At 64.8% G+C, this 57,671-nt stretch carries 42 protein-coding genes and 1 other RNA gene (1 of these 43 running past the window's edge); 13 read left to right on the forward strand and 30 right to left on the reverse strand.

Features of this window, described 5'->3' with window-relative positions:
- Together PG2093B_RS05965 and PG2093B_RS05970 are read left to right on the forward strand one after the other, a co-directional pair.
- The coding region (locus PG2093B_RS05965; RefSeq protein ID WP_129897723.1) for an Ig-like domain-containing protein at nt 1–864 on the forward strand (864 nt) is incomplete at its 5' end.
- 135 nt (nt 865–999) lie between these two features.
- Nucleotides 1,000–3,663 carry a DNA gyrase/topoisomerase IV subunit A gene (locus PG2093B_RS05970; RefSeq protein ID WP_129897724.1) on the forward strand — a complete coding sequence of 888 codons (2,664 nt, stop codon included), beginning with the start codon at nt 1,000–1,002 and terminating at the stop codon, nt 3,661–3,663.
- Between the two features lie 52 nt (nt 3,664–3,715).
- Here PG2093B_RS05970 and PG2093B_RS05975 read toward each other — a convergent pair whose 3' ends face one another.
- The 4 genes from PG2093B_RS05975 to PG2093B_RS05990 all read right to left on the reverse strand — a co-directional run bounded on the left by PG2093B_RS05975 (nt 3,716) and on the right by PG2093B_RS05990 (nt 12,090).
- Nucleotides 3,716–4,669 (reverse strand): GRP family sugar transporter, encoded by a 954-nt coding sequence (locus PG2093B_RS05975; RefSeq protein WP_129897791.1) that lies wholly within the window; start codon nt 4,667–4,669, stop codon nt 3,716–3,718.
- Nucleotides 4,670–4,811: 142 nt separating this feature from the next.
- Nucleotides 4,812–9,485, reverse strand: a complete 4,674-nt coding sequence (locus PG2093B_RS05980; protein ID WP_129897725.1) for a DEAD/DEAH box helicase — start codon at nt 9,483–9,485, stop codon at nt 4,812–4,814.
- A 15-nt stretch (nt 9,486–9,500) separates the two neighbouring features.
- Nucleotides 9,501–10,760: an MFS transporter gene (locus PG2093B_RS05985; RefSeq protein WP_165369724.1), complete on the reverse strand. Its 1,260-nt coding sequence runs from the start codon at nt 10,758–10,760 to the stop codon at nt 9,501–9,503.
- An 85-nt stretch (nt 10,761–10,845) separates the two neighbouring features.
- The gene (locus tag PG2093B_RS05990; RefSeq protein WP_129897727.1) at nt 10,846–12,090 is read right to left on the reverse strand and encodes an MFS transporter; all 1,245 of its coding nucleotides are present in this window, start codon (nt 12,088–12,090) and stop codon (nt 10,846–10,848) included.
- A gap of 127 nt (nt 12,091–12,217) precedes the next feature.
- On the opposite strand from PG2093B_RS05990, the gene PG2093B_RS05995 reads away from it, so the two are divergent.
- Complete coding sequence (locus PG2093B_RS05995) at nt 12,218–13,363, forward strand: glycosyltransferase family 4 protein (protein ID WP_129897728.1); 1,146 nt, start codon at nt 12,218–12,220, stop codon at nt 13,361–13,363.
- Nucleotides 13,364–13,367: 4 nt separating this feature from the next.
- Here the strand turns inward: PG2093B_RS05995 and PG2093B_RS06000 are convergent, their stop codons facing one another.
- The 3 genes from PG2093B_RS06000 to PG2093B_RS06010 form a co-directional block, all read right to left on the reverse strand.
- Nucleotides 13,368–15,698: a DNA gyrase/topoisomerase IV subunit B gene (locus PG2093B_RS06000; RefSeq protein ID WP_129897729.1), complete on the reverse strand. Its 2,331-nt coding sequence runs from the start codon at nt 15,696–15,698 to the stop codon at nt 13,368–13,370.
- Between the two features lie 126 nt (nt 15,699–15,824).
- The gene (locus PG2093B_RS06005) at nt 15,825–17,255 is read right to left on the reverse strand and encodes an RNA polymerase sigma factor (protein WP_165369725.1); all 1,431 of its coding nucleotides are present in this window, start codon (nt 17,253–17,255) and stop codon (nt 15,825–15,827) included.
- A gap of 118 nt (nt 17,256–17,373) precedes the next feature.
- The gene (locus PG2093B_RS06010) at nt 17,374–18,087 is read right to left on the reverse strand and encodes a hypothetical protein (RefSeq protein WP_129897731.1); all 714 of its coding nucleotides are present in this window, start codon (nt 18,085–18,087) and stop codon (nt 17,374–17,376) included.
- A gap of 231 nt (nt 18,088–18,318) precedes the next feature.
- On the opposite strand from PG2093B_RS06010, the gene PG2093B_RS06015 reads away from it, so the two are divergent.
- Together PG2093B_RS06015 and PG2093B_RS06020 are read left to right on the forward strand one after the other, a co-directional pair.
- The gene (locus tag PG2093B_RS06015) at nt 18,319–19,446 is read left to right on the forward strand and encodes a polyprenyl synthetase family protein (protein WP_129897732.1); all 1,128 of its coding nucleotides are present in this window, start codon (nt 18,319–18,321) and stop codon (nt 19,444–19,446) included.
- Between the two features lie 69 nt (nt 19,447–19,515).
- Nucleotides 19,516–21,585: a Stk1 family PASTA domain-containing Ser/Thr kinase gene (locus tag PG2093B_RS06020; protein WP_129897733.1), complete on the forward strand. Its 2,070-nt coding sequence runs from the start codon at nt 19,516–19,518 to the stop codon at nt 21,583–21,585.
- Nucleotides 21,586–21,587: 2 nt separating this feature from the next.
- On the opposite strand, the gene PG2093B_RS06025 is transcribed toward PG2093B_RS06020, so the two are convergent.
- Entirely contained in the window at nt 21,588–22,310 is a 723-nt protein-coding gene (locus PG2093B_RS06025) for a lysophospholipid acyltransferase family protein (protein ID WP_129897734.1), read from the reverse strand.
- Between the two features lie 52 nt (nt 22,311–22,362).
- On the opposite strand from PG2093B_RS06025, the gene PG2093B_RS06030 reads away from it, so the two are divergent.
- Nucleotides 22,363–22,893 carry a hypothetical protein gene (locus PG2093B_RS06030; protein ID WP_129897735.1) on the forward strand — a complete coding sequence of 177 codons (531 nt, stop codon included), beginning with the start codon at nt 22,363–22,365 and terminating at the stop codon, nt 22,891–22,893.
- Nucleotides 22,894–22,903: 10 nt separating this feature from the next.
- On the opposite strand, the gene trpD is transcribed toward PG2093B_RS06030, so the two are convergent.
- The 3 genes from trpD to hpf all read right to left on the reverse strand — a co-directional run bounded on the left by trpD (nt 22,904) and on the right by hpf (nt 27,981).
- Nucleotides 22,904–23,953: an anthranilate phosphoribosyltransferase gene (trpD, locus tag PG2093B_RS06035; protein WP_129897736.1), complete on the reverse strand. Its 1,050-nt coding sequence runs from the start codon at nt 23,951–23,953 to the stop codon at nt 22,904–22,906.
- A gap of 179 nt (nt 23,954–24,132) precedes the next feature.
- Nucleotides 24,133–27,066: a preprotein translocase subunit SecA gene (gene secA, locus PG2093B_RS06040; protein WP_129897737.1), complete on the reverse strand. Its 2,934-nt coding sequence runs from the start codon at nt 27,064–27,066 to the stop codon at nt 24,133–24,135.
- A gap of 228 nt (nt 27,067–27,294) precedes the next feature.
- Entirely contained in the window at nt 27,295–27,981 is a 687-nt protein-coding gene (gene hpf / locus PG2093B_RS06045) for a ribosome hibernation-promoting factor, HPF/YfiA family (RefSeq protein WP_022858748.1), read from the reverse strand.
- A gap of 193 nt (nt 27,982–28,174) precedes the next feature.
- On the opposite strand from hpf, the gene rnpB reads away from it, so the two are divergent.
- Nucleotides 28,175–28,535, forward strand: an RNA gene (rnpB, locus tag PG2093B_RS06050) — RNase P RNA component class A.
- Nucleotides 28,536–28,539: 4 nt separating this feature from the next.
- Here the strand turns inward: rnpB and PG2093B_RS06055 are convergent.
- From PG2093B_RS06055 to miaB, 9 genes are all read right to left on the reverse strand, one after another.
- Nucleotides 28,540–29,226: a regulatory protein RecX gene (locus PG2093B_RS06055; RefSeq protein WP_129897738.1), complete on the reverse strand. Its 687-nt coding sequence runs from the start codon at nt 29,224–29,226 to the stop codon at nt 28,540–28,542.
- A 15-nt stretch (nt 29,227–29,241) separates the two neighbouring features.
- On the reverse strand, nt 29,242–30,378 hold the full coding sequence (gene recA, locus PG2093B_RS06060) for a recombinase RecA (RefSeq protein ID WP_207215001.1): 1,137 nt from the start codon (nt 30,376–30,378) through the stop codon (nt 29,242–29,244).
- 217 nt (nt 30,379–30,595) lie between these two features.
- Nucleotides 30,596–30,838 (reverse strand): DUF3046 domain-containing protein, encoded by a 243-nt coding sequence (locus tag PG2093B_RS06065; RefSeq protein ID WP_026648082.1) that lies wholly within the window; start codon nt 30,836–30,838, stop codon nt 30,596–30,598.
- A gap of 135 nt (nt 30,839–30,973) precedes the next feature.
- Nucleotides 30,974–31,489, reverse strand: coding sequence for a helix-turn-helix domain-containing protein (locus PG2093B_RS06070; protein WP_026648081.1), 516 nt, complete (start codon nt 31,487–31,489; stop codon nt 30,974–30,976).
- A 61-nt stretch (nt 31,490–31,550) separates the two neighbouring features.
- A complete protein-coding gene (locus PG2093B_RS06075; RefSeq protein WP_129897739.1) occupies nt 31,551–32,135 on the reverse strand; it encodes a CinA family protein in 585 nt (194 codons plus the stop codon).
- A 121-nt stretch (nt 32,136–32,256) separates the two neighbouring features.
- Nucleotides 32,257–32,910, reverse strand: a complete 654-nt coding sequence (gene pgsA, locus PG2093B_RS06080) for a CDP-diacylglycerol--glycerol-3-phosphate 3-phosphatidyltransferase (RefSeq protein ID WP_129897740.1) — start codon at nt 32,908–32,910, stop codon at nt 32,257–32,259.
- Between the two features lie 68 nt (nt 32,911–32,978).
- Nucleotides 32,979–35,798, reverse strand: a complete 2,820-nt coding sequence (locus tag PG2093B_RS06085) for an FtsK/SpoIIIE family DNA translocase (protein ID WP_129897741.1) — start codon at nt 35,796–35,798, stop codon at nt 32,979–32,981.
- A gap of 63 nt (nt 35,799–35,861) precedes the next feature.
- Nucleotides 35,862–36,875, reverse strand: a complete 1,014-nt coding sequence (gene miaA / locus PG2093B_RS06090; RefSeq protein ID WP_129897742.1) for a tRNA (adenosine(37)-N6)-dimethylallyltransferase MiaA — start codon at nt 36,873–36,875, stop codon at nt 35,862–35,864.
- A complete protein-coding gene (gene miaB, locus PG2093B_RS06095) occupies nt 36,859–38,304 on the reverse strand; it encodes a tRNA (N6-isopentenyl adenosine(37)-C2)-methylthiotransferase MiaB (RefSeq protein WP_165369726.1) in 1,446 nt (481 codons plus the stop codon). Before miaB ends, miaA begins: the two co-directional genes overlap by 17 nt.
- A gap of 125 nt (nt 38,305–38,429) precedes the next feature.
- Here miaB and PG2093B_RS06100 point away from each other — a divergent pair, with 125 nt between their 5' ends.
- Nucleotides 38,430–39,200, forward strand: coding sequence for a GTP pyrophosphokinase (locus tag PG2093B_RS06100; RefSeq protein WP_129853788.1), 771 nt, complete (start codon nt 38,430–38,432; stop codon nt 39,198–39,200).
- 86 nt (nt 39,201–39,286) lie between these two features.
- Here PG2093B_RS06100 and PG2093B_RS06105 read toward each other — a convergent pair whose 3' ends face one another.
- The 3 genes from PG2093B_RS06105 to PG2093B_RS06115 all read right to left on the reverse strand — a co-directional run bounded on the left by PG2093B_RS06105 (nt 39,287) and on the right by PG2093B_RS06115 (nt 42,084).
- Complete coding sequence (locus PG2093B_RS06105) at nt 39,287–40,075, reverse strand: Bax inhibitor-1/YccA family protein (RefSeq protein WP_022858738.1); 789 nt, start codon at nt 40,073–40,075, stop codon at nt 39,287–39,289.
- Between the two features lie 174 nt (nt 40,076–40,249).
- Nucleotides 40,250–40,894, reverse strand: coding sequence for a response regulator transcription factor (locus tag PG2093B_RS06110; RefSeq protein ID WP_129897794.1), 645 nt, complete (start codon nt 40,892–40,894; stop codon nt 40,250–40,252).
- Between the two features lie 2 nt (nt 40,895–40,896).
- The gene (locus tag PG2093B_RS06115) at nt 40,897–42,084 is read right to left on the reverse strand and encodes a sensor histidine kinase (RefSeq protein ID WP_165369727.1); all 1,188 of its coding nucleotides are present in this window, start codon (nt 42,082–42,084) and stop codon (nt 40,897–40,899) included.
- A gap of 158 nt (nt 42,085–42,242) precedes the next feature.
- Here PG2093B_RS06115 and PG2093B_RS06120 point away from each other — a divergent pair, with 158 nt between their 5' ends.
- The 4 genes from PG2093B_RS06120 to PG2093B_RS06135 all read left to right on the forward strand — a co-directional run bounded on the left by PG2093B_RS06120 (nt 42,243) and on the right by PG2093B_RS06135 (nt 46,703).
- Complete coding sequence (locus PG2093B_RS06120; RefSeq protein WP_129897744.1) at nt 42,243–43,262, forward strand: ABC transporter ATP-binding protein; 1,020 nt, start codon at nt 42,243–42,245, stop codon at nt 43,260–43,262.
- Between the two features lie 30 nt (nt 43,263–43,292).
- Nucleotides 43,293–44,561, forward strand: coding sequence for an ABC transporter permease (locus PG2093B_RS06125; protein WP_129897745.1), 1,269 nt, complete (start codon nt 43,293–43,295; stop codon nt 44,559–44,561).
- Nucleotides 44,548–45,849, forward strand: a complete 1,302-nt coding sequence (locus PG2093B_RS06130) for an ABC transporter permease (protein ID WP_242502840.1) — start codon at nt 44,548–44,550, stop codon at nt 45,847–45,849. Before PG2093B_RS06125 ends, PG2093B_RS06130 begins: the two co-directional genes overlap by 14 nt.
- A gap of 320 nt (nt 45,850–46,169) precedes the next feature.
- The gene (locus PG2093B_RS06135) at nt 46,170–46,703 is read left to right on the forward strand and encodes a hypothetical protein (protein ID WP_129897746.1); all 534 of its coding nucleotides are present in this window, start codon (nt 46,170–46,172) and stop codon (nt 46,701–46,703) included.
- Between the two features lie 80 nt (nt 46,704–46,783).
- Here PG2093B_RS06135 and PG2093B_RS06140 read toward each other — a convergent pair whose 3' ends face one another.
- Complete coding sequence (locus tag PG2093B_RS06140; protein WP_129897747.1) at nt 46,784–48,862, reverse strand: GmrSD restriction endonuclease domain-containing protein; 2,079 nt, start codon at nt 48,860–48,862, stop codon at nt 46,784–46,786.
- Nucleotides 48,852–49,487 (reverse strand): isochorismatase family protein, encoded by a 636-nt coding sequence (locus PG2093B_RS06145; RefSeq protein ID WP_129897748.1) that lies wholly within the window; start codon nt 49,485–49,487, stop codon nt 48,852–48,854. Before PG2093B_RS06145 ends, PG2093B_RS06140 begins: the two co-directional genes overlap by 11 nt.
- A gap of 133 nt (nt 49,488–49,620) precedes the next feature.
- On the opposite strand from PG2093B_RS06145, the gene PG2093B_RS06150 reads away from it, so the two are divergent.
- Complete coding sequence (locus tag PG2093B_RS06150) at nt 49,621–49,881, forward strand: hypothetical protein (protein WP_129851652.1); 261 nt, start codon at nt 49,621–49,623, stop codon at nt 49,879–49,881.
- Nucleotides 49,882–49,971: 90 nt separating this feature from the next.
- Here PG2093B_RS06150 and acnA read toward each other — a convergent pair whose 3' ends face one another.
- The 5 genes from acnA to PG2093B_RS06175 form a co-directional block, all read right to left on the reverse strand.
- Nucleotides 49,972–52,674: an aconitate hydratase AcnA gene (acnA, locus tag PG2093B_RS06155; protein ID WP_129897749.1), complete on the reverse strand. Its 2,703-nt coding sequence runs from the start codon at nt 52,672–52,674 to the stop codon at nt 49,972–49,974.
- A gap of 61 nt (nt 52,675–52,735) precedes the next feature.
- Entirely contained in the window at nt 52,736–55,258 is a 2,523-nt protein-coding gene (locus PG2093B_RS06160; RefSeq protein WP_101399449.1) for an HAD-IC family P-type ATPase, read from the reverse strand.
- 63 nt (nt 55,259–55,321) lie between these two features.
- Nucleotides 55,322–56,632, reverse strand: coding sequence for a class I SAM-dependent RNA methyltransferase (locus PG2093B_RS06165; protein WP_129897750.1), 1,311 nt, complete (start codon nt 56,630–56,632; stop codon nt 55,322–55,324).
- Nucleotides 56,633–56,658: 26 nt separating this feature from the next.
- Entirely contained in the window at nt 56,659–57,267 is a 609-nt protein-coding gene (locus PG2093B_RS06170; protein ID WP_207215002.1) for a sugar ABC transporter substrate-binding protein, read from the reverse strand.
- Between the two features lie 4 nt (nt 57,268–57,271).
- Nucleotides 57,272–57,671 carry the 3' portion of a DUF3159 domain-containing protein gene (locus tag PG2093B_RS06175; protein WP_129897751.1) on the reverse strand. It continues 335 nt past the right edge of the window, so the window shows 400 of its 735 coding nt (coding positions 336–735); the start codon falls outside the window, past its right edge; the stop codon is at nt 57,272–57,274.

A 57,671-nucleotide genomic window follows, 5' to 3' on the forward strand; every position in this document is an offset into this window, starting at 1 on the left:
GTGTCGTCGGTGTCGGTTTCGGGTGGCGCGTCCTCGTTGCAGGTGGGTGGTTCCACGCGGTTCACGGCGAGCGTCAGTCCGGCGGACGCGACCGACAAGACGGTGACATGGGCCTCGTCGGACACGAAGGTCGCCACCGTGGACGCGAACGGCACGGTGAGCGCCAAGGCGGCCGGCACGGTGACGGTCACGGCGAAGGCCGGCGGCAAGACGGCTTCGGTCAAGGTCACGGTGAGCGCGCCCAGGCCCCAGGTGTCGTTCACCGACGTGTCCGGATCGACCCCGCACTCCCAGGACATCCTGTGGCTGGCGGCCGCGGGCGTGTCCACCGGCTACGCCAACGCTGACGGGTCGTTGCGCTTCGAGGGCATGACCGTCGTCTACCGCCAGGACATGGCCGCGTTCCTGCGCCGCGAGGCCAGGAACCGGGGCGTCGGCGACGCCCCGTCGTGGAAGCCGACCGACAGCGACTGGAAGCGCTTCAGGGATGTCAACCGTTCCACGCCGCACGCCGAGGACATCCTGTGGCTGGTCCACGCCGGCATCTCCACCGGATGGAAGGAAGCCGATGGCACGTCCACGTTCCGGGGCATGAGCCCGGTGGTGCGCCAGGACATGGCCGCGTTCCTACGCCGCCTGGCCGCAAGGGCCGGCAAGGACGGGGGCGTGAGACCCAAGACGGACTTCAGTGACGTGACGAACGCCACGCCCCATGTGGCGGACGTGCAATGGCTGGGCGGCTCCGGCATCTCGCAGGGCTACCGCAACCCGGACGGCTCGTGGCGGTTCGAGGGCATGACGAGCGTGTACCGCCAGGACATGGCCGCGTTCATCCACCGCCTCGACACCCACCTCAACAAATAGAGCAATACACCCCAAAACGGATGGTGCGGGCAAGCCGTTCGGTTTGCCCGCACCATCTGCGTTCACTGACCTACCCCGGACCGCACGGATTGCTAGAATAGGACGGTTCACGTCGTTCTCGGGAGGTCAAGCAGCATGGTTTCGCGTCGCAAGTCGCAGGCAGCGGCGGCATATGATCCGCGTACGGTCAAGGAGCACATCGTCGAGACGCCCCTTGGCGAGGAGATGAGCAAATCATTCCTCGAATACGCGTATTCGGTGATCTACGCGCGCGCCCTACCCGATGCGCGCGACGGCCTCAAGCCCGTGCAGCGGCGCATCATCTACCAGATGGGCCAGATGAACCTGCTGCCCACGCGCCCGTACATGAAGTCCGCGCGTGTGGTGGGCGAGGTCATGGGCAAGCTGCACCCGCACGGCGACTCCGCGATATACGAGGCCATGGTGCGCCTCGCGCAGCCGTTCGCGATGCGCCTGCCGCTCGTGGACGGCCACGGCAACTTCGGCTCGCTCGACGACGGCCCTGCGGCCTCGCGGTACACTGAGGCTCGTCTGGCGCCGGCCGCGCTCGGCATGAACGGCGACATCGACGAAGACACCGTGGACTTCACACCGAACTACGACAACAAGCTCAAGGAACCGGAAGTGCTGCCCGCGGCCATCCCGAACCTGCTCGTCAACGGCGCCTCCGGCATCGCCGTCGGCATGGCCACCAACATGGCCACCCATAACCTCGGCGAGGTCGTGGCCGCCGCCAAGCATGTGATGCACCATCCAGACGCCGATCTCGACGAGCTGATGCAGTACGTGCCCGGCCCGGATTGGCCCGGCGGCGGCATCGTGATCGGCCGCGCCGGCATCCGCGACGCCTATGCGCAGGGCCGCGGCTCGCTCACCACGCGCGCGGCGACGCATGTGGAGAATGTGACGGCCCGCAAGAAGGCGATCGTCGTGACCGAGCTGCCGTACATGGTGGGCCCCGAACGTGTGCTTGAGCGCATTTCGGAAGGCGTGAAGAACCATAAGCTCGAAGGCATCTCCAATGCGATCGACCTGACCGACCGCCACAACGGCACGCGCATCGTGATCGAACTGAAGACCGGCTTCGACCCGGCCGCCGTGCTCAGCCAGCTGTTCAAGCACACGCCGCTGCAGGAGAACTTCACGATCAACAATGTGGCACTCGTGGACGGCCGCCCGCACACGATGGGCCTGCGCGAGATGCTCGACGTGTGGATCGAGCACCGCCGCGGCGTGATCCGCCGGCGCAGTGAGTTCAGGCGCGCCAAGGCGCTCGAACGGCTGCACTTGGTGGAGGGCCTGCTGCTCGCGCTTGTGGACATCGACGAGGTCATCCAGGTGATCCGCTCGTCCGAAGACGCCGAGACGGCGAAGACACGACTGATGCAGGTGTTCGACCTTGATGAGGTCCAAGCGCAGTACATCCTGGACCTGCGTCTGCGCCGCCTGACGAAGATGAGCCGCATCGAGCTGGAGGCGGAGCGCGATGACCTGCGCCGGCGCATCGAGGAACTGGAGGCGATCCTCGCTTCCGCCGATTCGCTCGACGCCGTGGTAATCCGGGAGATGGACGACGCCGTGGCCGCCTATGGCTCGCCGCGCCGCACCGTGCTGCTCGATGAGAACGAGGATGGCTCGTTGACCCCCGTGAAGACGCACGGTGACGATTCGCTGGCTGATTTTGCACAGTCCGCCGCGCTCAACGCCGCGAAGGTCTCGGATGCCGCCGCGGACGTGGCCGCCGCCAAGAAAGCGAGCGACGCCGGCATGGCCGAGGCGTTGCAGATCGAGGACGAACCGTGCGTCATCGCGTTGAGCGCGACCGGGCTGATCGGCCGCATGAACCCGAAGGCCGCGGATGCATGGCGCATGAGGGACCCCGCCGCCGTGCAGAGCGGCAATGATGTGATCGTCTCGATGATCCACGCGAGCACGCGGGCCACCTATGGCCTCGTGACATCCGCTGGGCGTTTTGTGCTGGCGCATGCGGTGGAGCTTCCCTCCATCGCCGTCACCGAGCCGTTGAGTCTGGCCGGTGGCATCGATGCGGCCGAACTCGTGGTGTCGACCGAGCATACGGAACCGGTGCGTGGTGAACGGGTGATTGCGGCGGTCGCCATCCCCGGCGAAGGCGAACCGCTCCCCTTGGCTCTTGGCACACGCCATGGCGTGGTCAAGCGGTGGAACCGCGAATCGCCCACGACGATGGATTCGTGGAGCATCATCGACCTCAAGGACGGCGACGAATTGCTCACCGCACGGGAAGCCGCCGACGGCGACCGTGTGGTGTTCGTCTCCTCTGACTCCTCACTGCTGACCTTCGACGCCAAGCTGGTGCGTCCACAGGGGCGCACGGCCGCTGGCATGGCTGGCATCCGCCTTGCCGAGGGATGCACGGTCCTGACATGCGCTATCGTGCCTGCAGCGCAGGTGGCATGGCATGAGGCGCAGACCGACGATCAGGGCGCGGTGACCGAAGCCGCACATGGCGCCGTGGTGCTCACGGTCGCCGGCGACGCCGATGCGTTGCCGGGCACCGAGAACGGGTCCGCAAAGCTGACGCCGTTCAGCCTCTACCCCACCAAGGGACGTGCGACCGGTGGCGTGCGTTCGCAGCGGTTCCTCAAGGGCCAGAACACGCTCGTCAAGGCCTATGTGGGCGACTATCCGCTCGTGGCGTGCACCGAGCATGGCCATCCGGTGTCGTTGCCGCAGCCGGATATGAGGCGCGATGGCTCGGGCACCGAGCTCACGGCACCGATCACATACGTGGCATGATATAGGAAGGGGGCCTGCGGCAGTCTGCCGCAGGCCCCCTTGTGTTATGCGATCAACGCGTGGTGAACATGCCCATGAGCACGGCACCCGCGGTAATCAGTACCGTGCCAAAAAGAATGAACGCCATCTGGCGTTTGGATTTGTGTTCATGCAGGATCACGATGCCGCCATACGTGGAGACGATCACGCCGAGCTGCGAGAACGTGGTGGCGATGGCCTGCCCCACATGCGGGCTCGCCGCGCAGATGAAGACGAGCACATTGCCGACGGCCCACGCCAGGCCGGTGATGATGTTGAGGGCGGTCTTCTTGGCCACGATGAGCTGCGTGTTCTTTTCGATGAACGTGATGATCGCGAGCGCTGTGAGCACCTGCCCCACCGCCTGTGGCAGGATGACCGAGGTCATGTAGTACAGGCCGTCGCCGCCGGGCGCATTGTAGATGTCGTCGCCGATGAAGCCGGTTTTGTGCAGCAGGTTCGGGAACAGGAAGTACATCATGAAGCCGAGCGTGGAGAACAACAGTGCGGTGAGCCCGGCCCGCACGTCCTTCGGCGAGCGTTGCACGGCGCCTTCGGTGTGGTCGCGCGCCGAGCACATCACCGCACCGGCGGTCACGAGGATGATGGCGAGCATGCCCACGGCCCACACATGGAGCGTGGTCCACTGTTCCAGCACAATGGCGGCCATGAGCGCGTTGCCGACCACTTGACCAGCGGTGGAGATGGGCATGGCGACCGATACACCGAGGGGTTTGAGTGCGGAATACTGCCCGAACGAGCCGATTGTCCAGAACACACCCGAACACAGCCCCACGACCCAGATGCGTGGATTGTAGGCGAAGGCCCAGCCGGCGTGGGGCACCACATAGCACAGCGACACCGCAATGGCGAACAGCAGTGCACCGATGGTGGTGCCCAAGGTACCCTGACTCGGTTTGCCGTCGATCTTTGCCGTGATGATGCTGTTGGATCCAAGGAACACAGCTGGTAGCAGCGCGAGCAGCATATAGGTCAAGGCGTTCGTCCTCTCGTGTTGTTCGGTGCACCACCCCTATCGCCCACCGAATGGTGCGCCAGTCATTGTACGGCGGCGTGCGCCAACCATAGGCCGTGGTTTGCTCACAGCATGCAACCGCCGGGCCGCGCGCTCACCGGTACAGCTTCATGCCCTGTGGGCTCGGTGCGAATCCCGCGGCACGCAAGGCCACGGTGACGCCACCGCGTTGGGTGAGCGGCACACCGTTGCAATCCTTGATGGTCACACTGCCGCCCATATGGCGGTGCAGCATATCCGCAAGCGCCTTGCACGCCTGCTCCTGCAACGCTTCCACACTCGTGAACATGACGAGACGGCCGGATTTCACGCCGATGTACAGCAGTGCCTCACCGCCGCGTATCACCGTGCAGGCGTCGGCACGGCGGATCGGTTTGGCGGGGCTGCGCTCCTCCGCCGATGCGGACGCCGACGCATCGTCGTGCGTATCGCCCATCCCTGCCGGATCAGGCCATGCCATCGCCGCACCATACAGGTTGGCGGGATCGGTCGCGTCCAGAGCCACCGTGCTCGACTGGCCGTTCGCATACTCGCGCAGCACATCCACCGTCTCGCGTTGGGCGAATTGCGCCGCGCCGAATCCGCGGACGAACATGCCGCGCGCCAGTACGCCTTGCTCTTCCATGCGTTTGAGCACCGGGTAGATGGCGGAAAATCCACCGGGGACGCCCGCCTGCTCGGCGATGGGCTGACAAAGCACGCCGTACCGGTCCAACAGCATATCCACCAAGTCGATCGCCCGCTCTTCCGGCGTGCATGGCTCTCCGGCCGCCGTGACCAGCGACCAGAGCCCCGTGAGCGCCACGGGTTGGGCGATGCGTACGCGTGCGCGCCTGCGCGAGGAGGATGGCATGCGTGCGCTCACCGTGCCACTGGCTGCCGCACGGGCCACGGCGAATGCGCTGTTGGTGATGCGGCCCTCGCGCACCAATCCCCACAACGCGTCTTCGAACGCGGCAGTCGACCATCCCGCCGCCACCAATTCGCCGGTTGCGGGATCGATCATCGACTCAGGGTGTTGTTCCCATATCGCGCGGGCACGCTGTTCGAGCTGGTTCGCCGCGTAGGCGCTACCTTCCTCGAACACCTGCACAATGGCGTCGGCCATACCCATCTCGTTTTCCGGCTGGGGCTCCCCACCGGACGGTGTGTTGGTGTGCGATGCACAATGCACCTGCAATTGCACCGAATCGAACGGATAGAACGCCACTGCCCCCAACCGCTCCTTGCCGGCGGCCGGGCCGGCGCCGGTCCACACCACCTCGCCGCTGGCGATCAGTTCGTCCAGCAGCGCAGGCCGGTAATCACGCACACGCACCGGGAACACCGATTCCTCCCATACGTTGATGGGCAGACTGACGCCTTCGAGCTGCTCCACGACGCGCATCACGCCATCCACGCCTTCGTAGCGTTCACCGCCCAACGACCCCACACCCTGCCGGTCGAGCACAAAGGACTGGAATTGCGCCGCCTCCACGGGTTTGACCGCTTTGCGGGCCTTGGCGAGCGATTTCGACCGGATGCGCTTGAGCACATCGGCGTGCACCCATTGCGGCACATCCGCCAGAAGCCGGTCGTCGAACCTGCCGGTGAGCATCTGGCCGGAAGCGTGCAGCTCGTCAAGTTCGTGGACCGCCGCCTGTGCGGGCACGCCCAGATCGGCGATCATCTGATCGGCGGTGAACGGCGCGTGCGTCACCGCATAGCGGTGCACACGCCCGCGCACATCCCCCTCGTCGAGGTCGTTCCAGAACGTGCGCTCGGCGAGTTGGGCCGTGACCGCATCGATCACGCCGTCGTCGAGCACCGAAGACACATCATCGGATCCGAGCAGACGTTCCAGCACCTGCGGATCCATCGACAACAGCTGCGCATTGCGTTCGGCCTGCGGCACATCGTATTGGTACATGACCGACCCCACAAACCCGAACAGCAGATGCTCGGCCATCGGCGAGGGCGTGGTCGTCTCGGCACTGCGCACTTCGATGAGCCCCGCCTGCATGCGGGTCAGCACCTCACGCAGTGCGGGCACGTCGTAGACATCCTGCAGGCATTCGCGCGCGGTTTCCAGTAGCAGGGGGAAGTTTTTGTGCGCGCGCGCAGCCGTCAGCAGCTGGGCCGCGCGCAGGCGCTGCTGCCATAGTGGGACCCGCTTGCCCGGATCGGTGCGTGGCATGAACAGCGCGCGCGCCGCGCATTCGCGGAACCGCGCGGCGAACAGCACGCTGCCCGAGACCTGCGCCTCGACGATGCGTTGGATGTCGTCCGGGTCGAACGCGATGAGCGACGCGATGTCGATGCGGCCGTCGCCGTCGGGCAGACGGATGAGGATGCCGTCGTCAGCCGCATAGATCTGGCCGTCAACGGCATAGCGCTGCAACAGCCGGGCGTTGATCGCGAGCGCCCATGGCTCGTGCACGCGCCTGCCGAATGGCGTGTGCACGACGATGCGCCAGTCGCCTTCCTCGTCGCGGCAGCGTTCGATCACCACATGCGTGGCGTCGGGCACCACGCCGGTGGCGGCGCGCTGCTCGGCCAGCAGCCGTGCCAGGTTGTCGATGGCGTTGGCGTCGAGGCCATCTTGGACAAGGCGGCCCTGCACGGCATTCGTGAAGCGCGGGCCGGGGGCGTGCGGGCCGTCGGGATGCGTCTGGCCGGCGCCCACAAGCCCCTGCGCCACGTCGTGCACCCATTGGCCTTGCGCCAGACCGAAACGGTAATCGCGGCCGTCGCCGTCGCCATGCCAAAACGGCAGGCGCGCGCTGCGCCCGGGGGCCGGCAGCACGATCACGCGGTCGTTGGTGATCTCCTGGATCTGCCAGGACGTGGTGCCCAAGGTGATGATGTCACCGACGCGCGATTCATACACCATCTCCTCGTCGAGTTCGCCGACGCGCCGCGGGCCCGTACCGGCCTCCCCTTCGGGAAGCACCACCGTGTAGAGGCCGCGGTCGGGGATCGTGCCGCCACTGGTCACCGCGAGGCGCTGCGCCCCTTGGCGGGCGGCGAGCATGCCGGATTCCTCCTCGAACACGAGTGGGGGCCGGAACGCGGAGAACTCCTCACCGTTATAGGCGCCGGTGACCATGCCCACCACGGCGTCGAACATGTCGCGCTGCAGCGTGCGGTACGGGGCGGCACGGCGCACGGTGCGGAACCATGCATCGGCGCTGATCGGCTCGAGGCTCGCGGCGGCCACCGTCTGCTGCGCGAGCACGTCGAGTGGGCTGTTGGGCACACGCAGCGGCTCGATGGCGCCGGCGAGCATGCTTTCGACGCTCGCGGCGGCGCCGATGATCTGTTCGCGCGTCATCGGGTAGATGAGTGCATGCGACACCCCGCCCACGCGGTGGTCGGCTCGTCCCACGCGCTGCAGGCCGGACGACACCGACAGCGGCGGCGCCAACTGGATGACCAGATCCACCGAACCCATGTCGATGCCCAATTCGAGGCTGCTTGTGGCTACGACGCATTTGAGTTTGCCCGCTTTGAGCTGCTCCTCGATCTGCTTGCGCCGGTCTTTCGACACGGAGCCATGGTGCGCCATCGCGATGGCGTCCTGCGGTGCCACAGGACCGACGAGTTTCGTCGTCGATCCGATGAGCGACCCGTAATGCGCCGGTTCGTTCGACAGGTCGGGGCTTTTACCCTGCCGCTCCAAGTAGAGGTCGTTGAGCTGGGCCGTGAACCGTTCGGCGAGTCCACGCGAGTTCACGAAAACGAGCGTCGTGCGGTGTGCAAGCACCTCATCAAGCACACTGCGTTGGATCAGTGGCCAGACCGAGGCGGTGGGTTCGGCGTTTGCGGCGACCGTCGCCGGCGCCCCACTGCCGGCTCGGGCTGTGCTCCCACCTCGATGGGCGGCCGCCGATGGCGTTGCGGCCGCCGAGCGACCGGCTTCACGGGCCTTGCGATCCGCCAACCGCTGCATTGCCGGCGTGACGCCGGTGATCGAGCTGGAAGACTGCGGTGCATGGGGTTTTGCCGTGTCCGTCTTGCCGCCACCGTCGCCCATGCGGCTTGCCGGCTCCACGACCTTGAGGTCGAGCGCCGGCCTGCCGCTCGCTTGGGCGATCGTGACGGGCCGGCTGCCGCCGAGGAACGCCGCGGCTTCATCCACCGGGTTCACGGTGGCGGAAAGCCCGATGCGCTGTGGCGGTGTCTCAAGCCGGTCGTCGAGCCGTTCCAGACTCAACGCGAGGTGGGCCCCGCGCTTGGTGCCGGCCACGGCATGCACTTCGTCGAGGATCACCGTCTGCACGGTGTCGAGCACGGTGCGGGCCTTCGATGTGAGCATCAGGTACAGCGATTCCGGCGTCGTCACCAGGATGTCCGGCGGCCTGCTGACGATCGCACGCCGTTCCTGCGGCGTGGAATCACCGCTGCGCATGGCGATCGAGACCTCGGGCACGGCCAGGCCCATGCGCGCATACTCCTCACGGATGCCGTTGAGCGGCGTTTCGAGGTTTTTCGCGACATCCACGCCCAATGCCTTGAGCGGTGAGATATAGAGCACACGCACGCCTTTGCGCGGGCGCTTGCAGCCGTGCTTGCCACCGGCCGCACGCGCCTTGCGGGCGATGATGCCGTCGATCGCCGCGAGGAACGCCGAAAGTGTTTTGCCCGAGCCTGTGGGCGCGATGACGAGCACGTTCTCGCCATTATGGATCGCCGGCCATGCCAGACGCTGCGCTTCGGTCGGCCCACCGAAGCTGCGTTCGAACCATGCCCGTGTGGGGGCGGTGAAACTCTCCAAGCATTCGCACATATGTTCGATTATCGGTCACTCACCGCGCGCATGCAAGCGCGCCACGCGCACCACACGCGCATATGCCGCAAGTGCGATCACCGTGAATCCCAGCAGATACCACGGCAGGGCATGCATCGACCCCGACACGCGTTCCACCCCGGCGAACAGCACAGGGCTGACCAAGGTGGCCAGCGAGACCGCAGCGGTCTGCATCCCGATCATCGCCGGCGTGCGCGCCGCTCCAAACAAGCGCGGGGTGGCATGCACCACAGCCGGTGCAATCGGCGCACAGCCCACGCCCAACAGTACCGGCGCGGTCAATGCGCGCCACAGGCCGGCCATCGGCACCACCATCAGCACAACCGCACCGAGCAGCACGGCGATGCCGCCGACGACCATCCACACATCGCGCACCTTGAGGGCCACAACGCCCGCCACCACGGAGCCGGCGACCAACCCCACAAAGAACAGGTTGGCGTAGACGCCCGCCGTATGGATGGACATACCGCCGGCGTGCACCATGTAACTGCTGGCCCACAGCATCGTCGTCTGTTCCACCGAGGTGGTGGCGAACATCAAGACGATCACAGCCACCGCCGCAGGCATGGCCATAAGCGTACGCACCACATGCGGCTGGCGCATGTCGTGCCGCCAATCCCCCTGCGCGTACGGCGTCTCACCCAGCTGGGCCATCTGGGCGGCGGTCAGATGGTCACGCCATCGACGTGTGCCTGCCGCAAGCACCACGGCGAGCGCAAGCTGCACAAGGCCGATCGTGCGGTACGCCCAGCGCCAGCCGGCGCCGTCCGCGATGATCCAGCCGAGCACCGTGTGCCCCACGAGCGCACCGAACGCGGTCGTGGCATGCAGCCAGGTGATGCGCGCGTTCGCCGAACGCACGGCCACATACGCGTTCAACGCCACCACAAGCATGCCCGATCCAATGCCATACGGTAGCGCGAATACGAGCAGCACCCAATAATGCGGTGCGAATGAGAACCCCAACAGCGCAAGCACGGTGAGTGCCACGCCCATGTCGACCGTGCGCCCGGAACCGAACCGGCGCGCCACCGGCTCCGCGGTTATCGCCGCCGCGGCGGAGCCTGCGGCGAGGACCGCGGCGATGCCGACCACGGCCACGAGCGGCGCGTGCACCCCCGCGCCCATGGCCGGCCAGGAGGCGCCGAGCAGTGCCTCGGGCAAACCGATGGCCAGAAATCCAAGGATGACCTGCAGCGAGACGCCGGGCGTGCCAGCGCGCACGATGCCCCCATGTATCTGTTCGTGTGCCATGGTGCCCATCGTAAAGCGGCGGCGCCGGTCTGCCCACCCGCGCACGCCCAGTGCGAACGACGACCCACTGGCGGCGCATCCCTGCTCAGTGTGCGGCGGAGTCGGTCACGGAGTCGGACTTGGCATGGGTCTTGGCGCGCAGCCACTCGTGCATCACGATGAGGGCCGCGGAGAACAGGAGCAGGAACCATGGCAGCAACGCCAATGTGGTGGCTTGGGCGATCACGCCAAAGAGCGGCGGCACAAGCATCGTGCCGATGTAAGCGCATGCCATCTGCACGCCCACAATGGCCTGCGAGCGGTCCGCCCCGAAATAGGTGGGCGTGGAATGGATCACGCACGGGTAGATCGGCGCGCACCCCAAGCCGACCAGCACAAAGCCCGCCACGGTGTTGACGATGCCGGGGATGGGCAGCAGCATGACCACAATGCCCGCGAACAACAGCACGGCGCCAAGCCGGATCATCTGCGGGTCGCTCATGCGCATGGTCAGGAACCCGCTGAGGAAACGGCCCACGGTGATGCCGATGAAGAATAGGCTCGCCAGATTAGCGGCCTGGCTTTCCCCGATGTGGTCCACGCCCACCATGTAGCTGCTGGCCCACAGCATGGCCGTCTGTTCCACCGCGCAATAGCAGAAGAACATGATGAGGATCTGCACCGCGCCGGGGATGCGCAGCACGTCAAGAAGCCCCAAGGGCTTGCGCTTCGCCGGTTCCTTTGGTTCCACCGCGCCATCGCCGTCCGGCATCGTCACAACCTCTTCCAGCTGTGCGGCCGAACCGCGGGCGCGCCACAGCGGCAGGCTGAAGATCAGCACGGCAGTCAGCACGACCTGCAGGATGCCCACGGAGCGGTAGCCCCACTGCCAGCCGTCGCCATGTGCGAGTGTGAAGCCCATGATGTACGGGCCGATGAGCGCTCCGAGGCCCCACATGCAGTGCAGCCAGCTCATGTGCCGGCTCGTGTAATGCACCGCCACGTAGTTGTTCAGCGCGGCGTCCACGCCGCCGGCGCCCAGTCCGTAGGGAATCGCCATGAGCACAAGCACGCCGTAGTTCGGCGCGAACGAGAACCCGAACAGCGCGGCGGCCGTCATGGCCACAGAGACGGCGGTCACGCGCCCGGCGCCGAAGCGCAATGTCAGCCGGTCGCTCAACAGCGCGGAGCACACCGTGCCTGCGCTGATCACCATCGAGATGCCGCCCGCCCAGCTCAACGGCGCGTGGATGTCCGCGCTCATCGTGGGCCATGCCGCGCCGAGCAGGCCATCAGGCAAGCCCAGCGAGATGAAGGCCAAGTAGATTATGGCAAGCAGCAGATTCACCATGCGCGTCTCCTCGTCATCGTCGCCGAATTGCAATCACTGTACGCACAAATAATATTCCTCCGGCAAGAAAATGCCGGCGACGCTTCGACTCGCCTCGAAATTGCCACATGCCACTACACTGGCTGTCATGGCCCTGACTATCGGATTCGTCTTCGACGACACCCTCGACGCGCTCGACGGCGTGCAGCAGCACATCACCACCATCGGCACCGAACTGGCCCGGCGTGGTCACGACGTGCATTACCTTGTGGGCGAAACGCACCACTCCCCCGTGCCACAGACCGTCTCGCTCGCGCACAACATGATGGTCTCGTTCAACGGCAACCGCATGCGCATCCCCCTGCCCGTACGCAAACGCGATATCCGCGAGGTGCTCGCCCGCAACGACTACGACATCCTGCACATCCAGGCCCCCTACAGCCCGCTGTTCGGCGGGCGCGTGCTCGAATGCGCGCCGCAGTCCACCGGGGTCGTCGCCACCTACCACATCGCGCCCATCGACCGGCGGGCGCGCTATGGCGGCCGCGCGCTTGGGCTGATCAACGCCCATTCGCACCGGCGCGTCGACGAAGTGATCGCCGTGTCCCAAGTGGCCGCGCAATACGCGCAGTTCACCGCCCATGCCCATGGCACGATCATCGCCAACCCGGTGAACGTCGAGAAATTCGCCGCGGCCGCGCGCAGGGCCACGCGCGACGCCGCGCATCCGCACATCGTGTTCCTGGGCCGGCTGGTGCCGCGCAAAGGCGCGCAACTGCTGCTCGACGCGCTCGATTACGGAGAGAGGCACGGCCTGTTCCCCATGCCCGGACTGCACGTCACAATCGCCGGCGATGGCCCGCTCATGGACGACTGCGTCCAGCGCGCCGCCCGGCTGCGCACGCCCGTCGAGTTCGTGGGCACGGTCGACGAAGGCAAGGCGGACCTGCTGGCGAGCGCCGACGTGGCCGTGTTCCCGGCCATCGGCGGCGAGACGTTCGGCATCGTGCTGCCCGAGGCGATCGCATCGGGCGCCGGCGTGACGCTCGCCGGTGACAATCCGGGCTACCGGTGGACGATGCGCGGCGATGAGGACGCGCTGTTCTCCGTAGGGCCCGACCATGCGCGTGTGCTCGCCGAGCGCATCACACGTGCGCTGACCGACGCACCATGGGCGCAGCGGCTGCATGCGCGCGAGGAGGCGTTGCTCGACCGGTACAACGTGCAGGCGGTGACCGACGAGGTCGAGCGCGTGTACGCGCGCGCGATCGCCGACCGCCACAGCCGCGCGTAGCCGATCAGGTGTCGATCTTCGAGCGGTCGAAGTCGTCGGCGTTGTCGACGATGAACTGGCGGCGCGGCGGCACTTCGTCGCCCATGAGCAGACTGAAGATGCTGTTCGCCTGCTCGGCGTCCTCCATGCGGATGCGGCGCAGCAGGCGCGTGCGCGGGTCCATCGTCGTGTCGGCGAGCTGGTTCGCGTCCATCTCGCCCAGGCCCTTGTACCGCTGGATGTCGTCGGCGTACCCGATGTGGTCACGGTCGAGCTGGGCGAGTTTGCCCGCGAGTTCGTCGTCTGAGTACGTGTAGATGTATTCGCCCTTGCGCGGACCGGTCAGGGCGATGCGGTGCAGCGGCGGCACAGCCGCATACACATGCCCTTGTTCGATGAGCGGGCGCATGTAGCGGTAGAACAGCGTGAGCAGCAGGGTGCGGATGTGCGCGCCGTCCACGTCGGCGTCGGTCATCATGATGATCTTGTTGTAGCGCGCCTGTTCGATGTCGAACGACGCGCCGGAACCCGCGCCCACCACTTGGATGATCGCCGCGCATTCCTTGTTGGAGAGCATCTGCGCGAGCGACGCCTTCTGCACGTTGAGGATCTTGCCGCGGATCGGCAGCAGCGCCTGGAACGCGGAGTTGCGCGCTGCCTTGGCGGTGCCGAGCGCCGAATCGCCCTCGACGATGAACAGCTCCGCCACGTCGTCGTTGCCCGGCTGGCAATCCGAAAGCTTGGGCGGCATCGACGCCGATTCGAGGGCGTTCTTGCGGCGCGTGACCTCTTTGGTCTTGCGGGCCTGGATGCGCGCGTGCATCTCACCCACGATCTTTTCGAGCACCCGTGCGGACTGCTCCTTGTAGCCGCGCTTGGAGCCGGTGATCATCTCGGTGAACTGCTTGTCGGTGATACGCGCCACGACCGGTTTGACCGGCGCAGTGCCGAGCACGTCCTTGGTCTGGCCTTGGAACTGCGGTTCGGCGATGCGCACGGTGACGACCGCCACGAGGCCGGCCAGGATGTCGTCACGCTCGATCTTCATCTTCGAGTCTTTGAGATTCACCTTGAGTTTGCGCGCATTGTCCTCGACCGCTTTGCGGATCTGCTTGGTGATCGACTGCAAAAAGCCGTCGACGTGCATGCCGCCGCCAGGGGTGGCCACGACGTTCACGAAACTGCGCACCGTCGTGTCATAGCCGTTGATCCAGCGCATGGCGATGTCCACGTCGCAGGTGCGGGTGATCTTCTCGGCGTGCAGGTTGCCGGAGTCGTCCACGACCTGCGTCTCCTCATGGTAGGTGCCCTGCCCGGCGATGCGCCAGACGGTCGACACGGGTTCGCCATGCGAGAGGAAGTCGACGAAATCGACGACGCCGCCGGTGTGGCAGAACTCCTCAACGCGCCGGTGCCCCGGCGTGGGCGCAGCCATGTCCACCGGGGTGGCCACTGGCTCCAGTTCCACGACGGTGCCCGCTTCGGTGCGCTCCTGGTCGAGTTCCGCGGCGTTGCTTGCGAAATCCATCTGTTCCTGTGACTCGTCGTGTACACGCTGTCCGTCGTCGATGGCTTCGGCCTGGTCCGCCTGGGCTTGTGCGGCATCCGTCTCCACAAGCTCGTCCATGGCGGCGTCGCCGGTCTCCTCGATGTGCTCGTCGACCACGGTGATCGTCAGCCCGGGCACGAGGAAGCTCGTCTGGCGCACGCGGTCGATGAGCTGGTCGTAATCGAATTTCGCCGAGGCGTTGAAGATCTCGGGGTCGGCCCAATAGCGGATGCGCGTGCCGGTCGTCTTCGCGGGCACCTTGCCGATCACCTCGAGTTCGGTCGGCCTGTTCTTGCGCGTCTTCTTGAATGGGGCGTCCGGCGAGGGGTGTGCCGGGTCGGCGTCGGTGTAGACACCCGGATGGCCCTGATGGAAGGCCATGTGGTACGTGTGGCCGTTGCGGTCCACCTCCACGTCGAGGCGCGAACTCAACGCATTGACCACGGACGAGCCCACGCCGTGCAGGCCGCCGGCGGCGTTGTATGAGGCGTTGCCGAACTTCGCGCCCGCATGCAGTTTGGTCAGCACCACTTCCACACCGGTGAGCTTCGTCTTGGGTTCCACATCCACCGGAATGCCACGGCCGTTGTCGGCGACTTCGATGGAACCGTCTTTGTGCAGCGTCACGGTGATGTGCGTGCAGGCACCGGCGAGCGCCTCATCCACGGCGTTGTCGATGATCTCCCACAGGCAGTGCATGAGCCCTTGGCTGTCGGTCGTGCCAATGTACATGCCGGGGCGTTTGCGCACCGCGTCGAGCCCCTCGAGCACGGTCAGTGAATCCGCACCGTAGTCTTTCTTCGCCATTGCCTTCATCTCCATCCGTATGGCGTATGCCACGTCCCATGCAAAGGAGAGCGCAGCCCCGTGGGCTCGCGCTCTCCTGGCGTCGGCCGCGCCCGCCGGCGTGGCCCATGTCGATGCCGAAAGGCATCACTGGTCGAGGAAGTCGCGCAGCGTCTGCGAGCGCGAGGGGTGGCGCAGCTTCGACATCGTCTTGGACTCGATCTGGCGGATGCGTTCGCGCGTCACACCATACACGCGGCCAATGTCGTCGAGCGTCTTCGGCTGGCCGTCCTCAAGGCCATAGCGCATCTTGATCACGCCGGCCTCGCGCGGCGACAGCGTCTCGAGCACCTGCTTGAACTGTTCCTGCAGCAGCGAGAACGCCACGGCGTCGGACGGGGCGATCGCATCGGTGTCTTCGATGAGGTCGCCGAACTCGGAATCGCCGTCTTCACCGAGCGGGGTGTGCAGCGAGATCGGCTCGCGGCCGTACTTCTGCACTTCCTGCACCTTTTCGACCGGCATGTCGAGTTCGCGCGCCAGCTCGTCCGGCGTGGGTTCGCGGCCCAGGTCCTGCAGCATCTGGCGCTGCACGCGCGAAAGCTTGTTGATCACTTCCACCATGTGCACGGGCACGCGGATCGTGCGCGCCTGGTCGGCCATGGCTCGGGTGATCGCCTGGCGGATCCACCACGTGGCGTACGTGGAGAATTTGAAGCCCTTCTTCCAATCGAATTTCTCGACGGCGCGGATCAGGCCGAGGTTGCCTTCCTGGATCAGGTCGAGGAAGAGCATGCCACGGCCGGTGTAACGCTTGGCGAGCGAGACGACGAGGCGCAGGTTCGCCTCGAGCAGGTGGTCCTTGGCCTTCTTGCCGTCGGAGGCCGCCCACTTGAGTTCGCGCTTGCGCTTGAAGTCGAGGGTGTCGCCTTCGGTTTCGAGCAGGTGCTGGGCATACAGGCCGGCCTCGATGCGTTCCGAAAGGTCGACTTCCTGTTCGGCGTTGAGCAGCGAGACGCGGCCGATCTGCTTGAGGTAGTCCTTGACCGGGTCGGCGGTGGCGCCCGATGTGACCACACGGCGCTTGGGGTTCTTGCCGGTGGGTGCGAGCGTCTCGTCGTCATCGTCATCACGGACCACGAACGCGCCCTTGGCCTTGGGCTCCTCGGGCTTGGGCTCGTCGTCATCGTCTTCGTCGTCATCTTCCACCGCATCGTCGTCGGTGTCGTGCTCGTCGTCTTCGTCGTCGTCCATGTTGTCATGGTCGTCAACGTCGTCGAGGTCCTCGTCGAGGTCGATGTCCTCCTCGTCGATCATGACCTCGTCATCGTCGACGGGCTCGTCGTCCTGGGGCTTCGACGCGGACTTGCGCGCGGTGGTCTTCTTCGGCGCCTTCGTCTGTGAAGCGGCTTTGGCCGTCTTCTTCGCCGTGCTCTTGCGGGTCGTGCGCTTGGCCGGCTTCTTGGCCGTGGTGGCCTCGTCTTCCTGCTGCGCCTCGTCCGCCTTCGTGGAGGCGGCCTTGGAGGAGGCCTTCCCCTCAGACTTCTTAGCGGCGTTCGACGTTTGCTTCGTGACCAAACTGTTCCTCCTCCATATTCATGGTTGAGCGACCCGCTGCAAGGCATACTCCCGCCAAAGGCAAATCGCTGACTATTGGAGTTAACCATGCAACACGGACGATTATTCCCGCGTTCCATCACATCGCCTCCCCCGCCATGCACGCCCCTTTCGGCGCCTTCGCCGGGCACAGCCATGCCGGGTGGATATCACGCAGCAGCGCCGCGATCACAATGCCCGCGAGCGTCGCGTCGTCGTCCGTGGCCACCGCCTGCATCGCCATGGGCATGGCCCGGGCGTCGCCGATCCACCAGCATGCATACGCCGCCATGGCGAGCGGCTGCGCGCAGTATTGGTCCGGCACGACCTGCGCGCATTGTTCAAGCGCCGCGATGCCGCGTTCCACCCGCACACAATCGGGCTTGGCCTGCGGATTGTCGAACGCCTCGGTGAGCATGCGGCCCATCGCGTCGCCGCTGGCGCGCGTATGCGGATGCACGGCGAACTCCATGATCTCCTCCCGGCTCCACTGGTCGGCGCCCATGATGAGCGCCATGATCAATGCGTCGCGCATCGCCAACGAATCGGTGACCGTCACCGCCAGTTCGCACAATGACTGCGCCTCGCAGTCCAATTCGTCGAACCGCGGATCCTCGATCCAAGTGCGCCATGTGTCGAACACCGGTTCGAACCACAGCCGTGACGCCTGCGCCACACCGAGTTCGCGCCGCTGTTGCCTGAACCGCTTGTCGAGCGCTTCGCATGCCAGTTCGTCGCGTTCGTCGACGAGCCGTTCGTTGAGGGGTTCGCGTGGCGTCGCCGTGACGCGGATGCCCAGTTCCTTGATTTCCATGGTGTGCCTCGCTTTCCGCCTGTTGGCCGGCCGGTCGCCCCGCGTGGCACCGTCGCCGCGCGTGCCTCAACTATCGGCCTTCCCCCGCGGCCCGTCCACTTGGATCGGCCCCTGTGGTCGGACGCTCCTCCATCCACATTTTCCGCGGGCGAACACCACCGGCCGCCAAGCCCCCCAGCAGCCGCCAAACCGCCCCCGGCAATGTCGCAACACTGTGCGTGAATAACCTCTATGGCACTCACACGGCACGATCCGCAGCACATCGAAACCCGCATCCGTGAACTGGTGCGCCAGTATGTCGGGCTTGGCGCGCGCCATGGCGTGCCCGCGGCGCTCGAACCGGTCATGGACATGGTCGTCGACCAGGCCACCGCATCCAGCGAAGGCGGCAAACGGTTGCGCGCCCTGCTGACGATGGACGCCTACGCGATCATGGAACCGCTGGCCGCCGGCGAACCACACAGTGGGCAGGCACAGCGCGCGCAGACCAGTGCGGTGCTCGACCTGGCCTGCGCGATCGAGGTGTTCCAGACGGCCGCGCTCGTGCATGACGACATCATCGACGATTCCGACATGCGCCGCGGCAAACCGTCGGCCCACCGCGCGCTCGCAACACGCACCAACGAATCGATCGGCATGGGGCTCGGCCTCATGCTCGGCGACCTGCTCGCCACCGCATGCATCGCGATCATGGACGCGTCCGCGCCTGCGCTGCCCCATGCGCAGGACGTGCGCGCGGCGTTCATCGCGATGCACCACGACGTGGAAATCGGGCAGGTGCTCGACCTGGCGATCGAACGCATGCCGCTCGACGACCCGGACGCGCTGCGCGGCGCCTCAGCCGAGGTCTTCCGCTGGAAGACGGCGAGCTACACCACCATCGCGCCGCTGCACTTGGCATTCCTGTCCGCCGGCATGGACCAGGCCAAGGCGGCGCGCCATGCCGAGGCCATCGGCCTGCCGCTCGGCGTGGCGTTCCAGCTCGCCGACGACCTGCTCGACGTCGTCGGCTCATCGAACACAACCGGCAAACCGGTGGGTGGCGACATCCGCGAAGGCAAGCGCACCGTGCTGCTCGCCGACGCGCTCGCCGGCGCGAGCGACGCCGACGCCGCGCGGTTGCGCGCGCTCTATGCCGCGCCCAGCCGCACCGACGCACAGGTGCGCGAAGTGATCGCGCTGTTCGAGCGCACGGGCGCAATCGCCGCCTCCCAGGCGCGCATCCGCAGCAAGTGGGAGCAGACCGTGCGCGCGATCGGCGAAATGGGACTCGACGCCGGGCGCGAGGAACAGCTTATGGCCGTCTGTGCGCGGTTTGTTCCCGGAATATGCACGGCGCGCGGCGCGGGCACCATGTAGAATGACGTTCGACATTGGCCATTGATTCGTGGTGCAGTACGCATCTTCGTGAAGGACGACACAGCAAGCATGAGTGAAGCTGCAAATATGCCCGAAAACAAGCTGATCGACGGGCGCTACCGCATTGTGCGCAAAATCGCGGACGGCGGCATGGCCACGGTCTATCAGGCGGTGGACGTGCGGTTGGGGCGCGATGTGGCGCTCAAGATCATGCACATCCAGCTCGCACAGGGACCGCACCGCGACCAGTTCGTGGAACGCTTCCGACGCGAGGCGAACTCGGCGGCCGCCATCGCGAACCCGCACGTCGTGCAGGTGTACGACACCGGCGAGAACGACGGGCTCGACTACCTCGTGATGGAATATGTGCACGGCGTGAATCTGCGGCACGAGATGCAGACGAAGCGCACCTTCAGTGTGCGCGAGACGCTGCGCGTCGTCTCCGAAACACTCAACGGCCTCGCCGCGGCGCACCGCGCAGGCGTCGTGCACCGCGACATCAAGCCCGAGAACATCCTCATCAACGACCGCGGGCGTGTGCAGATCACCGACTTCGGCCTGGCCAAGGCCGCCTCGCAGGCCACGCTCTCCTCGACCGGCATGCTGCTCGGCACCGCCGCCTACCTAGCGCCCGAGATGATCGAGAACAATCTGGCCACACCGCAGGGCGACTGCTATTCCGTCGGCATCATGGCGTGGGAGATGCTCACCGGGCAGGTGCCGTTCCTCGCGGACAATCCCGTGACGATGGTGTTCAAGCATGTGAACGAGAACGTGCCGTCGGTCGCCACGGTCTGCACCGGCATCGACCCACAGGTGGCGCGGTTCATCTCGTATCTGACGAACCGCGACGTGAACGACCGCCCCGCCGACGCCTCGCAGGCCCTCGACCGGCTCAACGCCCTCATGCGCACGCTGTCGCCCCAGGCCCTGCAGTACCGCTTCGACCCAGACGCGCCGGCACCGAACGCCACAACGGTGCTGCCGGTAGGGGGCAAGGCGCAGACGGGACCCGCCACCGCTGTCGCGAAGCTGGACGACCGTACGCAGGCCGTGCCGATGGTGGGTGCCGCGACGGCCGCTTCGACGCCGTACACACCGCAGCCGGCCGCGCGGCCCACAGCAGCCAACGCCGATGCCACGCCGACCCAAGTGCACCATGGCATGTCCACCGGCAAACGATGGACAATCGGCATCGCGATCGCCGCCGCGGTGTTGGCGCTGGGGGGCGCCGCAGGATGGGGATGGTGGTATTACGCCGGTCCGGGCAGCTACTACGAGATGCCGCAGATCGAGGCGTTGCATTGCCAGGAGAACGCGCCGTGCAAGATCGCCGGTGTGCCGTGGACCGATTACGAGAAGGCGCTGAAGGCCGCCGGCATTGCATACGAGACATCCGAATCGTACAGCGACACTGTGCCGGAAGGCGACATCATCTCCACCGACCCTGAATTCGTGAACGCGCATGTGAGCAAACGCGGCGACCTGCAGAAGGTCCGTGTCGTCGTCTCGCAAGGCGTGCAGCAGTCGACGGTGCCGGACGACATCATGTCCTCGACCGATCCGCTCGCCTCGCTCAAACGCGCGGGGTTCACCAACATCGTGCATAGCGCCGATACGGACGAGTGGTCGCTTGATGTGTCCGAAGGCGAGGTCATCTCGATCACGCCGGAGGCCGGCACCACCGTCGACCACAACGAGCCTGTCGATGTGGTGCTTTCGAAGGGCCCGATGCCGGTGTCGATGCCCGAGGTCGTCGGCAAACCCGCGTCGGACGTGAAGGCGGCGTTGGAAGAGGACAAGCTCACCGTGACGACGAACGAGGAGTTCAGCGACACCGTGCCGGCCGGACAGGTCATGTCGAGCTCAGAAGACGCCGGCGCCCAGCTGCACTGGGGTGACTCGGTGCATCTCGTGGTCTCGAAGGGCCCTGAGATGATCACGATCCCCAAGGTCGTGGGCATGAATGTGGACGACGCGAAGAAGATGCTCGAAGACCTCGGCTTTGAAGTGAAGGTGTCCGCACCGTTGGGTGACCTGCTGCACACCGTGCGCATGCAAAGCCCGGATGCGGGCAAGCAGGTGCGTGCGCGCGGCGAGGACGGCAAGGCCACGGTGGTCACGCTCACCGTGATCTGAACTCAGCGGGCCTGTTCCTCGGCGCGCGCGGCGTCAAGCGTCTGCTGTTCTTCCTGCATCTGCTTCTTGACGACCTGCGCGTATTCGGGCACGTATTCCTGACCGCTCATCTGCTGGATCTGCTTGACGACGCGGTCGGTCAGTTCGCGCAGCATCTCGTGGGTCACCTGGTCGGACGGCGTCTTCGGCACATCGATCGGCGTGCCGTAGATCACCGTGCTCTTGCCTTTGCCGGGGATGATCTGGCCGGGCTGTTGGATCTCACGCGACCCAATGATCGCGGTGGGGATGATCGGGCAGCCGGTCTCCAACGCGAGGCGCGCGGCACCGGTGTGCCCCTTGTACAGGCGCCCGTCGGGGCTGCGCGTGCCTTCCACATGGATGCCGAACAGCTCGCCGCTTTCGATGATCTCGCGCGCATGCTCAAGGGCGCCGAGCGACTTCGAGCCGCCGGAACGGTCCACAGGGAACACGCCGACCGACGTGAACCACCATTTCTTGAACTTGCCTTTGAGCCCCTTGCCTTCGAAGTATTCGGCCTTGCCCATGAAGTGGATCATGCGGGGGCACGTCAGCGGCAACAGCGCGTCGTCGATGACGGCCAAGTGGTTCGCCGCGATGATGCCACCGCCCTGACGTGGGATGTTCTCGAGACCCACTGCGGTCGGATGCATGCGATGCCGTGCGATCGGCCCCAGCGTCTTCACGAAAAACCAATACAGCATGCCTCGGTTCCTTCCCCTGCGGTTGGCTGTCCGCTTGATTACAGTAGTGCGTATGACTGACCACAACAATAGCAGCACAGGCGACTCGGCAAGGGCCGCAGGGTCGTCGGGCGGCTCGGGTGACGATTGGGAGGCGTTCCTCTCCGAACACCAGCATGAACTGCACGACATCGAGCATTCAAAGACCGCCCGCAAGTTCAACAAGCACGCCGAACGGCAGGAAAAGCAGACGCTCGTCTCGGTGCACGACCTGACGAGCGACGCATTCGTGGGCGGCGAAGGCCCGCGCGACTACCGCTCGAGCTGGCTCGACACCGACGACGTGATGGACCAGTATGGCGCCGGCTTCACTCCCCCGACCCCGGACCTTTCCGACATCAAACGGTCACGGCTGGTGTTCGGCCTCATCTTCGTGATTGGCATCGTCGGCATCATCGCCACGGTGTTCATACCACACATGGCCTCCATACTGGGTGTGGTGTTCGCGCTGTGCATCCTCGTGGGTGCCGGCGGACTGTTGGCCCAGCACAAAGGCCATGACGAAACGAAGCGCGACGAATTCGACGACGGCGCACGCGTGTGACCGCTGTGGTTCAGCCGCGGTGCGACTGGGCCACGGCGAGCCATTCGTCGAGCAATGCCGCCGCCTTGCCCGAGTCCACCGCCTGCTGCGCGATCGCGTAGGCTTCGCGGAAACGGTCGGCGAGCGCTCCTTCGGATACCAGATGGCCGTCGGCGACAATCGCCGAGGCGGCGTTCAGCAGCGCGGTGGAACGGAACGGAACCGGCTTGCCTGCGAGCAGGTCGCGCACGGCCTGCGCGTTCTGTGCAGGCTCGCCCCCTCGCAGATCCTCGATGACGACCGGATCGAGGCCCAGTTCCGCAATCGGGTCGAACGTGGTTTCACGCACGTCGCCACCACCGAATTCCCAGACGCTGATCGGCCCGGTGGGAGCCATCTCGTCGAGCCCCTCGTTCGACGTGTAGACCATGCCGGTCTGCCCGTTCGCCGCATAGACGGCAGCCATGACCGGGCTCATCGCACGGTTCGCGCAGCCGATCGCCATATGCTTCGGCTTTGCCGGATTGGTCAGGGGACCCAGCACGTTGAACACGCAGGGCACGCCAAGGGCCGCGCGCACCGGCCCCACAAAACGCATGGCCGGGTGGAAGGTCTTGGCGAAGGCGAACGTGATGCCCACCTCGTCGGCCACCGCGGCCACGGCCTGCGGATCGAGGTCGAGCGGCAGGCCGAGCGCCTCGAGGCAGTCGGCGGCGCCGCACTTCGAAGAGGCGGCACGGTTGCCGTGCTTCACGATCGTCACGCCTGCGGCCGCGGCGATGACCGCGCCCATCGTGGAGAGATTGACCGTATGCATGCCGTCACCGCCGGTGCCGACGATGTCGGTGCATTCCGCCTGCACGTCGAGCGGCACTGCATGCGCGACCATCGCCTTGGCGGCGCCGGCCACCTCCTCTTGCGTCAGGCCGAGCTGCTGCTGCGTGGCGAGCACGGCGCCCACCGCGGCAGGGTCGGCGTTGCCGCGCATCAGGTCATCGACGAACCACTCCGTCTCTTCCGCGGTCAAGTGCTCCCCGCGCACGAGTTTGCTCAGATTCGACTTCCATGTGACCTGTTCCATAGTGCTCCTTACGGCTTGCGGCACAATGCCGACGTTGTTACGCACAGTCTAGGAAACCCATGCAACAAGCGTGTTCCCGCGCCCATATCATGGGCATGTATGAGGGGAGGGCTCCGCAACCAGCTGGTTGCGGCGCCCTCCCCTGTCGTTTATCAGTGGCTGGTCAGCCGTGGATCAGCTCACTGCTCGTTCTGGCCGTGGCACATCTTGTACTTACGGCCGGAACCGCACGGGCACGGCGCGTTCTTGGGCGTGCCCGGGAACGTACGGCCGTCGGCCCACGGGGTCTTCAGCTCCTCGTTCTTCGGGCGCTTCGACGCTGGCACCTTGCCTTCGGCGTGCGAGATCGGAGCGGGGCCCATCAGGCCCGATTCCGGAATCGCCTCATCGTCGTCGTAGGCTTCCTTGACCGATTCCTCGTTGGCGGCGGTGAGCACCTCGTCGGCGTGGTCGTCACGCTGGTCGGGCTCTTCCGGCTCGTGCAGCTGGGTCTCGTCGGATTCGACCTCGTCCTGCTCCTCGACGTCGTCGCCCATCGCGACTTCCGCCTGGTCCACGGCCTGGTCGTCGCGCACATCCTGCTGGATGTCCTCGTGATCCTCGGTCTGGGCCACGCTGTCGAGGTCGATGTGGAACAGCAGCTGCACCGACTCCTCCTTGATCGCCTCGATCATGGAGTTGTACATCTGGTAGCCTTCACGCTGGTACTCCACAAGCGGGTCGCGCTGGCCCATGCCACGCAGGCCGATGCCATCCTTGAGGTAGTCCATCTCGTACAGGTGCTCGCGCCACTTGCGGTCGAGCACGGCGAGCACCACGCGACGCTCGAGCGTGCGCAGGCCCTCCTCGCCGAGCCTGTCTTCGAACTGGTCGTACTGGTTGAGCGCATCATCCACGAAGAGCTTCTTCACCGCTTCCGCGGCCTTGTCGCCCTTGAGGCCTTCAGCCGCCTTGCGGGCGTCGTCTTCGGTCACCGTGGTCGGGAACAGCTCCTTGATGGCGCCCACCATGCCGGCCCAATCCCAGTCCTTCGGCTTGTCGGAACCGCGGTTCGCGCCATGCACATAGCTCGCGACCGTGTCGGAGATGAACATCTCAATGTCTTCGTGGATGTCCTCGCCCTTGAGCACCGCCTGGCGCTCCGCGTAGATGACAGTGCGCTGCTTGTTCATCACGTCGTCGTACTTGAGCACGTTCTTACGGATCTCGAAGTTGCGCGATTCGACGGCCTTCTGCGCGTTGCGCACGCCCTTCGACACGCTCTTCGACTCGATCGGCTCGCCTTCCGGCATGCCCTTGGCCATGACGCGCGCCACGAGCTGCGTGTTGAACAGGCGCATCAGGTCGTCTTCGAGGCTCAGGTAGAAGCGCGATTCACCCGGGTCGCCCTGACGGCCGGAACGGCCGCGCAGCTGGTTGTCGATACGGCGGGATTCGTGGCGCTCGGTGCCGAGCACGTACAGGCCACCGAGGTCGACGACCTCCTGATGCTCGTCCTTGACCTGCTCCTTGATCTGCTTGAGGGTCTCGGGCCAGAGCTTCTCGTACTCCTCCGGCGTGTCTTCCGGCGAGTAGCCTTCTTCCTTGAGCTTGGCGTCGGCGAGGAACTCGACGTTGCCGCCGAGCATGATGTCGGTACCACGGCCGGCCATGTTGGTGGCCACGGTCACGGCGCCCTTGCGGCCCGCCACGGCCACGACGGCCGCTTCCTTCTCGTGCTGCTTGGCGTTGAGCACCTTGTGTTCGATGCCCACCACGTCGAGCAGCGACGAGACGACTTCCGACGATTCGACGGACGCGGTGCCCAGCAGCACCGGCTGGCCCTTGGCGTGGCGCTCGGCCACGTCCTTGACGATCGCCGCGAGCTTCTCCTTCTTGGTGCGGAAGATGAGGTCGTCCTTGTCCTGGCGGATCATCGGGCGGTTCGTCGGGATCGGCAGCACGCCGAGCTTGTAGGTGCCCATGAACTCGGCGGCCTCGGTCTCGGCCGTACCGGTCATGCCCGCGAGCTTGTCGTACATGCGGAAGTAGTTCTGCAGCGTGATCGTGGCGAAGGTCTGGTTCTCGGCCTTGACCTCCACGTGCTCCTTGGCTTCGATCGCCTGGTGCAGGCCTTCGTTGTAACGGCGGCCCGGCAGGATACGGCCGGTGTGCTCATCGACAATCAGCACCTCGCCGTTCGTCACCACGTAGTCACGGTCGCGCAGGAACAGTTCCTTGGCCTTGATCGCGTTGTTGAGGTAGCCGATGAGGGCCGTGTTGTTCGGCTCGTACAGGTTGTCGATGCCCAGGTAGTCCTCGATCTTCGTGATGCCCGGATCGAGGATGCCGACGGTCTTCTTCTTCTCGTCGACCTCGTAGTCCTCGTCACGCGTGAGCTTGAGCACGAGCTTGGCGAACTGGCGGTACCAACGCGTCACGTCGCCTTCGGCGGGGCCCGAGATGATGAGCGGCGTACGCGCCTCATCGATGAGGATCGAGTCGACCTCGTCGACGATGGCGTAGTGGTGGCCGCGCTGCACGAGCTCGTTCTTCTCCCACGCCATGTTGTCGCGCAGGTAGTCGAAGCCGAACTCGTTGTTCGTGCCGTACGTGATGTCCGCGTTGTACTGCTTGCGGCGCTCCGGCGGCTTCTGCCCGGTGACGATGCAGCCGACGCTCATGCCGAGGAAGCGGTAGATGCGCCCCATGAGCTCGCTCTGGTAGCTCGCGAGGTAGTCGTTGACGGTGATGACGTGCACGCCCTTGCCCTCAAGCGCGTTGAGGTAGCTCGGCAGCGTGGCCACGAGGGTCTTGCCTTCACCGGTCTTCATTTCGGCGATGTTGCCCCAATGCAGCGCCGCGCCGCCCATGAGCTGCACGTCGAAGTGGCGCTGGCCGAGCGTGCGCTTCGAGACTTCGCGCACCGTGGCGAACGCCTCGGCCATGATGTCGTCGAGCGAAGCGCCATTGTCGAGCTTCTGCTTGAACTTGGCGGTCTGGCCCTTGAGCTCTTCGTCGCTCAGCGCCGCGATCTGGTCCTCGAGGGCGTTGACCTCTTTGGCAACGTTCTCAAGTCGCTTCACCTGGCGGCCTTCGCCCATACGGAGGGCTTTATCTACGATGTCTACCAATTTCACTCCCTTGGTGTGCTTGGTCTGATGCCTGACACAACTAACAATAATCCTGAGAGCGAAATTGTTCCCAATTCCTCGGCCTTTTTACGAAAATATGGGGACGTTGACACAAAACCCGCGCATTTCCTGACAGAAGTGACTTCGTTTGCATACAGCAACGCCACCCTGCTTCCTCGCAGGGTGGCGTTGCTCATGCCGTGCGCCTATGCGGGCGCACCAGACCACTCAGGCGTTCTTGGCTTCCTGGGCCTTCTTGACATTCTCCGGGGTGTCGATCTCGAAGACGCCGTAGCTCCAGCCGTGACGGTGGTAGACGACCGACGGGCGCATCGTGTCTTTGTTGACGAACAGGAAGAAGTCGTGGCCGATCAGCTCCATCTCGTAGAGCGCCTCGTCGATGCTCATCGGCTCGGCGACGTGCAGCTTACGGCGGATCACGATTGGGGTGTCACCGACGTGCACTTCGATCGACTCACCGGGGCCGAGGTCGGAAGCGACAGCGGCGGCCGGGCTGTTGGCATCCGCGGCGTCGCCCATGATGTCTTCCTCTTCCTCGGACGGCGGCACGAACTGGCCGGCGTCCACCGGCACCGGGCTGTAGTTCTTGCGATGGTCCTTGCGGCGGTCGCGTGCGCGGCGCAGGCGCAGCGTGAGCTTATCGAGGGCCAGGTCAAGCGCGCTGATCTCGTCGGCGCTCGAAGCCTCGGCGCGCACCACGGTGGAGCCGGCGATGACGGTCAGCTCGACGCGGATGGCGGTGTCATGCATACGCGGATTGCCCTCATGCGACAGCACGATCTGCACGCGCTGCGCGTCGGGGGCGATTGCGGTCACACGATTCATCTTGCTTTCGACGACGTCACGGAACTTCTGCTTGATCTGAATGTGACGGCCGGTAAGAACGATATCCATGTGGACCTCCCTAGACTCAAGCGGCTTTCGCCGCTATATACGGACCGATACGACGAAACCGCCGTCCGGATATGAATCATTGTAGCCGACACCCCACGGAGAAATGCGCACAACGCTCATGGTTGAACCGTTTTGAGGCTATCGGCGCCAATATATGGACCACCCGTCCGACCCGATGCTACAATGCAAAGGTTGAGACCTCTCGATGGCCGCGACCGCGCTTGCGCGGTTGAGGAACTTCCGGGCTCCACAGAGCACGATGGCGGATAACGTCCGCCCAGGGCGACCTGAGAGATAGCGCAGCAGAGAACAGACCGCCGGCACATGTGCCGGTAAGGGTGAAACGGCGGTGTAAGAGACCACCGGGCCGCTGGCAACAGTCGGCCGCATGGCAAGCCTCATCGGGAGCAAGGCCAAGCAGAAGGCGTTTGAGGGCTGCTCGCCCAATGCCTTCGGGTAGGCTGCTAGAGCCTGACGGCGACGTCAGGTCGAGATGGATGGCCATCCGTGCCCATAGGGCACGACAGAACCCGGGGTATGAGAGGTCTCACCTATTTCTTATTCTTCGTTTGCATCGGCCGCGAACAGGGCATGGGCGACTTCGCGCAGCATCTGAGGATCATGGCCTTTGCGGCCGCCGGCACTCCAGAACCTGCGTCGCTTCACCTCTATACTGCACGCACGCGCCTTGCGCGCCACGCTACGGCCCAATTCCCATGCGGCTTCGTCGAAGACACCTTGTTCAGCCGCCTCCTGCGCCACGGATTGGGCGACGGCACGGTCGACGCCCTTGCGGGTGAGTTCCATGACCGTGCCACGCATGCCCATCATGCGGCCGACACAGGCACGCACCACCATGCGCGCATAGTCCTCGTCATCGAGCAACCGCAATTCGACAAGACGGTCGATGACCGCATCAATGACCTGGGGCTCATACCCGCGCTCAGCGAGCTTGCTTCGCAATCCGCCGGTCGAGCGGGCGGCGGCGTCGAGCAGCCTCAACGCAGCCTCTTTGCAGGCCTCTTCGTCTTGCGGCGTCTCAGTGAGCGTATAGCCGAATCCACTCCCCCGCCGTACGCGCACGGCATCACGCCTCTCCTTGGCTTGGCGCGCGCCATCGTCGCGGCGCTTGCCGCCATAGTTGGTGCCGTGTGTGGCGGAGTGCGGGGTGGCTGGCCCAGGCACCTCTGCGGTGCCGGCACCAGCCACCCCGTGTTCGCGCAGGAATTCCTCGGCGGAGATCATGCCTGCACCTAACGGTCAGTTCTTCTTGGGGGCGTCTTCCACCGCCTGCCCTTCGATCGTGGATTCGACCGTGTCGCCCTGCGCGAATTCGTCTTCGCCGGCGATCAGACCGTACGAGACCTTGACCTTGTGCTCGATCTCATCGACAACACCCGGGTTGTCTTTGAGGAACTTGCGCACATTCTCGCGTCCCTGCCCCATCTGGTCGCCTTCGTAGGTGAACCACGACCCCGACTTCTTGACGATGCCGGTCTCGAGCGCCATATCGAGCACGGAGCCTTCGCGCGAGATGCCCTCGCCATACAGCACATCGAACTCGGCGGTCTTGAACGGCGGTGCCATCTTGTTCTTCACCACCTTGACCTTGGTGCGGTTGCCCACGGCGTCCTCACCGTTCTTGAGTGTCTGGATGCGGCGGATGTCCATGCGCACCGAGGCATAGAACTTGAGCGCCTTGCCGCCGGTGGTAGTCTCGGGACTACCGAAGAAGACGCCGATCTTCTCGCGCAGCTGGTTGATGAAGATCGCGGTCGTGTTCGCCTGCGCGAGCGCACCGGTCATCTTGCGCAATGCCTGGCTCATCAGACGCGCCTGCAGCCCCACGTGGCTATCGCCCATATCGCCTTCGATTTCAGCCTTCGGCACGAGCGCCGCCACGGAGTCGATGACGATCACGTCGAGCGCGCCGGAGCGGATGAGCATGTCGGCGATCTCAAGCGCCTGCTCGCCGTTGTCCGGCTGCGAGACGATCAGCGAATCCGTATCGACGCCGAGATTGCGCGCATACACCGGGTCGAGCGCGTGCTCGGCGTCGATGAACGCCGCGACGCCTCCGTTGCGCTGCGCGTTGGCCACCACATGGAGCGCGAGGGTCGTCTTGCCCGAGGATTCCGGGCCGTAGATCTCCACCACGCGGCCACGCGGCAGGCCGCCGATGCCCAACGCCATGTCGAGCGCCAGCGAGCCGGTGGGAATGACCTCCACATCCTGTTCGGGCCGGTCGCCCAGCCGCATGGCCGAGCCCTTGCCGAAGTTCTTCTCGACCTGTTGCAATGCGGTGTCGAGGGCCGCCTGGCGGCGTGGATCGATCTTCGGCGCCTCGCCGTCCTGCGCCGCCGCCTTGGTCTTGCCTGCCTTCGTCTGCGTAGCCATCGCTTGGTTCTCCTTCATGTTCTGTCGAATGGTGTGTGCCCATACGCTAACGCGCGCATGCAGCCGCCATCAACTTGTGCAGGGGCCTGTGGTCGGACGCCCCGCCCATCCACAATGGGCGCGACCGGCACTCCGGCAAGCCCTGCGTGCCGCGCTCCATCATACCCGAGAATGCGAACATTTGTTCGAATGCGTGCCAGATGCGGCGAGTCGCGGCTCAGCCGCGGAAATCGACCGGCAGCGGGGGCGCCGTGTGGTCCTTGCCCCAACGCTTGCTGTCAGGGATGTCCATCTGGTCGCACAGCACATTCCACACCACACGCGGCTCCTCGCCGCGCTCCAGTGCCTCCACGACGGTGGCGCCGCCGAGCTTGGTGAGCCCTTGGTCGTGCGCCAGCGCACGCCCGTAACTGCGCCCGAAGACCTCTTCCAACAATTGCCAAAACTCACGTTCACGCATAGCCCACCACTGTATCGCACACATCCGCCCACCATACATATGGCTTGGCGCCGTGCGCCCGGCCGGCAGCGTTGCGGGTTCCCGCTGTACTGCCGGCCGGGCGTACGGCGCCAAGCCATAGAGATAGGTTGAAAATCAGCCTTCGACCGAATCCAGGTAATCCGCGACCATGCGCAGCATCTGGGAAGTGCTCAAACCCAGCGACTCGGAGATGGACGCGAGCAGTTCGGAGCTCGCCTCCTTCTGGCCACGCTCGACCTCGGAGAGGTACCCGAGCGACACACCGGCCTTCTCGCTGACCTCACGCAGCGTCTTGTGGTCATGGGTACGCAGGTCGCGCAGCACATGGCCAATCGCCTCGCGCAACGACACTTCCTTGACTTCCCCATTGGCCTCATGCTTGCGCAGCAGCGCCCGAGGCTTCACGTTTTCGGAATCCTCCTCCTGCCACATGCGCACAAGCGCCGCCTGACGTTCATCCTTCGCCTTCTTGGCTGCTCGCGCACGCATCACCTGCTGCTGGGCGAACATCACCGCCCGGCGCTGTGCGGGGGTCAGCTCACGCATACGAGCGGATCCCGAACGTGCGGGTGCCGGCGCCTCTACCTTCTTGACCTCGGCTTGCACTTCAGTGATTGTCATTCGTTCCATGGCAGTCACACCCCTTTCACATTGTTCTGCCTACACTTCTTTACTGTTCCAGTATCAGGAATTATTCCTGTGAAGAACCTGAGAATTCCCTCAGGTTTTCCAGAACACATCCGATTGTCTTATGTCTAATAACCTCCCGGGAACCTTGCAAATTCAACTCTACTGCATAGTGTGAAGATTCTATGGAGACGGCAGGAATTTCAGGAAAAGACACGCCGATATAGACCAATCCTGCGGGTTTTCCGCCGTCAGGCCCCGGTCCAGCCACCCCGGTGGTGGATAATCCGATTATCCGAGAGCGATATTCCGATTGGCTGAACAGTTGTACCGTGCGCTGGGCCATCTCGATGGCCACCTGTGGGTGCACCGCCCCTTCCCTCCGTAAGAGTTCTGCATTTACGCCGAGCACAGAGGCCTTGGCGTGGATGTCATAGGTGACCGCCGACCCGAGGAACACCTGCGAAGCGCCGGGGATGCGCACAAAGGCGTCGGCGAGCAGACCACCGGTCAGCGACTCCGCACACGCAATCTTCACATCCCGCTCCCGGCACCATTCCAATATGGCCGCGGCCTGGTCATCGCAATACGCCTGCAGCTCCTCGACACTATCGAGATCCCTTGGGTCGATTGTGGATACATCGTGCATCGCGCACCTCTTTCTCTGCCTTGGGTCCCATCGCCCGATTGCGGCACGCCTCCATATATACAAGCATCCCGCGCGCAGGGCCGCCATGCGCGCGGGATGCAGAACGCAGCTTTCCGACCGACTACCGGGCCGCGCGCTTCTTTGCGGCCATGACGCCATGCACATACTGCCATCCTGAATACAGGCACAGGATGAGCGAGAAGTAGATCAGCGTGTAGGTGACGACGAAATAGATCGAGAGCCACAGTGGCTGCGCGCCCCCATGCCACAACGTCCACACCGGGAACATGAGCAGTCCGATGCCAAGGCACTGCGTGAGCGTCTTGTATTTGCCGATCTGCGAGGCGGCGATGACCTTGCCGCCATGGTCGATGACGAAGAAGCGCATCACGGTGATGCCGATTTCACGCAACAGGAACAGGCCGGTGACGATCCAGCCGACCCACACATTGCCCAGCTCGCCGTAGCAGGCGGCCACCACAAGGGCGCCGAGGGTGAGCAATTTGTCGGCGATCGGATCCATCAGCTTGCCCAGTTCGGTCACCTGGTTGTATTTGCGCGCAAGCCAACCGTCGAGTTTGTCGGTGGACGCGGCGATCAAGAAGATGATTGCGGCCGCCCAGCGCATGCCCACATTGCGCAGCCCCCAAGGGCCAGCCGCAATGTACAATCCCAAAAACACCACAACAAGGATGATGCGGCTGAAGGTGACGAGGTTCGGCGGTGAACTCCACCCAGCCCACAATGACTGCTTTCCGTCTGTCTGCTTTTCCATGCGCTTCAGGATACTCCTCAGCCGTCACTTTCCATGCCCTGCATGTCCTTGTGTGCCGCCAACGGGGTCTACATGCCGGCATCGCCGGCCGCCGGCTCGGCCGGCGTGGGCGTGATCGCGTCGGTCTCACCGCGGATGAACGCGAGCACCTGCGGCAGGTCCTGCGGCTGCACAAGCACTTCGCGCGCCTTGGAGCCTTCGGATGGCCCCACCACCCCGCGCGATTCGAGCAGGTCCATGAGGCGGCCCGCCTTGGCGAAGCCGACGCGTAGCTTGCGCTGCAGCATCGACGTGGAGCCGAATTGCGAGCTCACCACGAGCTCTGCGGCCTGCAGCAGGTCGTCCATGTCGCCGCCGATGTCTTCGGTCGGGTCGAGCGCGCTCTTCTCCGACTCCTTCGCCATCTGCTCGATGTCGTCGCGGTAGTGCGGCTTGCGCTGTGTGCTCACGAATTCGACGGCGTCACGAATCTCGGACTCATTGACCCACGACCCCTGCACACGGATCGGCTTGGCCATGCCCATCGGCATGAACAGCGCGTCGCCTTGGCCAATCAGCGTCTCGGCGCCGGTCGCGTCGAGGATGACGCGCGAATCGGTGGCCGACGACGTGGCGAACGCGAGCCTCGACGGGATGTTCGCCTTGATCAGGCCCGTGACCACGTCGACCGACGGGCGCTGCGTGGCGAGCACCAAATGCACGCCGGCAGCGCGCGCGAGCTGCGTGATGCGCTGAATCGAGCTTTCCACGTCGTTCTTCGCGACCATCATCAGGTCTGCCATCTCGTCGACGACGACGAGCAGGTACGGGTACGGCGCCACCTTGCGCTGCGATCCGGCCGGAGCGTGCACCTTGCCTGCGCGCACCGCCTCGTTGAAGTCCTTGACGTGCCGGAATCCGAAGAACTCGAGGTCGCTGTAACGCGCGTCCATCTCTTTGACGACCCATTCGAGCGCTTGGGCCGCCTTCTTCGGGTCGGTGATAATCGGCGTCAGCAGATGCGGGATGCCAGCGTACGCGGACAGTTCCACGCGTTTGGGGTCGACCATGATCATGCGCACCTGATCGGGTGTGGCGCGCATGATGATCGACGTGAGCATCGAGTTGATGAAGCTCGACTTGCCGGAACCTGTGGCGCCGGCCACGAGCAGATGAGGCATCTTCGTCAGGTCGGCCGTCACAAAATGCCCTTCGACGTCTTTGCCCACGCCGGCGAGCATGGGGTTGGGGTCGCTGACCGCCTTCTGCGAACGCAGCACATCGCCCAGATGCACGATCTCGCGATCGGCGTTGGGGATTTCGATGCCGATCGCGCTTTTGCCAGGGATTGGCGACAGGATGCGCACGTCCGAACTGGCGACGGCGTAGGCAATGTTCTTCTGCAGATTTGTGACTTTCTCGACCTTCACGCCCTGGCCGAGCTCCACTTCGTACTGCGTGACCGAGGGGCCGCGCAGGAACCCGACGACCTTCGCGTCGACCTTGAACTGTTCGAAGGTGTTCGAGAGCGCGCGGATCACCTTGTCGTTCTCCGGTGTGCGCGTCGCATGGGGCTTGCCCTTGGCGAGCATGGCGAGGTCGGGCAGTTGGTACGGCCCATCATCGGCTTCGGCGCCTGTAGCTACCTGAGCGCCGGCGGCAGGCGCAGTGCCTGCGGCTGGAGCGCCGGCGCGGCCGGATGCACCGCCCGCCGCAGCCGGCGTGGAGGCGGTCGAACGCGCGACGCGAGGGGCGGCCGGCGGTTCGGAGATGACTTCCCCTGTTTCGGGGGCAACGAGCAGCGTCTGCTCCTGCGCATCCATATGCGCCCAAGGATCGACGGCGGGCACGGCGCCTGACGGCATCGGCCGTGTGTGCTGCTCAGGCAATGCGGACCACGAGCTCGAATCGATGCTGCGCGTGGCGTCGTCACCATAGCCACCGCCGCTGCTCACCGACCGCAGACCGCCGTCGAGCCGCGTCTCGGCGGCCTCACCGTGACGGCTCGCCGCGTTGAGGAACGCCTCGTCCCCAGCGTAATGGTCGAGGCCGGCGTCGCTGTCTTCATGCCTATGGCGGTGGAACAGACGCGCGAAGAAGCCCGGCTTGCGCGCGGCTCCCGACTCCTCATCCGAGCCATCGTGTGCGGGCACACCATCCGCAAACGCGAGCGTGTCGTCGCCCACGCGCACCTCGTTGGGGAACTGACGGTCGTCTTCGTCGTCGGTCCGCTTGCGTGGCGCTTTGCCGGCGAGCGAGCGCACGGTGTCTGGAATGTCGGTCACATGCGTGCGCGTGATGAGCAGCACGGAGAACAGCGCGGACACGACGAACACGATGATCGCGAAGGTCTGCGAAAGCCCCCAGGCGAGCGGCGAGCCGATGACGAACCCAAGCAGGCCGCCGGCGCGCTGCAGGTTGCCCCACGAGAACGTCTTCGTGTCGGCCGCCATGACCACGTCGATGATCGAGCACACCGACCACAGCAGCATCGCCCAACCGGCGATGACGCGCGGGTTGCCTGACCCTTTGCCCGCATTGCGCATGAGGCGCACGGCCACAAGGATCAGCAGCACCGGCACGACGATGCTCATCACGCCGAACAGACCGGCGGCGAACGCGTGCAGCACACGGCCGAGCGCGCCGTCCACGCGGAACCACTCGGATCCGATGAAGAACACGGCGAGCACGATCATCATGAAGCACAATCCGTCGCGACGGTACGCCGGATCGAATTCGCCGGTGCCGCCAGCCCCACGCACGCCGGCGCCGAGTGCGCGCGGCACGGCGAGCGCAGCGCGCTTCCACCACGGCTCGAGCGTGGGGGCGCCCGACGACGGGGTCTGCCGCGATGTGCCCGACGAACTGGTGCGGGGTTTGTTTGGGTTCGAGGAAGTAGATCGTGCCATAACGCTCAAGATTCTATCGCAGGGGTTTCACCTCGCCTCGCGCGCGTTCGCGATGCGCACGCATCAGTGCAATGCGCCGAGATGGTGCTGCACGTATTCGTCGGCGTGCATGTCGATGTGGTCGTAGCCGCCTTGGTCGGCCACGTCGATGACCGCCATCGCGTTGTCCACAAGACGCGGGTTGAGCGCCTGCAGCCAGTGGATGCGCGGGTCGCGTCCGAACCAGCCCATCTGCTTGCGCGCCAGACGCCGTGTTTTCTGCGCCACGTCGGCCATCGTCTCATCGAAGTCGCGCAGGCCGTCCAAGTAGTCAATCACCTGCTGGTAGCCGAGCGCGCGCGCCGCCGTCATGCCTAGATGCGGGCGCAGGCGTTCGACTTCGTCGATGAACCCGTCGTCGAACATGCGACGCGTGCGTTCGTCGATGCGCGCGTCGAGGTCTTCGCGCGGCAGGTCGAGCCCGATCTGCACCGAGGGAATGACGTAACGGTAACGCGGCAGCGACGCCGAATACGGGCGCCCGGTGAGCTCGATGACCTCGAGCGCGCGCACGGTGCGGCGTGGATTGTGCGGATCCATGCGCGCCGCCGCCTCGGGGTCACGCTGCGCGAGCTCGGCGAACAGTGCGCCGGCGCCTTCCGTGCGCGCGCGTTCCTCGAGACGCGCGCGCACGTCCGGATCGGTGCCGGGGAACGAGATGTCGTCGATTGCGGCGCGCGCGTACAGGCCCGAGCCGCCCACGAGGATCGGGCGAATGCCCTGTGCCTGCAGGTCGCTGATGACCGTGCGCGCCATCTGCTGGAAGCGCGCGACGGTCATTGTGTCGGACGGGTCGATCACGTCGAGCAGATGGTGCGGCACCGCGGCCTGCTCCTGCGCACTCGCCTTCGCGGTGCCGATGTCCATGCCGCGGTACATCTGGTAGGCGTCCGCATTGACGATCTGCGCGCGCTCGCCACGTTCGGCAAGACGCCGCGCGATCGCGATGCCCAGGCCCGTCTTGCCCGATGCCGTGGGCCCAACAATCGAGACGAGGCGCGGTGCGACGATCGGCGTGGGTTCAGTGGCGGATGGCATAGGTCTGCCCCTTGGCCGGGTCCGGGTCCGCGATGAGGTTGTGCTTGCCGGCGTGCGTGACCGTGGCGGTCACGAAATCGCCGACCTGCGGTGCGGGCATGCCTTCGGGCACGCCGACATGCACAAGCACGCCGGTGCGTTCACGGCCGGTCACACGGTGCGTCTGCTCGTCCTTGCGGCCGGTGGTGCCGGTGACCATCACTTCGACGTCGCGCCCTTCGAACTTCTTGAGCTCCTGTGCGGTGATGCGCTCCTGCAGCGCCACAAGGCGCTCGAAACGCTCCTGCGAGACTTCGCGCGGCACCTGTTCCATCGCCGCGGCGGGCGTGCCCGGGCGCGGTGAGTAGATGAACGTGAACGCGGACGAGAAGCGCGCCTGCTCCACGATGTCGAGCGTGCGCTGGAAGTCCTCTTCCGTCTCGCCCGGGAACCCGACGATGATGTCGGTCGAGATCTGCGCGTCGGGCATCGCCTCACGGATGCGGCCCAGGATGTCGAGGAACTTCGCGGAACGGTACGACCTGCGCATGGCGCGCAGGATGCGGTCAGAGCCCGACTGGAGCGGGAAGTGCAGCTGGTGCATCACATTCGGCGTCTGCGCCATCGCCTCGATCACGTCGTCGGTGAACGCCGCCGGATGCGGCGACGTGAACCGAACACGTTCGAGTCCCTCAACCTCGCCGCACGCACGCAACAGCTTCGAGAACGCATAGCGGTCGCCCACGCCGTAACCGTACGAGTTGACGTTCTGGCCCAGCAGCGTGACCTCTTTGGCGCCTTCGTCCACACAACGGCGCACCTCGGCGAGCACGTCGCCCGGGCGCCGGTCGCGTTCCTTGCCGCGCGTGGTGGGCACGATGCAGAACGTGCAAGTGTTGTTGCAGCCCACCGAGATCGCGACCCACGACGAGATGCGCGACCCGCGCACCGCGGGCAGCTGGCTGGGGAACTGGTCAAGCGATTCCTTGACGCGCACCTGCGCGCGGCCTTCACGGCGGGCCTGATCGAGCAGCGCCGGCAGGTCCTCGATGTTCTTCGTGCCGAACACGGCGTCGACCCAAGGCGCCTTCTCGGCGATGCGCTCGCGGTCGAGCTGGGCCATGCAGCCGCCGACCGCGATCTGCAGGTTGGGGCGCTCCCTTTTCATCTGCGCCCACAGGCCGATTGTCCCGTACATGCGTTCCGCCGCGTTCTCACGCACTGCGCATGTGTTCATCACGATCAGGTCCACGTCGTGGTCGAGCTCCTGCTCTTCGGTGGCCGGCACATACCCTTGGCTCTTGAGCACGCCGGCGATGCGCTCGGAATCGTGCACGTTCATCTGGCAGCCCAGCGTGTGGACCTGGAACACGCCCCTGCCACGGCCCTCCTGCCCGGCCTCGGGGGCCGTAAGCGTGCGCTCCTGCTCGGTCATCATGTCTTCGTTCATACCGCATATGCTAACGGAGGGAGGGCACAGTACGCACAGCATGCCCCACTCCTCCATCGAACTTCCATGAAACGCGCCCGTGCGCCGATTGCCCCGTTCAGGCGCATCGGTTAGGATGGCACAATGTGATACTTGACCGCCAAAGCCGCATCAACACGAATGACCTGCGCACCCGTCTCAAGGTGTTGCTCGCCCAGTTCTCCCCCGACAGCCAACCGGGGCATTTGAGCGACATGGAGACGATGACCGAGTTCATCAACCAGATGCAGGTCTACGAAGGCGCCATGTACGAGATCAGCACCAAGCTCGAGATCCTCGACTCCGAATTCCAAGTGCGCTTTTCGCACGACCCGATCCATCACATGGAGCGCCGCCTCAAGTCCGTGGATTCGATTCTGGGCAAACTGGAACGCAAGAACCTGCCGGTGACGATCGAGGCCATCCGCGACAATCTGTTCGACGTGGCCGGCATCCGCGTGATCTGCAATTACCGCGACGACGTGTATTCCGTGGCCAACTACCTTTCGGCGCAGTCCGACATCCAAGCGCTGCGCGTGAAGGACTACATCAAATCACCCAAGCAGAACGGCTACCGTTCGCTCCACGTGATCTACGCCGTGCCGGTGTTCCTGTCGAACGGCGCGCATTACACGCCTGTGGAGGTGCAGTTCCGCACGATCGCGATGGACTACTGGGCGAGCCTCGAGCACGCGCTGCGGTACAAGACCGACCTGCCCGACAACAAGCACGCGGAGCACGCGCAGACGCTGCTCGATTGCGCGCGCTCGCTGCAGAACGTGGAGACGCAGATGCAGACGATCCACCGCGACATCAACGGCGCCCCGCAGAGCGGCGAGGCCCCGCACGCCGAGGGGCTGCAGCACGCGATCTCGTGACGCGCGCACGGCCCCGGCAAACAAAACGGTGGTGGCCCCACGCTGAACAAGCGTGGGGCCACCACCGTATGTGAGGCCTGCGCGGGCTAGTCCCGGCTCAGCCCCACCAGCTGCAACACGTAGAGGAACATGTTGATGAAGTCGAGGTAGAGATTGAGCGCGCACAGGATCGAGATGCGCTTGATCATCTCGGGGCCCTGCGCGGCGTACTGCGCGAACGCGGCGCGAGTGAACTGCGCGTCGTAGATCGTCATGCCGGCGAACAGGATGATGCCGATCGCCGAAATGACTTTGAGCATCGTGTCGGTGGGCGCCACGAACATGAGGATCACCTGCGCCACGATCAGCACGATGAGCGCGATCATCAGTACCGGGCCGGCTTTGAGCATGTTCGCCTTGGTCGTCAGGCCGAACATCGTGAGCGCGAAGTAGAAGCCCGCGCTGATCAAGAACGCGAAGCCGATCGTGCCGAGGTTGTATGCCCCGAAGATCGTGCTCATCGTCACGCCCATGAGCGCCGCGAAGATGTAGAAGCACACGCGCGCGGCGGCCGGCGACATCTTCATGACGCGCACGCCAAGGTAGACCGCCATGCCGATCTGCACGATCGCCGGCAGCCAGACGCCCAGCGCACCGGTGGCGCGCAGGAACGACACATAGAACCCGCTCATCTGTGTGAAGATGGCCACTGCCGCGGTGATGAGCAGGCCGATCGTCATCTCGCCATAGGCGCGTGTGATCGACACATGCTCGGCACGCTCGTACGCGTACGCGGGCGTGGCGTCGATTGTGGTTTGGCCCGCCTGCTGCCGCATGGTGTATTGCGACTGCGGACCATTGGGATAGCCCCCATAGGGCTGCTGGCCATATGTCATAATCCGTTGTTCCTTATCTGTTTTGGCTGCCCCTATTGTACGCGAAGGATTCGCCTACAATCTGAAAGTCTTCTGACAATACGATGGGAACGGTCCAATACGGTTGCTCCACTGCATTCAACACCGCCGCGTAGAGCGCTATTCCACCTCGCCCACGGTGAAGGCGGACGCTCATCAGTGGCATGCGAGCCATTCGACGGCGAGTTTGGTGCGGTTCGAGATGTTCGTCTTGGCCAGGATGTCGCTGATGCGGTTGCGCACCGTGCCTTCGCTCAGATACAGACGCCCCGCGATCTCGCGGTTGTCCAATCCTTCGGCCACGAGGGCTGCGATGCCCCGCTCACGGTCGGTAAGCACCGCGAACCGCGGGTCCTCCCCCACACCCCCGTCCGGCACCACGGCTTCGCCCGACGTCCCATGCAGCGGTAGCTGGCCCAGGACCTCGGCGCCGAGCACTACCTGGCCCGCCATGACCGCCTGCACTGCCGGAACCACGGAGGCGACGTCCTGTTTGATCAGATAGCCCTTGGTATGCAGGTCGATGGCACGGCGGATATAGTCGGGGTCGGCGAATGTGGTGAGGATCAGGATGCGCGCATCGGGGTCGTCCTGCAGGATGCGCTCCGCCGCCTCAAGGCCGTCGATGCCCGGCATCTGCACGTCGATGAGCAGCACGTCGGGGGCGTGCCGGCGGCAGTTCGCCACGGCGGCCTCGCCGTCATGCGCGCTCCACAGCACCTGCGCGGTGCCGGTGGCGGTGAGTATCGTGCCGATCGACGAGCACACAATCGGGTCGTCGTCGACAATGGCCACTGAAATCATCATGCTCCTTGTGTGGTCTGTTGTGCGGGGTCTGGTTTGGGGATGGAGACGAACACGCGCCAGCCTTCGCCGTACGGCCCGCATGTGGCGTTGCCGCCGAGTGCGCGGGCGCGTTCCTCGATGTCGGCAAGCCCGATGCCCGCCTGCCAAACACCTGCCATGCGTGCGGGCTTGCCGCCGTTATCCTGCACGATGAGCTGCCACAGGCCCGGCAGGTCGATGAGCTTCACCATGGCCTCGCTCGCCGTGCCATGCCGCACCGCATTGGTGAGCGCCTCGCGGATGACCGCAGCGAAACAGCGCGCGACCGCGGCCGGGGCGTGCTCGATGCCATCGGCCAGATGCACCGTCAGCGGAACACCCTCGTCGACCGATGCGGCGTCTTCGACCATGCTGTGGAAATCGGTGCCCTCGTCTTTCAGGTCGTGCACCGACGCGCGGATCAACGTCATCGCCTCGTCGAGCGTAGCGCTGATCTGGCCGAACTGCGCGGCGTGCTCGGCGTCGCCCACCGTTGCGGCCACGACATGGTCGGCCTGCGTCATCATGATCGCGCGTGTGAGGACGTGACCCACGTTGTCGTGGATCTCACGGGCGATGCGCGTGCGTTCGTTGAGCCGGGCCTGCCGCATGTCGGCGGTGCGCTGCGCCTCGACATCGGCGATGCGCGCGTGCGACAGGCGCAGCCGTTCACGCCGTGCATCGGCGAGCGCACGGTAGCGCATCTGCGAGCGCAGGCCATCAGCACGCAGCCAACCCGCCACGGCGGCCAGCACAGTGAGCGGCACCAACAGCATGCAGGCGAGCGCACGCGCGTCGTGCGGCCACACGCCGCCGATGCTCATCAACGCCATGCCCGTCACCACGCAAGCCGCCGCACATGGCGCCGCCGTGAGCACATATTTGGCATGGCGTGTGCGTGGCGTGGCGCAGAAGACGAGTTGATAGGCCAGATCGCACGCCACAAGCGGCAGGAACATGGCCCATGTGGGAATGGCGAGAGCCGCTACGCAGAACGCCATGCCCAAGGTGAGCCATGTCTTCGTCTCGACGAGCGCGGCGAGCGCCGCCAGACAGATCGCCACAAGCAGGCCCACCACGGTGGCCACGGTGATGTCGGAGCCGGCCAGCAGGGCGAGCAACGTGCAGATGACGGCTATGAGCACATGGGCTGCGATGTCCGCCATGCTGCGCTCCTTTCCGTGCCGTGTACGTGTTGCCGCTTCCATTATCAGGCACACCGCGGCTGCCGCAACGCGCATCGTGACATTTGTCACCACTGCTTCACGAAACTGGTGATGGCAGGCACGGTGTCGGCACGCGCCCGCTTGGAACAATGGTGGACATGAACACTACAGCACCAATCCCGACGAGCGCCGCACAACGCACCGCACAACGCACCGCGCAGCCCACCCCGGCCATCCGGGTGACCGAACTGGTCAAGCATTATGGAGACAACCTGGCCCTCGACTACCTCAGCATGGAGGTGCGCCGCGACGAGATCTACGGCCTGCTCGGACCGAATGGCTCGGGCAAGACGACCGCGATCAACTGCATCCTCGGCCTGCTCACCTATGATTCGGGCGAAATCCGCATCTTCGGCGAGCCGATGGGCCCCACGAGCTACGATCTCAAACGCCGCATCGGCGTTGTGCCGCAGGATATCGCCGTGTTCAACGAGCTGACGGTCGAAGAGAACATCTCGTATTTCTGCTCGCTGTACGTGGCAGACCGTGCACGCCGCACAGGGCTCGTCGACGAGGCGATCGCGTTCGTGGGACTCGACGACTATCGCACGTACCGCCCGCGCAAACTCTCCGGCGGCCTGCTGCGGCGCCTGAACATCGCGTGCGGCATCGTGCACAAGCCGGAGCTCATCTTCTTCGACGAGCCGACCGTGGCCGTCGACCCGCAGAGCCGCAACGCGATTCTCGAAGGCATCGAGCAGCTCAACGCGCAGGGCTCCACCATCGTGTACACGAGCCACTACATGGAAGAGGTCGAGCAGATCTGCGACCGCATCCAGATCATCGACCATGGCCGTCAGATCGCGCTCGGCACCGCCGACGAGCTCAAGCGCATGATCGACGTCGGTGAGCGCATCAGCATCGAGGCGCCGTCGCTCACGGGCGGCGATGATACACGTGCGCGCACCATCGCCGCACTGCGCGACCTGCCCGCGGTGCACGACGTGGCGTTCGAGCAGGACACGCTCACGGTCTCGTGCGTACAGGGCGCGCACAATCTGATCGACGTGCTGCAGGCGCTGCGGCAGGCGGATGTGCCTGTGGGGCATGTCAGCTCGCACACGCCGACGCTCAATGACGTGTTCCTTGCGCTGACCGGCACCGACCTGCGCGACTGACCGCATGCGTATACGAAAGGAGAGACCACGATGTGGAGCACGTTCCTGACCACATTGCGCATCAATCTGCGCGAAAAATCGTCGCTGTTCTGGCTGTTCTGCTTTCCGATCCTGCTCTCGACGATGTTCCTGGGCATGTTCGGCAATCTCAGCGCGACCTATGAGGTCACGACGATGCGGTTCGCCATGGTGGCGAATGGCGACTACTGCAAGTCCGAAGGTGCGCAACAACTAGTCGCCGCGATGCAGCGCACGCCGGTCACCCCGCAGACATGCGACACGGCACCCGACGCAATGGATGTGGATTCGGGCGTCACCGATCTGCGCGACCTGCTCGACGTGACGCCGGTGGACAGCACCGCCGAGGCGACTGACCTGATCAACACCGACACCGACGTGCGTGGGTTCCTCACGGTGGACGGCGATGGCCTGCTGCATATGACAATCAGCCGCGCGACCGTCTCGAGCGTGAACGACACGATGAGCACCCCCGGATTGCCAGTTTCGTTGAGCATCCTCGACGGCGCGATCGGCATGTTCAACCGGCAGGCGCTCACCGTGGCGCAGATCATGACATCCGACCCAGCCGTGTTCACCAATGAGGTGTTCACCGCGGCCGTGCAGGAGGCTCCGGGATTCACGCGCCAAGTGCGCCTGACGAACTTCAAGCCCGACGAATCCGCGCGCTACTACTACGCGCTGCTCGCGATGACCGCGTTGATGGCGATGACCTTCGCCGTGACGACCGTGTGCTCGGCGCAGGCGAACCTCTCCGCGCTCGGCATGCGCCGCTCGCTCGCGCCGCTCACGAGGCTCCGCCAGCTCATGGGCGGGTTCCTCGCCAGCTGGCTGTGCACGTTCTGCTCGCTGCTCGTGGCGCTGCTGTACATCCACTTCGTCTGCCGCATCTCGTTCGGCGGCCGTTGGGCGGCCACACTGCTCGCGATCGTCGTCGCATCGTTTGCATCGAACGCGCTCGGCACCTTGCTCGGATCACTGCCGAAACTGACGGCCGGCACAAAAATCGGCCTGACGACGGCCTTCTCATGCGCGCTCTCATTGCTCAGTGGCCTGTATGGCTCCGGTGCGATGGCATTGAGCGACTGGATTCAGCGCAACGCGCCGGTCGTCGCAACGATCAACCCCACCCAGCAGGTGACGAACCTGTTCTACGACATCCTCTACTACGACTCATATGCCCCATTCTTCCGCACCGTCGGCATCCTGCTGACGATGGCCGTTCTCGCCCTGGCATTGGCGACCGTGTTCCTCAGGAGGCAACGCTATGCACACCTTTAAGACCACACTGAAGGTCCTGCTGGCCCAGAAACTCATGATCCTCATCTATGTGGTGTGGCTGTGCCTGATGATGTTCGGCCTGAGCTGGACACTGATCACCAACCTCTCCGCATCCGACAGCTCGGTCCACTACGAATCCGCCAAAGCGGACGTGGCCGTCGTCAACCGCGACGCGCACGGCGCCGATCTGGTCGACGCGATGCGCGAGTTCCTCGCGAAGGACTGCAACCTCGTTGACGTCGGTACAACGGGCGAGGACCTGCAGACGGCCGCAGCCTCGAACTACGCGGACCTGATCGTGATCGTCCCCGACGGCTACACGCAGCATCTGGCCGATGCACTCACGAACAACGGCGAAGAGCCGAAACTCGACGTGGTCGTCAGTTTCACCGGCGCCTACGGTTCGCTCGCGAAACTCCAAGTAGACGACTTCCTGCGCCTGACGCGCATCGAAGCGCTCGCACAGCAGACACAGACGGGGGCCGCCGTGACGCCCGCGGCACTCAACACGGCGGCTGACGCCGTCATCGACACGCTTGCCGACGACGCAGGCGCCTACCCACAGATCAACGTGGCCGACGATCCGGGCGCCGCGAGCGACAAGCAGGAGTCGGCGCGCACCGCCTATGTGATGACCGCCAAGATGGGCGTCTACCCGCTGCTCGCCGCGACGCTCGTATGCACGGCGCTCGCGATGAACGCGTTCTCCACAGCGAATGTGCGCCGCAGGCTGTATGCCTCGCCACAGCATACCGGTGCCATGGTCATGCAGGAATTCGCCGCATGCGCACTCTTTGGCGCAATCGTCAGTCTGCTGTATTGGGGCATATCCATGGCGCTGCCCGCGCTCGCTGGACTGCCGATCAACGGCATTCCCATGCCGACGCTCCTCTACTCCGGCGCCTCGCTCGTGCTGTATGCGCTCGTCGGTGTGGCGAGCGGCTTCATGATCAGCATGCTGTCGGCGAACTCCGTCGCCGTCAACGCGATCGCGAACGTGTTCGGCCTACTCGTCATGTTCACCTCAGGTATGGCGTTCCCGATTGACATGATGCCGCATGTGATGATCATCATCGGCAAACTGCTGCCCGGCTGGTGGTTCTGCCAGTCGATCGACGCGGTCAACGGCATGGACGGCCATATCGATGCGGGACTGTGGCTCGCCAACAACGCGATCGTGCTACTCTTCGGCGTGGTGTTCATCTGCCTTGGGCTCGCGTTCTCGAAGCTGCGCCGTTCGCGCCCCCAGCTGGCGGCCCCGGGCGCGACCCGGCTCGCCGAGGCGTAAGGCGCTGTCCGCAATCCTGCAATCCAAGGGGGCGGCCACCGTGTGCACGGTGGCCGCCCCCTTGGCGCTCGGCGACGTCACATCATGATGCGGTACACCTTCCAGATCTTGCTCAATAGGCGGCCATTGGCATCATCAGCGGTTGCGATCTGACCATCAGGAAGCTGCCTCACTTCTTGATTTTCACATGCTCGGCGTATTCAACACAGATAACCCGAAGTGGATAGGCATAGTTGTATTAGAGTTTTGGTGTGTTTATTTCTACCCTATTGGCATTTTACTAGCAAAACAGTAAATCAGCATATATACAGGAGATGGATATGGGATATGCAGTTGTAGGTTATTTTGACAAAGCGACAGATGAGTGGATACGACGGATATGGAAGGAACTTATGGTAAACGATATAGATGATTACCTATACAACTCAGAGAATAATCCTCATATCAAATTTGCTATGTACGACAATCTCAAAGAGATAGATATTATCAATGCAATTGAAGATATTTCTCAGACAAGAGAACAAATAGATATTATCTTCAAGTCATATAGTTTCTACCCCAATGATCAGCCTTTTTTCAACATTGACATGGCTACCAGTATGCCACTCCTGGAATTACAGGCTGAGATCAGGAGAACATGCGACAGGTCCTCCACGTTGTTTCCTATAGACTTTTTCGATGCGGGAATATGGAAACCCGACTGCCAATTGACAAGAGAAGTTGATAAGAAGCATTTATCAAATATAGCAAAATGTCTATACGAAAAGAAATTACCAATAAAAGGGAAACTAGAGAGTATTGGTTTAATAAAGTTTCATCCAGCAAAACAAATTATACGCTTTAATTTGTCTTAGTGTTATACAAATTACTGTTTTCCGCAACCGATGGGGCGGCCACCGATCACACGGTACCCGCCCCTCACGTTGGGCAAGCGTCACATCATCGCGCGGTACGCCTTCCAGATGTCGCTCAGCGCACGCCCATCGGATTCCCGCTTCCAGACGTTGAGGCTCGCCGTCGATCCGCCGATCTGGCGGGCGGCGGCCGTCGGCGTCGCGTATTCGGTGCCGTCCTCTCCTTGGAACCCGGTTTCAGTGACGGTGATAATCCACGTCTCATGCTTGCGCGGCCGGTTCCACACGAACCGGTCCCCCGGTTTGAGCAGCCCCGCGCGCACCACTTCGGCCACCGCCACACGCTTCGACGTGCGCTTGGACCGGTGCGCGACGCCCGGCGTGTGCGCCGCGGCAGCTGCCTGCTGTTCGGCGATTGCCACGTCACCGCGGTCGATGTGCCATGCCTGCGCGATGAGGTCGATGATCTGCCGCTGCCGCAACTCCAGATACTGCGGGGTGATCACCTCCAGATCGCGCAGCGCGCGCGTCAACGGGAACCGCCGCGAACTGGCGTCGCGCACCATGAGGTCGCGCCGCGCGACGAAGTCATCCACGCCGTTGAAATACCGCGGCGCCTTCTGCGTGAGCACGAAGTTGCCGATCCGCTGCGCCCAATAGTCGCATGTGCCGGCCGGCCAAGCGGCGAACTGCGAACCGGTGGGCACGCGTTCGGGGATGATCGGCACGGCGTTGAGGCTGCGCGGCCGTGTGATGCGCTCGCCGGCGAGCTGTTCGTTCGCACGGATGAGCAACAGCCGCCGCATGCCGGCGTCGATCGAAAGTTCGCCGCGCAGGTGCAGCATCGCGAGTCGCTGTTCGTCGGCGCTGACACTGAATCCGGCGATGCGTTGCAACGGCGACTGTTTCTTCAGGTCGCGCACAATCGTGGCCGCGCGCGTGCGCCGTTCGAGTTCCGACTTCCCGTTGAGGCAGTCGATGCCGGTCACGCGATCGAGCATCGTCAGGATCTGCATCAGGCGCTCGCCGTCGTGCAGCGAAACGCGCTGCGACGCATTGCGCTCGCCATGCGCGAAGACGACCGTGTCCGGGTCGTTCAGATTGTCGAGCGAATGGACGAGCGCCCACAATGCGACCGGCTTCCAGTCACTGTACGGGTAGTCGCCGAGCGCACAGAGCAGATCGACGACCGGGCGCGGCAGCAGGCTTTCGCTCGGCCGGTGCAGGATCTCGTCGCAGATCGCGTACGGGCGCAACACGTCGTCGATGAATTCGATGCATTGCCCTTTGCGGATGTATCCGTCGAGTACGTGGCCGGTGAAATCCGCGATCAGCGACTCGCAGATCGGCGTGCGCGTGAAGATGAGGTCGAGGTCGGCGAAGAACCGTTCGATACGCGCGTTCTCGTCGCCCATCGGTTCCATGATGTCGTCCCAATAGCGCGCGTAGACGGTGCGCGCGGCGCTCGAGATGCCCGAAACGACCTTCGCCTTGAACACGTCGGACGGCGTGAGCGGCATGCCACGCATGTTCATGACGTCGAAGATGCGGTACGCGCCCGAGATGTCGTCGGTCGTGACGATGACGAACATGACGTCATTGACGAGGTAGGCGGCGAACTGCCGGCGTTCGTCGTCGGCCATCGCGGCGAGCGTGTCGTATGCGCATTTCGTATTCATCTGGATGTTGCGCTGCGCCTGCGTGGCGATGTCCGTGTCGCGCAGGTCGAACAGCGCCTCGAGATCACCGTGCTGCACGTATTCGCGGAAGAACTCCTCGTCCTGCTCGCGCAGCCTGAGGCGCGGCTCGGTCTCGATGCCGCGCAGTTTGTCGCCCGCTTCGGTGAGCAGTCCGGCGAGGCTCGCGTGCAGTTGCGGGTCCTCTTCGAGCGTGAGCAGCACCGCGAAGATGATCGACAGCGACACCAGCCGCTGCTGCCCGTCGATCACCTGATGCATGCCGTGCTCGTCGCGCACGAGGATGAGCGAACCCAGGAAATACGGCCCGTCGTGCACGGCGCACGCGTCCATGACGTCTTCGATGAGTTGCTTCATCTGCACGTTGTGCCAGCTGTACGAACGCTGAAACGCCGGAATCGCGAACCGGTAGTCGGCGGTGAACACTTTGGACAGCGGTTTTTCGCTTGCGCTAATCGACATACTCATCCCCCTCGATGATCGTGATCCCAGCCTGCCGCATCCGTTCGATGGCAGCCTTGCCCAACTCCTCGCTCACCGGCACGCTCAGGTCGGTGTACACGCGCACATCGTAGCCGCGCGATGCCGCATCGAGCGCGGTGTCGCGCACACAATGCGACAACGCGATGCCCACGATGTCGACGCGTGCGACGCCTGCTCCGGTGAGCAGCGCGTCGAGCGTGCGGCCCGCGGCGAGCGCCTCGGCCACATCTTCGCGCGTGGGGATGGCCTCGCCGTTGTCTTCGACGCCTTCGAACCCGGAGTACGCGGCGCTGTACTGCCCCTTCTTGATGTGGTGCGGCACGCCAAGCGACTCGACCGCCGGGTGCAGGCGCGCATTCGGCGTGCCGGCCGCGCCGTGCACCGGCCACGTGTCGACGAAATCCGGGTGGTCGGACCAATGCTCCCCCGGTTCGACATGCCAGTCCTGCGTCGTCGCGATGAGCGTATACCGGCTGCGGTTGCGCTCGGCGAACCCATGGATGCGCTCGGCTACCGCGTTGCCGCCCTCAACGGCGAGCTCGCCGCCCTCCGTGAACGTTGGCTGTACATCGACGATGATCAGTGCTGTGTTGTTCGTGCCCACGTGCACATTCTATAGCACGTGGCGCAATGCATGCCGCGTGCGTGCCGAACCCGCGCCGCATGGCCTTATAATGGCGTCAGTGCTTGCCAACGATGGCATCACCTGAGGAAAGAGCAACTAAGGAGCGTGGACCATGACCGGACTATATGCGAGCCTGTTCACCATCATCATCGTCGCCATCAGCATCTGGGTGCTGTATTACGTGATCCGTGCCGCCGTGCGCGCGGGCATTATCGACGCCGAGCGCGAGATGGGCAGGATCAAGACGCCCGTCACGAAGGACGACAAGCTGCAGGAACAGCGTGAGGCGCTCCAGGAGGAACGCGTGCGTGCGATTGTGGCCGACGAGCAGCGCAAGCAGGCGGCGAAGGCCGCCAAGGAGCAGGGCAAGTAAGCTCAAGGCTCACCACATATACCAAGGGGGGAGGGCCCATCCACAGTCGTGTGGATGGGCCCTCCCCCTTGCGCTCTGGCCTGCTTAGCGTCACTCGCTCATCAGATTGCGCAGCACGTACTGCAGGATGCCACCATTGCGGTAATAGTCGGCTTCGCCAGGCGTGTCGATGCGCACCACGGCTTCGAACTCGGTCTTCGAGCCGTCCTTGTGCGTCGCCTCGACGTGCACGGTCTTCGGCGTCACGCCCTGATTGAGCGCGTCGATCCCGGTGATTGAGTAGACCTCGGTGCCGTTCAGGCCAAGCGATTCCGCCGATTCGCCTTCGGGGAACTGCAACGGCAGCACGCCCATGCCGATGAGGTTGGAACGGTGGATGCGCTCGAAGCTTTCGACGATGACGGCCTTGACACCGAGCATCGCGGTACCCTTCGCCGCCCAGTCGCGCGAGGAGCCGGTGCCGTATTCCTTGCCGCCGATGACGACGAGCGGCGTGCCGTTCGCGATGTAGTCGCGTGAGGCCTCGTAGATCGTCGTCGGCTTCATCGCCAGGAAGTCGTAGGTGTAGCCACCCGGCTTGATCTCCTCGCCCACCGACGCGAGCAGCATGTTGCGCAGGCGGATGTTGCCGAACGTGCCGCGTACCATGACTTCGTGGTTGCCACGGCGCGAACCATACGAATTGAAGTTCTTCGGCTGCACGCCATGCTCCACAAGGTATTCGCCCGCGGGGCTCGTCGCCTTGAACGCGCCGGCCGGCGAGATGTGATCGGTCGTGACCGAGTCGCCGAGGAACGCGAGCACGCGTGCGTCGCGGATGTCCTCGACCGGGGCCGGCTCGGCGCCCATGCCGTCGAAGAACGTCTGCTTGCGCACATACGTCGACTCCGGATCCCATGCGAACAGTTCGCCTTCGGGCACGTCAAGGCCCTTCCAGCGCGCGTCGCCTTCGAACACCGAAGCGTAGTCGTTGAGGAACATCTCACGGCTCACATTGCCGCTCACCACCTGCTCGACCTCGTCGTTCGTGGGCCAGATGTCCTTGAGGTACACCGGCTTGCCTTCCGGGTCGGTGCCCAGCGGCTCCGTCTCGAAGTCGAAGTCCATCGTGCCGGCGAGCGCGTAGGCGATGACGAGCGGCGGTGAGGCGAGGTAGTTCATCTTGACGTCCGGGCTGATGCGGCCTTCGAAGTTGCGGTTGCCCGACAGCACTGCCGTCACCGTGAGGTCGTTCGCGTTGATCGCTTCGGAGATCTCCGGCAGCAGCGGCCCGGAGTTGCCGATGCACGTGGCGCAGCCGAAGCCGACGAGCTGGTAGCCGAGGCGGTCGAGGTCCTCCTGCAGGCCAGCCTGCTTCAAGTAGTCGGCCACGACCTGCGATCCCGGGGCGAGCGAGGTCTTGACCCATGGCTTGGGCTTGAGGCCCTTCGCCACGGCATTGCGCGCGATGAGGCCGGCCGCGATCATGACCGAGGGGTTCGAGGTGTTGGTGCACGAGGTGATCGAGGCGATTGCCACGTCGCCGTTCTGGATGTCGAAATCGCCACGGAAATCGGTCGAGACGTGCACGGGGTTGCCGTTCGTCTTCTCGGTCACATAGCCGGGCAGTGTCTCTTCGAACGTCGTCTTCGCATGGTTGAGCTCGATGCGGTCCTGCGGGCGCTTCGGGCCGGCGATCGACGGCACGACCGTCGACAGGTCGAGCTCGAGGTATTCGGAGTACTGCGGCTCCACATACTGCGGGTCGTTGACGTCGTGCCACAGCTTGTTCGCCTTCGCATACGCCTCGACGAGCGCCACCTGCTCGTCGGAACGGCCGGTCAGGCGCAGGTAGTCGAGCGTGACGTTATCAATCGGGAAGATGCCGCACGTCGAGCCGAACTCCGGGCTCATGTTGCCGATCGTCGCGCGGTTGGCGAGCGGGACGGACGCGATGCCTTCGCCGTAGAACTCGACGAACTTGCCGACGACGCCGTGCTGGCGCAGCATGTCGGTGATGGTGAGCACCACATCGGTCGCCGTGACGCCTTCGGGGATCGCCCCCTTGAGCTTGAAGCCGACGACGCGCGGCACGAGCATCGAGATCGGCTGGCCGAGCATGGCGGCCTCGGCTTCGATGCCGCCGACGCCCCAGCCGAGCACACCGAGGCCGTTGACGGTCGTGGTGTGCGAGTCGGTGCCGACGCACGAATCGAGGTACGCGAGCGTCTTGCCGTCGGCGGCGGCCTTGCGCATGACGACCTGGGCGAGGTATTCGATGTTGACCTGGTGGATGATGCCGGTTCCTGGCGGCACCACGCGGAAGTTCTCGAAGGCCTGCTGGCCCCAGCGCAGGAACTGGTAGCGTTCGCCGTTGCGCTCGTATTCGATGTCCATGTTGATCTGCACGGCGTCATCCACACCGTAGGCGTCGATCTGCACGGAATGGTCGATGATCATGTCGGACTGCACCTGCGGGTTGATCACCTCGGGGTTGCCGCCGAGCTCCTTGACGGCGTCGCGCATCGTGGCCAGGTCGACGACGCACGGCACGCCGGTGAAGTCCTGCATGACGACGCGCGACGGCGTGAACTGGATCTCATGGCTTGGATCGGCTGCAGGGTCCCAATCGAGCAGCGTCTTCACGTGCTCGTCGGTGATGTTGGCGCCGTCCTCGTTGCGCACAAGGTTCTCGACGAGCACCTTGAGCGAATAAGGAAGGTGGTCAATGCCCTCAAGGTCGGCGATGCTGTAGTAGTCGTACGACTGCTCCCCGACGTTGAGGACGTCCAGCTGGTCGTCGCGCATGGACATGGGTTTCCTCCGAACGTGTTGTGGAACTGGTGATTGGCTCACACGATACCGTGTGCATGTTTCAGCGCTTCGATATGCGCTTGTATTGTGAGATGACCGAACGCATGGTCACGGGCAGGAACTTGGGGAACAGCCACACACTGAGCGCGAAGAGCAGCGTGGCGATCACGATCTGCACACCAAGCGCGAGCAGGCCCTTGCCGCCCGGCAGCTGGAATGCGAAGAAATGCGCAACGAACGGGATGCACATGCCGATCACACCCGCCGCCGCGAACGCCGCGACGAGCCAGCCGCGCCACGAGTTGAGTGGCGTCGCCACGCGCGCGAGCACGTAGATGCCCATCACGAAGAGCACCGTGGCGCACATCGACCGCCACAGCAGCTGGTACTGCGCCGAGCCGTCGACGTTCCACCCCATGAGCTTCGGCACGAACCATGCGGACAGCAGCACCGAGAGCGCCGTCGCGATGCCGCACGGCACCGAGAACGCGAAGACGCGGCGCAGGAACCCGGGAATGTAGCGGCGCGTGTTCGGCGCGAGCGCGAGCAGGAACGCCGGGGCGCCGATCGTCAACGCGCCGATGTAGCTGATGTGCCGCGGCAGATACGGGAACGGGATCATGCTGAGCACGACACCGAACGAGATCAGCGCCGAGTAGACGGTCTTCGTCAGGAACAGGCTCGCGACGCGCTCCATGTTCGCCATGACCTGGCGTCCGCGCGCCACGACGTCGGGCAGATGCGAGAATTTCGAGTCGACGAGCACGACTTCGGCCACCGCTTTCGTCGCCGGCGCCGCGTTGCCCATCGCGATGCCCAGATCGGCCTCCTTGATCGCGAGCGCATCATTGACGCCGTCGCCGGTCATCGCCACCACGTGCTTCTGCGTGTGCAGCGCCTGTACAATCGCCTTCTTCTGTTCGGGCAGCACGCGACCGAGCACGTCGACGTTCTCGAGCACGCGCGCCAGCCCATCGACGTCCTGCGGCAGTTCGCGCGCATCCATGGCCACCGGCTTACGGTCGCCGGTGAGCTTGACCTTACCGGCGATTGCGCCGACCGTCACCGGGTTGTCGCCGGAGATGACGCGGCAGCGCACGCCCTGTTCACGGAACCACGCGAGCGTCGGCTCCGCGTCGTCACGGATATGCTCGGAGCACAGCACGATCGCCACGGGCTGCGCGCCCGCCTCGAGCTTCGGGTCGGTCTCGAAATCGGCGGGGACTTCGCCGGCGGCGTGCGCGATGAGCAGCACGCGCATGCCGTTGTTCGCGTAGTCGTTGACTTGCTTGAGCACGTCCGGGTACTGGTTCGCGAATCCGGCGAGCAGCACTTCCGGCGCGCCCATGTACCACACGCCGCCCTGGCCCGCTTCGGGCTCGTCGTGGAACGCGACCGCGCTCCATTTGCGCGCGCTCGAGAACGGCACGCGTTCGAGCTGCGCGCTGCCGGTGAATCCCTGCTTGCCGAGCCCCGCGAGCACGGCACGGCCGGTGCCGTTCGGGCTTTCCTCGTTCGCCAGGTCGTAGAGCGCCTGCATCGCCTGCTGCTTGCTGGCGCAGGCAGGCAGTGCGATGAAGTCGTCGTAGACGATGCCGCCGTCGGTGATCGTGCCGGTCTTGTCGAGGTTGAGGCAGTCGACGCGCGCGAGCGTCTCCACCGAGTCGAGGTCCTGCACAAGCGTGTTCTTGCGCGCGAGCCTGATCGCCGCGAGCGCGAAGTTGAGCGAGGTGAGCAGCACGAGGCCTTCCGGCACCATGCCCACCACGCCGGCGACCGACGAGACGACCGCCTGCCGCCATGCGCCGCTCGCGATGGCCGCGGACCAGCCGCCGACGGTCTTCATCTGTGTGAGGATGAGCAGGATGCACAGCGGCACCACGAGGAACGTCATGAACTTGAGGATCGTGTTGATGCCCTTGTTGAGGTCGGAGACGTTCTTCTTGTACACCTTCGCCTGCGCGGTGAGTGTGGCGGCGTAGCTGTGCGCGCCGACCGCGGTCACGTGTACGAGCGCCATGCCGGACACTGCGGTCGAGCCGGAGTAGACGGTGTCGCCCTCCTTCTTGCGCACGGTGCGCGATTCGCCGGTGATCATCGACTCGTCGAGTTCGAGCCCCCACGTCTGCACGATCGTGGCGTCCGCGGGCACCTGCTCCCCCGACCGCAGCCACATGAAGTCGCCGAGCACAATGTCGTTGTGCGAAACCTCCACGTCGTTGCCGTCGCGGCGCACGAGGTAATCAGAGGCGACGAGGATCGACAGTTTGTCGAGCGTGTACTTTGCGCGCAGCTCGGTGACGATGCCGATGCCCGTGTTGATGATGATGACGAACCCGAAGACGGCGTCCTTCCATGACCCGGCGATGAGCACCATGACCATGGCGGTGAGGATGATGCCGTTGAACAGCGTGAACACGTTCGCACGCACGATGTCGGCAAGTGAGCGCGACGTCGACGATGTGACGGCGTTCGTCTGTCCACGTTCGATGCGGTCCTCGACTTGCGCCGCCGTCAATCCCCGCTCGGACACATCCGGCATCTTCGGTTGCACGGCCGTTGCCGCATTCGTCGTTTCGCTCATGCGCGCCAGTCTACTCGACCGTGTGCACCCGCCGTTGTATGCTCCGCCAGCCAGTGGCTGCGCTCACTTCGTGAAGACGGCGACCGTCTCCACATGGTGCGTCATCGGGTAGATGTCGAACGCGGCGATCGAATGGAGCGCATATCCATGCTGGGTGAGCGTCGCCGTGTCACGCGCGAGCGACGCCGGGTCGCACGCGATGTACACGACGATCGGCGCGCCGGAGTTCGCGATCTTCGTGCACACCTTCGCCTTCGCGCCCGCGCGCGGCGGGTCGAGGACGACGATGTCGGGGTGCGCGCGCTGCGGATCGATGTCTTTCTCGAGCGTCTTGAGCACGTCGCCGCACAACGCCTGCACCGTGTGGATGCCCGCGCTCTTGAGGTTCCTGCGGGCGTTCGCGACCGCCGTCTTCGCGCCTTCGACGCTGACGAGCTTCGCATGCTCGTCGATCAGGGTCGCGAGCGGCAGCGTGAACAGGCCGGATCCCGCATACAGGTCCCAGATCACCAGATTGCGGCCGTTGCGGGGCGCGCGGCCGCCAAGGACTTCGCGGATCTGGTCGATGACGTACTGCGGCAGCACCTGCGGTGCCTCGCGGTGCATCTGCCAGAAGCCGGCGGCGTCCACCGTGTAGTCGAAGGCGTGGCCGTCCACCGTGATCCGCTCGGTCAGGCTGCGGCTGCCGTGGCGCACCTTGCCGTCGACGATGATGGCGTAGTTCCTGCCGATGGCACGGCGCAGCGCAGCCCCATCCGCGATGTCCGCGGCGTCCACGCGCGGCTCGGGAACGGCGATGCGCACCTGCGCGTTGGCGGGTAGCGCGCCGCCCCACACGTCGTTCATCGCGGCCGCTTCGAGCACGGCGCGCGTCGCGAGCGGCATCGTGTCGATCGGCACGCGTACGTGGCTGCCACGGCGGTGCATCGACGGCCGTCCCTCATCGTCGGTGATCATCTCGATGCGCGTGCGCCAGTGCAGCCCCTGTGCGTCTTCGTCGCCGGGCATGGCGTAGACGGGGATCTCGTCGAGCTCCACATGGCCGAGCCGGCGCATCACGTCCATGACCGCGGCTTCCTTCCACCGTTCCTGACCTTCGAGCGACACATGGATGAGGTCGGCGCCACCGACGCCGCCGCCCATCGCGAGCGGTCCGGCGAGCGGCCAGCTCGGCGTCACACGGTCCGGGCTCGCCTCGAGCACCTCGACGACTTCGCCGGTCCAGAACCGGTCGCTCCTGTCGGTCGGCTCGTCGAGCACGATCCTCACGCGCTCGCCCGGCAGTGCGAACCGCACAAAGACGACGCGCCCGTCGATGTGTGCGACGCACCTGCCCTGATCCGCGTATCGTTCGATCTGTACCGTGGCTTCCATACCCGTTCCTGTCTGTTGTCGTGTGTCTATTCGGTGGCGGTGATCGTCGTAACCATCATCTCGCGGTCGTGCGGCTCGTCGCGGATCACCGTGTCGGCGGCCTTGGCGAGCGGCACCGCATCCATCATGCGGTCGTTGACGCGGAACACCGCGGCATACAGCAGTGGGTCGTGGGGCTCGCCCTCCGGATTGAGCAACACGACCGGAATGCCGCTTTCACGCGCCTTGCCGAGCGTCTGGCTCCACGCGCCCTCTTCCCCCTCGGTGAAATCACTGATCATGATGAGGTTGACGCGTCGTGCCACCGCGTCGAGCACCGCTTGGCGCGCCGTGGCGCCCGGGTCGTCGAGGCCTGCCGTGGCCGTGTAGACGACGTCGAAGTCATCGTCCGCATCCAGCGCATTCACTGCAAGTGTGTCCGCATTGGATGCGTGCGGCGATCCGATCAGCGCGATCGTCGTGCGTGCACCCGGCACGTTGTCATGCGCCGGCGCCTGCTCCTGCTGTGTGTCGCCGACGGCTGCGCCGCGCGGTGTGCATGCGGCGAGGCCGAATACGGCGAGCGCGCAGCACACGCCCACCGCCAGCTTGAGAAGGATTCCGTTGCCCATGGTGTATCTTGTGCCTTTGCTCATGTGCTCATTGCGCGCTGTTCGACGCGTGGGGATGTTCTGCAATCTCTTCGAGCTGCGCGCGTTCACGCATCTTGTGGCGGTGCATCGGCGTCGCCACAATCAGATAGGTGACCCAGATGGCCAGTGCCCAGAACGGCAGGCCCATCAGCAGGCGTGCGGTGCCGAGCCAGCCCACGTGGTTCGTCATGTACAGCGGCACCTGCACCACGAGGCGCAATGCGAACACACCGAGCCACAGCCACGTGGCGATCGTGTAGGCCTTCACGAGCCCTTTGTCGGAACGCCAGCCGTCGAGCCACTGTCTGAAGTGTTCAGTGGGCAGCGAGCGGATGAATTCGATGAGGAACCCGAGCGCCGGCACATGCACGGCGAGCGAGACGAGCAACAGCACGATGTAGGCGGCG

It is taken from the genome of Bifidobacterium pseudolongum subsp. globosum, from assembly GCF_004155535.1.
In the GTDB taxonomy this organism is placed as follows: Bacteria; Actinomycetota; Actinomycetes; order Actinomycetales; family Bifidobacteriaceae; genus Bifidobacterium; species Bifidobacterium pseudolongum_C.

What these genes read in the sequence shown, in the direction of transcription:
- PG2093B_RS06070 (WP_026648081.1), bottom strand. Translation starts at nt 31,489, where the DNA reads ATGGAACGAATGACAATCACTGAAGTGCAAGCCGAGGTCAAGAAGGTA.
- PG2093B_RS06105 (WP_022858738.1), bottom strand. Translation starts at nt 40,075, where the DNA reads ATGACATATGGCCAGCAGCCCTATGGGGGCTATCCCAATGGTCCGCAG.
- PG2093B_RS05975 (WP_129897791.1), bottom strand. Translation starts at nt 4,669, where the DNA reads ATGCTGCTCGCGCTGCTACCAGCTGTGTTCCTTGGATCCAACAGCATC.
- PG2093B_RS06075 (WP_129897739.1), bottom strand. Translation starts at nt 32,135, where the DNA reads ATGCACGATGTATCCACAATCGACCCAAGGGATCTCGATAGTGTCGAG.
- pgsA (WP_129897740.1), bottom strand. Translation starts at nt 32,910, where the DNA reads ATGGAAAAGCAGACAGACGGAAAGCAGTCATTGTGGGCTGGGTGGAGT.
- PG2093B_RS05970 (WP_129897724.1), top strand. Translation starts at nt 1,000, where the DNA reads ATGGTTTCGCGTCGCAAGTCGCAGGCAGCGGCGGCATATGATCCGCGT.
- PG2093B_RS06115 (WP_165369727.1), bottom strand. Translation starts at nt 42,084, where the DNA reads ATGGCGGACATCGCAGCCCATGTGCTCATAGCCGTCATCTGCACGTTG.
- acnA (WP_129897749.1), bottom strand. Translation starts at nt 52,674, where the DNA reads ATGTCCATGCGCGACGACCAGCTGGACGTCCTCAACGTCGGGGAGCAG.
- PG2093B_RS06055 (WP_129897738.1), bottom strand. Translation starts at nt 29,226, where the DNA reads ATGATCTCCGCCGAGGAATTCCTGCGCGAACACGGGGTGGCTGGTGCC.
- PG2093B_RS06160 (WP_101399449.1), bottom strand. Translation starts at nt 55,258, where the DNA reads ATGAGCGAAACGACGAATGCGGCAACGGCCGTGCAACCGAAGATGCCG.
- PG2093B_RS05995 (WP_129897728.1), top strand. Translation starts at nt 12,218, where the DNA reads ATGGCCCTGACTATCGGATTCGTCTTCGACGACACCCTCGACGCGCTC.
- PG2093B_RS06130 (WP_242502840.1), top strand. Translation starts at nt 44,548, where the DNA reads ATGCACACCTTTAAGACCACACTGAAGGTCCTGCTGGCCCAGAAACTC.
- PG2093B_RS06135 (WP_129897746.1), top strand. Translation starts at nt 46,170, where the DNA reads ATGGGATATGCAGTTGTAGGTTATTTTGACAAAGCGACAGATGAGTGG.
- PG2093B_RS06030 (WP_129897735.1), top strand. Translation starts at nt 22,363, where the DNA reads ATGACTGACCACAACAATAGCAGCACAGGCGACTCGGCAAGGGCCGCA.
- miaA (WP_129897742.1), bottom strand. Translation starts at nt 36,875, where the DNA reads ATGCCATCCGCCACTGAACCCACGCCGATCGTCGCACCGCGCCTCGTC.
- recA (WP_207215001.1), bottom strand. Translation starts at nt 30,378, where the DNA reads ATGGCTACGCAGACGAAGGCAGGCAAGACCAAGGCGGCGGCGCAGGAC.
- PG2093B_RS06015 (WP_129897732.1), top strand. Translation starts at nt 18,319, where the DNA reads ATGGCACTCACACGGCACGATCCGCAGCACATCGAAACCCGCATCCGT.
- PG2093B_RS06120 (WP_129897744.1), top strand. Translation starts at nt 42,243, where the DNA reads ATGAACACTACAGCACCAATCCCGACGAGCGCCGCACAACGCACCGCA.
- PG2093B_RS06020 (WP_129897733.1), top strand. Translation starts at nt 19,516, where the DNA reads ATGAGTGAAGCTGCAAATATGCCCGAAAACAAGCTGATCGACGGGCGC.
- PG2093B_RS06150 (WP_129851652.1), top strand. Translation starts at nt 49,621, where the DNA reads ATGACCGGACTATATGCGAGCCTGTTCACCATCATCATCGTCGCCATC.
- PG2093B_RS06065 (WP_026648082.1), bottom strand. Translation starts at nt 30,838, where the DNA reads ATGCGTGAACGTGAGTTTTGGCAATTGTTGGAAGAGGTCTTCGGGCGC.
- PG2093B_RS06170 (WP_207215002.1), bottom strand. Translation starts at nt 57,267, where the DNA reads ATGAGCAAAGGCACAAGATACACCATGGGCAACGGAATCCTTCTCAAG.
- PG2093B_RS05990 (WP_129897727.1), bottom strand. Translation starts at nt 12,090, where the DNA reads ATGGTGAATCTGCTGCTTGCCATAATCTACTTGGCCTTCATCTCGCTG.
- miaB (WP_165369726.1), bottom strand. Translation starts at nt 38,304, where the DNA reads ATGAACGAAGACATGATGACCGAGCAGGAGCGCACGCTTACGGCCCCC.
- hpf (WP_022858748.1), bottom strand. Translation starts at nt 27,981, where the DNA reads ATGGATATCGTTCTTACCGGCCGTCACATTCAGATCAAGCAGAAGTTC.
- PG2093B_RS06010 (WP_129897731.1), bottom strand. Translation starts at nt 18,087, where the DNA reads ATGGAAATCAAGGAACTGGGCATCCGCGTCACGGCGACGCCACGCGAA.
- PG2093B_RS06165 (WP_129897750.1), bottom strand. Translation starts at nt 56,632, where the DNA reads ATGGAAGCCACGGTACAGATCGAACGATACGCGGATCAGGGCAGGTGC.
- PG2093B_RS05980 (WP_129897725.1), bottom strand. Translation starts at nt 9,485, where the DNA reads ATGTGCGAATGCTTGGAGAGTTTCACCGCCCCCACACGGGCATGGTTC.
- PG2093B_RS06125 (WP_129897745.1), top strand. Translation starts at nt 43,293, where the DNA reads ATGTGGAGCACGTTCCTGACCACATTGCGCATCAATCTGCGCGAAAAA.
- PG2093B_RS06000 (WP_129897729.1), bottom strand. Translation starts at nt 15,698, where the DNA reads ATGGCGAAGAAAGACTACGGTGCGGATTCACTGACCGTGCTCGAGGGG.
- PG2093B_RS06140 (WP_129897747.1), bottom strand. Translation starts at nt 48,862, where the DNA reads ATGTCGATTAGCGCAAGCGAAAAACCGCTGTCCAAAGTGTTCACCGCC.
- PG2093B_RS06025 (WP_129897734.1), bottom strand. Translation starts at nt 22,310, where the DNA reads ATGCTGTATTGGTTTTTCGTGAAGACGCTGGGGCCGATCGCACGGCAT.
- trpD (WP_129897736.1), bottom strand. Translation starts at nt 23,953, where the DNA reads ATGGAACAGGTCACATGGAAGTCGAATCTGAGCAAACTCGTGCGCGGG.
- PG2093B_RS05985 (WP_165369724.1), bottom strand. Translation starts at nt 10,760, where the DNA reads ATGGCACACGAACAGATACATGGGGGCATCGTGCGCGCTGGCACGCCC.
- PG2093B_RS06085 (WP_129897741.1), bottom strand. Translation starts at nt 35,798, where the DNA reads ATGGCACGATCTACTTCCTCGAACCCAAACAAACCCCGCACCAGTTCG.